At 72.0% G+C, this 48,644-nt stretch carries 40 protein-coding genes (1 of these 40 only partly in view); 15 read left to right on the forward strand and 25 right to left on the reverse strand.

Annotation, left to right across the window (positions count from 1 at the left end; all coding sequences use genetic code 11):
* The 6 genes from ACWD4B_RS06120 to ACWD4B_RS06145 form a co-directional block, all read right to left on the reverse strand.
* Positions 1-359, reverse strand: partial view of a PTS fructose transporter subunit IIABC gene (locus ACWD4B_RS06120; protein WP_451419638.1) — the 5' portion only. 1,591 nt of this gene lie to the left of the window's left edge; the window shows 359 of its 1,950 coding nt (coding positions 1-359); its start codon is at positions 357-359; its stop codon lies beyond the left edge, outside the window.
* A gap of 116 nt (positions 360-475) precedes the next feature.
* Complete coding sequence (gene pfkB, locus ACWD4B_RS06125) at positions 476-1,423, reverse strand: 1-phosphofructokinase (protein WP_451419639.1); 948 nt, start codon at positions 1,421-1,423, stop codon at positions 476-478.
* Positions 1,420-2,184, reverse strand: coding sequence for a DeoR/GlpR family DNA-binding transcription regulator (locus ACWD4B_RS06130; protein WP_451419640.1), 765 nt, complete (start codon positions 2,182-2,184; stop codon positions 1,420-1,422). Before ACWD4B_RS06130 ends, pfkB begins: the two co-directional genes overlap by 4 nt.
* A 133-nt stretch (positions 2,185-2,317) precedes the next feature.
* Entirely contained in the window at positions 2,318-3,196 is an 879-nt protein-coding gene (locus ACWD4B_RS06135; protein WP_451419641.1) for an SGNH/GDSL hydrolase family protein, read from the reverse strand.
* Positions 3,197-3,291: 95 nt separating this feature from the next.
* Positions 3,292-4,959 (reverse strand): CocE/NonD family hydrolase, encoded by a 1,668-nt coding sequence (locus ACWD4B_RS06140; protein WP_451419642.1) that lies wholly within the window; start codon positions 4,957-4,959, stop codon positions 3,292-3,294.
* A 60-nt stretch (positions 4,960-5,019) separates the two neighbouring features.
* The gene (locus ACWD4B_RS06145) at positions 5,020-12,381 is read right to left on the reverse strand and encodes an SDR family NAD(P)-dependent oxidoreductase (RefSeq protein ID WP_451419643.1); all 7,362 of its coding nucleotides are present in this window, start codon (positions 12,379-12,381) and stop codon (positions 5,020-5,022) included.
* Positions 12,382-12,677: 296 nt separating this feature from the next.
* On the opposite strand from ACWD4B_RS06145, the gene ACWD4B_RS06150 reads away from it, so the two are divergent.
* The 5 genes from ACWD4B_RS06150 to ACWD4B_RS06170 are packed head-to-tail and all read left to right on the forward strand — an operon-like array spanning position 12,678 to position 17,978.
* Positions 12,678-14,822 carry an MMPL family transporter gene (locus ACWD4B_RS06150; RefSeq protein ID WP_451419644.1) on the forward strand — a complete coding sequence of 715 codons (2,145 nt, stop codon included), beginning with the start codon at positions 12,678-12,680 and terminating at the stop codon, positions 14,820-14,822.
* Positions 14,819-15,394: a hypothetical protein gene (locus ACWD4B_RS06155; RefSeq protein WP_451419645.1), complete on the forward strand. Its 576-nt coding sequence runs from the start codon at positions 14,819-14,821 to the stop codon at positions 15,392-15,394. Before ACWD4B_RS06150 ends, ACWD4B_RS06155 begins: the two co-directional genes overlap by 4 nt.
* Complete coding sequence (locus tag ACWD4B_RS06160; RefSeq protein ID WP_451419646.1) at positions 15,391-16,458, forward strand: 3-oxoacyl-ACP synthase III family protein; 1,068 nt, start codon at positions 15,391-15,393, stop codon at positions 16,456-16,458. Before ACWD4B_RS06155 ends, ACWD4B_RS06160 begins: the two co-directional genes overlap by 4 nt.
* 36 nt (positions 16,459-16,494) lie before the next feature.
* Complete coding sequence (locus tag ACWD4B_RS06165) at positions 16,495-16,749, forward strand: acyl carrier protein (protein ID WP_451419647.1); 255 nt, start codon at positions 16,495-16,497, stop codon at positions 16,747-16,749.
* The gene (locus ACWD4B_RS06170) at positions 16,746-17,978 is read left to right on the forward strand and encodes a beta-ketoacyl-[acyl-carrier-protein] synthase family protein (RefSeq protein ID WP_451419648.1); all 1,233 of its coding nucleotides are present in this window, start codon (positions 16,746-16,748) and stop codon (positions 17,976-17,978) included. Before ACWD4B_RS06165 ends, ACWD4B_RS06170 begins: the two co-directional genes overlap by 4 nt.
* Positions 17,979-17,980: 2 nt before the next feature.
* Here the strand turns inward: ACWD4B_RS06170 and ACWD4B_RS06175 are convergent, their stop codons facing one another.
* The 5 genes from ACWD4B_RS06175 to ACWD4B_RS06195 form a co-directional block, all read right to left on the reverse strand.
* On the reverse strand, positions 17,981-18,181 hold the full coding sequence (locus tag ACWD4B_RS06175) for an SCO3870 family protein (protein WP_451419649.1): 201 nt from the start codon (positions 18,179-18,181) through the stop codon (positions 17,981-17,983).
* Positions 18,182-18,300: 119 nt separating this feature from the next.
* Entirely contained in the window at positions 18,301-19,767 is a 1,467-nt protein-coding gene (locus tag ACWD4B_RS06180; RefSeq protein ID WP_451419650.1) for a basic amino acid/polyamine antiporter, read from the reverse strand.
* A 41-nt stretch (positions 19,768-19,808) separates the two neighbouring features.
* Entirely contained in the window at positions 19,809-21,068 is a 1,260-nt protein-coding gene (locus ACWD4B_RS06185) for an arginine deiminase (RefSeq protein WP_451419651.1), read from the reverse strand.
* A gap of 171 nt (positions 21,069-21,239) precedes the next feature.
* Positions 21,240-21,629 carry a cupin gene (locus ACWD4B_RS06190; protein ID WP_451419652.1) on the reverse strand — a complete coding sequence of 130 codons (390 nt, stop codon included), beginning with the start codon at positions 21,627-21,629 and terminating at the stop codon, positions 21,240-21,242.
* A 72-nt stretch (positions 21,630-21,701) separates the two neighbouring features.
* Positions 21,702-22,598 carry an alpha/beta hydrolase gene (locus ACWD4B_RS06195; RefSeq protein ID WP_451419653.1) on the reverse strand — a complete coding sequence of 299 codons (897 nt, stop codon included), beginning with the start codon at positions 22,596-22,598 and terminating at the stop codon, positions 21,702-21,704.
* 96 nt (positions 22,599-22,694) lie between these two features.
* Between ACWD4B_RS06195 and ACWD4B_RS06200 the strand changes: the two genes are divergently transcribed.
* The 3 genes from ACWD4B_RS06200 to ACWD4B_RS06210 all read left to right on the forward strand — a co-directional run bounded on the left by ACWD4B_RS06200 (position 22,695) and on the right by ACWD4B_RS06210 (position 25,633).
* On the forward strand, positions 22,695-23,729 hold the full coding sequence (locus tag ACWD4B_RS06200; protein ID WP_451419654.1) for a helix-turn-helix domain-containing protein: 1,035 nt from the start codon (positions 22,695-22,697) through the stop codon (positions 23,727-23,729).
* A gap of 54 nt (positions 23,730-23,783) precedes the next feature.
* Positions 23,784-24,884, forward strand: coding sequence for a calcium:proton antiporter (locus ACWD4B_RS06205; protein WP_451419655.1), 1,101 nt, complete (start codon positions 23,784-23,786; stop codon positions 24,882-24,884).
* Positions 24,885-25,009: 125 nt separating this feature from the next.
* A complete protein-coding gene (locus tag ACWD4B_RS06210; protein ID WP_451419656.1) occupies positions 25,010-25,633 on the forward strand; it encodes a LysE family translocator in 624 nt (207 codons plus the stop codon).
* Positions 25,634-25,664: 31 nt separating this feature from the next.
* Here the strand turns inward: ACWD4B_RS06210 and ACWD4B_RS06215 are convergent, their stop codons facing one another.
* The 6 genes from ACWD4B_RS06215 to ACWD4B_RS06240 are packed head-to-tail and all read right to left on the reverse strand — an operon-like array spanning position 25,665 to position 31,756.
* Positions 25,665-27,608, reverse strand: a complete 1,944-nt coding sequence (locus ACWD4B_RS06215) for a glycoside hydrolase family 9 protein (protein ID WP_451419657.1) — start codon at positions 27,606-27,608, stop codon at positions 25,665-25,667.
* A gap of 59 nt (positions 27,609-27,667) precedes the next feature.
* Positions 27,668-28,951: a sensor histidine kinase gene (locus ACWD4B_RS06220; RefSeq protein WP_451419658.1), complete on the reverse strand. Its 1,284-nt coding sequence runs from the start codon at positions 28,949-28,951 to the stop codon at positions 27,668-27,670.
* Positions 28,951-29,640 (reverse strand): winged helix-turn-helix domain-containing protein, encoded by a 690-nt coding sequence (locus ACWD4B_RS06225; protein ID WP_451419659.1) that lies wholly within the window; start codon positions 29,638-29,640, stop codon positions 28,951-28,953. Before ACWD4B_RS06225 ends, ACWD4B_RS06220 begins: the two co-directional genes overlap by 1 nt.
* A gap of 59 nt (positions 29,641-29,699) precedes the next feature.
* Positions 29,700-30,848 (reverse strand): serine hydrolase domain-containing protein, encoded by a 1,149-nt coding sequence (locus ACWD4B_RS06230; protein ID WP_451419660.1) that lies wholly within the window; start codon positions 30,846-30,848, stop codon positions 29,700-29,702.
* Positions 30,849-30,878: 30 nt separating this feature from the next.
* Entirely contained in the window at positions 30,879-31,325 is a 447-nt protein-coding gene (locus ACWD4B_RS06235; protein ID WP_451419661.1) for a hypothetical protein, read from the reverse strand.
* Positions 31,322-31,756 carry a MarR family winged helix-turn-helix transcriptional regulator gene (locus ACWD4B_RS06240; RefSeq protein ID WP_451419662.1) on the reverse strand — a complete coding sequence of 145 codons (435 nt, stop codon included), beginning with the start codon at positions 31,754-31,756 and terminating at the stop codon, positions 31,322-31,324. The genes ACWD4B_RS06235 and ACWD4B_RS06240 overlap by 4 nt, the downstream gene beginning before the upstream one ends.
* A 310-nt stretch (positions 31,757-32,066) precedes the next feature.
* Here ACWD4B_RS06240 and ACWD4B_RS06245 point away from each other — a divergent pair, with 310 nt between their 5' ends.
* A complete protein-coding gene (locus ACWD4B_RS06245) occupies positions 32,067-32,756 on the forward strand; it encodes a hypothetical protein (RefSeq protein ID WP_451419663.1) in 690 nt (229 codons plus the stop codon).
* Here the strand turns inward: ACWD4B_RS06245 and ACWD4B_RS06250 are convergent.
* Together ACWD4B_RS06250 and ACWD4B_RS06255 are read right to left on the reverse strand one after the other, a co-directional pair.
* Entirely contained in the window at positions 32,744-33,448 is a 705-nt protein-coding gene (locus tag ACWD4B_RS06250) for a restriction endonuclease (protein WP_451419664.1), read from the reverse strand. The two genes, ACWD4B_RS06245 and ACWD4B_RS06250, sit on opposite strands and share 13 nt — an antisense overlap.
* Before the next feature lie 228 nt (positions 33,449-33,676).
* Entirely contained in the window at positions 33,677-34,342 is a 666-nt protein-coding gene (locus ACWD4B_RS06255) for a hypothetical protein (RefSeq protein WP_451419665.1), read from the reverse strand.
* 108 nt (positions 34,343-34,450) lie between these two features.
* On the opposite strand from ACWD4B_RS06255, the gene ACWD4B_RS06260 reads away from it, so the two are divergent.
* Together ACWD4B_RS06260 and ACWD4B_RS06265 are read left to right on the forward strand one after the other, a co-directional pair.
* Entirely contained in the window at positions 34,451-35,077 is a 627-nt protein-coding gene (locus ACWD4B_RS06260) for a TetR/AcrR family transcriptional regulator (protein ID WP_451419666.1), read from the forward strand.
* A 125-nt stretch (positions 35,078-35,202) separates the two neighbouring features.
* Positions 35,203-36,726 (forward strand): serine hydrolase domain-containing protein, encoded by a 1,524-nt coding sequence (locus ACWD4B_RS06265; RefSeq protein WP_451419667.1) that lies wholly within the window; start codon positions 35,203-35,205, stop codon positions 36,724-36,726.
* 18 nt (positions 36,727-36,744) lie between these two features.
* Here ACWD4B_RS06265 and ACWD4B_RS06270 read toward each other — a convergent pair whose 3' ends face one another.
* Together ACWD4B_RS06270 and ACWD4B_RS06275 are read right to left on the reverse strand one after the other, a co-directional pair.
* Positions 36,745-37,329: a class I SAM-dependent methyltransferase gene (locus ACWD4B_RS06270; protein WP_451419668.1), complete on the reverse strand. Its 585-nt coding sequence runs from the start codon at positions 37,327-37,329 to the stop codon at positions 36,745-36,747.
* On the reverse strand, positions 37,322-39,526 hold the full coding sequence (locus ACWD4B_RS06275; RefSeq protein ID WP_451419669.1) for an MMPL family transporter: 2,205 nt from the start codon (positions 39,524-39,526) through the stop codon (positions 37,322-37,324). The genes ACWD4B_RS06270 and ACWD4B_RS06275 overlap by 8 nt, the downstream gene beginning before the upstream one ends.
* A 296-nt stretch (positions 39,527-39,822) precedes the next feature.
* Between ACWD4B_RS06275 and ACWD4B_RS06280 the strand changes: the two genes are divergently transcribed.
* A complete protein-coding gene (locus ACWD4B_RS06280) occupies positions 39,823-41,070 on the forward strand; it encodes a cytochrome P450 (protein WP_451419670.1) in 1,248 nt (415 codons plus the stop codon).
* A 92-nt stretch (positions 41,071-41,162) separates the two neighbouring features.
* On the opposite strand, the gene ACWD4B_RS06285 is transcribed toward ACWD4B_RS06280, so the two are convergent.
* Complete coding sequence (locus ACWD4B_RS06285; protein ID WP_451419671.1) at positions 41,163-42,083, reverse strand: NAD(P)H-binding protein; 921 nt, start codon at positions 42,081-42,083, stop codon at positions 41,163-41,165.
* 67 nt (positions 42,084-42,150) lie between these two features.
* Here ACWD4B_RS06285 and ACWD4B_RS06290 point away from each other — a divergent pair, with 67 nt between their 5' ends.
* Entirely contained in the window at positions 42,151-42,960 is an 810-nt protein-coding gene (locus tag ACWD4B_RS06290; protein ID WP_451419672.1) for a LysR family transcriptional regulator, read from the forward strand.
* A gap of 91 nt (positions 42,961-43,051) precedes the next feature.
* Here the strand turns inward: ACWD4B_RS06290 and ACWD4B_RS06295 are convergent, their stop codons facing one another.
* A complete protein-coding gene (locus ACWD4B_RS06295; protein WP_451419673.1) occupies positions 43,052-45,109 on the reverse strand; it encodes an alkyl/aryl-sulfatase in 2,058 nt (685 codons plus the stop codon).
* Positions 45,110-45,356: 247 nt separating this feature from the next.
* On the opposite strand from ACWD4B_RS06295, the gene ACWD4B_RS06300 reads away from it, so the two are divergent.
* Positions 45,357-46,208, forward strand: coding sequence for a DUF4344 domain-containing metallopeptidase (locus ACWD4B_RS06300; RefSeq protein WP_451419674.1), 852 nt, complete (start codon positions 45,357-45,359; stop codon positions 46,206-46,208).
* Positions 46,209-46,231: 23 nt separating this feature from the next.
* Here the strand turns inward: ACWD4B_RS06300 and ACWD4B_RS06305 are convergent, their stop codons facing one another.
* Both ACWD4B_RS06305 and ACWD4B_RS06310 read right to left on the reverse strand, forming a co-directional pair.
* Positions 46,232-47,215, reverse strand: coding sequence for an NAD-dependent epimerase/dehydratase family protein (locus ACWD4B_RS06305; RefSeq protein ID WP_451419675.1), 984 nt, complete (start codon positions 47,213-47,215; stop codon positions 46,232-46,234).
* A 36-nt stretch (positions 47,216-47,251) separates the two neighbouring features.
* The gene (locus tag ACWD4B_RS06310) at positions 47,252-47,941 is read right to left on the reverse strand and encodes an esterase/lipase family protein (protein ID WP_451419676.1); all 690 of its coding nucleotides are present in this window, start codon (positions 47,939-47,941) and stop codon (positions 47,252-47,254) included.
* A gap of 94 nt (positions 47,942-48,035) precedes the next feature.
* Between ACWD4B_RS06310 and ACWD4B_RS06315 the strand changes: the two genes are divergently transcribed.
* Positions 48,036-48,482 carry a MerR family transcriptional regulator gene (locus ACWD4B_RS06315; protein ID WP_451419677.1) on the forward strand — a complete coding sequence of 149 codons (447 nt, stop codon included), beginning with the start codon at positions 48,036-48,038 and terminating at the stop codon, positions 48,480-48,482.
* Positions 48,483-48,644 lie beyond the last annotated feature (162 nt).

Below are 48,644 nucleotides of genomic sequence, written 5' to 3' on the forward strand. Positions count from 1 at the left end.
TGACGGGCGAGCGACGACAGGATCGTCAGGTGGTCCGCGTCGCCGCCCATGGGTGCCGCGATCAGGAAGATCAGATCGGCCGGGCCGTCCGGCGCCCCGAAGTCGATACCGGAGGCGCTGCGCCCGAAGGCCAGCGTCGGCTCCGTGACGTGCGCGCTGCGGCAGTGCGGGATGCCGATACCGCCGTCCAGGCCGGTCGGCATCTGGGCCTCGCGCGCGGCCACGTCCGCGAGGAAACCGTCCAGGTCGGTGACGCGGCCGAGCGCGGCCATGCGCTCGGCCAGCGACCGGGCGGCGGCTTCCTTCGTTTCTGCGGACAGGCCGAGGTCGACCAGTTCCGCGGTGATCAACTCACTCATCGCGGGCTCCCTTGCGCGCGGTACCGCCACGGGGGCGGTGAGGGTGGGACAGAGGGTGGCAGGGGATCGGGTGGGCCGGTCGGGTCAACCGGGCCCGGTGTGCGGGAAGGTGGCGGTCATGAGACCGGTTCCGTCAGCGGGCGGGCGAGGGGGACGTCGTCGGTCGTGGTGACCGCCATCGGCACCAGATCCGCCGGTGCCGGCATCAGGCTGCCCGGCAGCTGGACGGCGGCTGCTCCGTAGGCGACCGCCGTGGCCAGTGCCCGTACGCCCGTACCGCCGGCCACGAGGAAACCGGCCAGCGAGGCGTCGCCCGCACCGACGTTGCTGCGGACGGCGGCGACGGGGGCGCTGCCGAAGTACGCGCCGTCGCCGTCGACCAGCAACTGCCCGTCGGCGCCCAGCGAGGCCAGCACGGCCCGGGCGCCCGACGCGCGCAGTTCCTCGGCGGCCTTGACCACGTCGCCGAGGGTCACGAGCGGGCGTCCGACCGCCTGCGCCAGCTCCTCGGCGTTCGGCTTCACGACGTCCGGGCGTTCGCGCAGCGCCGCGGTCAGCGACGGGCCGGAGGTGTCCAGGGCGATACGGGCGCCCGCCCGGTGCGCCCGTGCGACGAGTTCGGCGTACCACCCGGGCGGCAGGCCGCGCGGCAGACTGCCGCAGCAGGCGACCCAGTCGGCGCCTTCGGAACGCTCGCCGACCGCCGTCAGCAGCGCCTCCGACTCGGCGGCGGTCAGCTCCGGCCCGGTCGCGTTGATCTTCGTGAGGGTGCCGTCGGGTTCGACGGCCGAGATGTTGGAACGGGTCTGGCCGGCCAACGGCACGCCCGCCACCTCGATGCCCTCGGCGCCCAGCAGCCCGGCCAGCGCGGCGCCCGCGGGGCCGCCCAGCGGCATCACCGCGAGGGTGCGGTGTCCGGCCGCGGCAACGGCCCGCGAGACGTTGACGCCCTTGCCGCCCGGGTCGATCCGGTCGGCGGTGGCCCGGAGCACGGCCCCGCGGTCCAGCGCCGGGATCTCGTACGTACGGTCCAGGCTCGGGTTCGGGGTGACGGTGAGGATCATGCGCGCACTACTTCCGTGCCCGCGCGCTCGATGGCGAGGGCGTCGTCGGGACTCAGCCCGGTGTCGGTGATGAGCAGGTCCACGTCCGACAGTTCGCCGAAGCGGGCGAAGTGCTGCTGCCCGTACTTGGCGGAGTCGGCAAGGAGGACGACCCGGCGGGCGGCGGCGACCATCGCCCGCTTGACCGCGGCCTCCGCGAGGTCCGGGGTGGTCAGACCGCCTTCGAGGGAGAAGCCGTTGGTGGCGAGGAACAGCACGTCGGCATTGATCTCCCGGTAGGCGCGCAGGGCCCAGTCGTCGACCGCTGCGCGCGTACGGTGCCGGATCCGGCCGCCGACGAAGTGCAGGGTGAGCCCGGGGCAGTCGGCCAGCCGGGCGGCGACCGGCAGGCCGTGCGTGACGACGGTCAGCTCGGCCTCCGGCGGAATCCCGGCGGCGAGCCCGGCGCACGTCGTACCGGCGTCCAGGATCGCGCTGCCCCTGTCGCCGGGCAGTTCGGCCAGCGCGGCGCGGGCGATGCGCTGCTTCTCCTCGGCGGCGACGGCGCCCCGCTCGGCGAGGTCCGGCTCGAAGTCCAGCCGGCCGGCCGGGATGGCGCCGCCGTGCACCCTGCGCACCAGACCGGCGCGGTCCAGGGCCTTCAGATCGCGCCGCACCGTCTCGGCGGTGACCTGGAACACGTCGGCGAGGGACAGCACATCCACCCGCCCGCTCTCACGGGCGAGCCGCAGGATCTCCTGCTGGCGCTCCGGTGCATACATCAGCGTTGGTGTCCGTTCCGTGCCCGAACCTGTGGTTTCACGGCCACACTACGCCCGGCCGCCCACAAAGTAAACACAAACGGATTTCAGGCAGACCCAAACGGACATCCGGAGTCGGCGCCGCCGCCCCGCACTACAGGTGGCCGAGCGCCTCGCGTGCCATGGCGCGCTCCCCGGCCAGGTTGGGATGGAAGGGCAGCGCGGCCCGGGAGGGCAGAAGCCCTTCGCTCCAGCGGGCTCCGTCCGGGGCGCACACGTCGTGCCCGGTGCTGGCAGGGTGCATGTCGACGAAGACGGCTCCCGCGGATCGGGCCGCGCGGGCCAGAACCGTGTTCAACCGGTCCTCGGCGTGAGCGACGTAGCGCCGGTCCCCCTCGGTGAACATCTCGCCCGGCCTGCACGTTCGCCTGCCCCGGGGGATCACCTTCAGGTAGCCCACCAGGAGAACACGGGCGTGCGGGGCCCGTCGGCGGATCGCGCGCAGGACGGCGGCGGTCTTCGGCCCGGTGGCATCGATCTCGTCCTGGAAGGTGTCCCGGCCCAACCGCTGGTAGCTGGTCCGGCAGGGCGACCCCTGCCCGGCGACCGCCCCGACGATGGTGCAGCGCTCCAGGCCGAGCGAGAACGCGTCGTTGTAGCCGATGGTGAGGGTGACCAGGGTGGTGCCCCGGGAGAGGCTCGCGAGCTGGGACTCCATGTGGCTGGTCCTGGCGGCGCTGCAGGTCGCGTCGGTGAAGGCGGCGGGGTGCAGGGCGCGGGCGACGAAGTGCGGGTAGTTGTTGGCCGAGCGCACGCACCAGAGGTCGTCGACGGGGGGTACGCCGGCTCCGGAGGCGACCGAGTCGCCCAACGCCACGTAGCGCACCGGTCGTTGGGCGGCGAGGGACGGCGCCGGCGGCACGCTGCCGAGGAGGACGAGTGCTCCGGCCGCGGCGGCGGCCCGCCGCGAAAGGCGCAGCCGCGTGCGTGCAGAGCGCGGTGTGCGGTCGAACGGGCGGTGCGGGTACGGCACGGCAGCTCCCGGGCTGTCGAAGGAGTGTGGACACTTATACGCCGCCGATCGGATCGGCGAATTCAAAACCGGGGCACGTGGAACCCGCCGTGCGGTCACCACAGTTCCGTGGCCGGGCCGGCGGCGGTCGGCAACGTGAAGTCGGCCGCCCACTGCGGGAGCTCGTCCGCGTGATCCGCCGCCTCGGCCGTCTCCCCGCGGTCATGGGCAACAGGCCGCAGGGGAAGGCGGATCGCGGTGGGCCGCTCGGCGTCGTGGAAGATCTCCTGCTCGGCGGGGAGCAGCACTCCCCCGCCGTCCCGCAGGCCCACGCCGCCGCTGTGCCGTGCGATGCGCGGGTGACCGCCGCTGCACAGGTGCACGCGCAACCGGTGGCCGGCCGCGAAACGGTGCGCGACGGGCCACAGTTCCACGGACACCCGGCGCACCCCGTCGGCGTCGGCGGGCCCCTGGCCGTCGGGGGTCAGCCGGCGGACGCCCTCGCAGACGTTGACCGAGGCGCCGTCGGGGTGCACGTCGCACAGCCGGACCCCGCAGTCGGTGTGCTCGCGCGACGAGCGCAGGAACACCTCCGCCGTGACCGGGCCGATGACCTCCAGGGGGCCGGGCAGCGGGTCGCTGGTGAAGACGAGGATGTCGGGCCGGTCCTCCAGCGGCCGGCAGTCCTCGGGCCGTGAGTCACCGAAGACGACCGGCCCCCGGGGCACGGGGGTGGGGTCGGCCGGGTCGTAGCGGTAGCGGGACGGCTGCTCGGGGCCCCGGGGCGGGAGCGCGCCGAGGCCGCCGCCGGGCAGCAGGTACCAGGGCCGGGGCTGCACCGCGGGCGGCGGCGGCCAGTCGGGGTACGTACGCCACTGCCGGGCCCCGGTGACGTGCAGCCGCACCGGCGACGGGCGCAGCGGGCGTGCGCCCGGCGTCAGGTGCGAGCGGAAGAACTCGAGGGCCTCGCGCAGTGCCGTGGGCAGCATCCGCCGGTCGCAGTGGGACCAGGGGCCGATGGTCAGGTACGGCTGCTGCCCGGCGGCGCGCAGGGCCCCGTAGTCCTGCAGTTGCCCCGGCAGGAAGACGTCGTGCCAGCCCGCCATCATGTGGACGGGCACGGTGGCGGCGTCGACGAGATGGCGGGCGTCGAGCCGGGTACGCAAGGGGCTGCCGGGGTCCTGGCTGTCCAGCAGTTCCTGGTAGGCGGGGACGGGCTTGCCGCCGGCAACGGTGTCGAGCTCGTCGAGCGGGCGACCCGAGGCCAGGGCGCGCCGCACCCGGTGGGGCAGCGTGGCCAGCCGTGCATGGTCGCGGCTGACGCACCAGAAGAGGGCGGACTCCAGCGCGAAGGCCCCGCCGGGGAAGACGGCCTGGGACAGGTCGGCGGCGCAGATCTGCACCGACATCGCCCGGCACTCGGGCACGCCGTGGGCCAGCGTCCACTGCGTGTGACCCGTGGCACTGGACCCGTGCATCACGAACGTGCCGTCGAACCAGGGCTGTTGCCACAGCCAGTCCACGGTGGCCAGGCCGTCCTCGCGTTCGCCCTCGGGGCCCTGCCAGGAGCCGGTGACGTGGAGGGCGTCCCGGGTCTCCTGGACGACCACGTGAAAGCCGTGCCTGCTGAAGTACTGCCCGTAGAGCAGCCCCATGGGAATGCGGCCGACGGGGGACCGTACGAGCACGGTCGGCCCCGGCCCGCCGCCGGAAGGGCGGTAGTGGTCCGTGGGCAGGGTGGTGCCGTCCGCCATGGGGACGGGGATGCCGCGGCGACTGCGCATGGGAACCGCTCCGGGGATACGGGCCGCCGCCGGACGGTTTCTCCGGCGGCAGCCGACGTGTCAGGTCAGCCAGTTCAGGCACCGGCGGGCCAGGTCGCCGATGGACGTGCTGTTGACGATCTCCAGCACGGGCAGGTTGCAGCCCAGCCGTTGCTGCAGGACGCCCATGAGCTCGGCCCCCATGAGGGAGTCCACGCCCAGGTCCGGCAGGGGGCGGTCCAGCGGCAGCCGGTCCGGGGTCGTCTGCAGGACGTCCGCCAGCGACCGGGTGAGAAGGTCGGTGACGAGCGCGAGCGCGGACTCGGGGGTGGCCGCGGCCAGTTGCCGTGCGAGGTCGTCGTCCTGCGCGCGGGTGTCGCGGTCCTTCGGCAGGACGGTGGAGAAGCGGGCGGCGGCGGGGACCAGTTGCCAGGCCCGGTGCCAGTCGATCTCGGCGAGGACGGCCACGTCGTCGCCGGGCGGCAGTCCGTCCAGCAGGCGCAGGAGGTCCTCGGCCGGTACGGGCGGCAGGCCGAGCGCCGTCAGGTAGCCGTTCATGTCGTGGCGCGCGGCGTGGCCGGTGTCGGCGACCGGGCCCCAGCCCACGGCGAGCGCGGGCAGACCCGCGCGGCGCCGGGAGCGGGCCAGGGCTTCGAGGTAGATGTTGGCGGCGACGTAGTGGCTCTGGTGGAGGTTGCCGGTCAGTGCGGTGACCGAGGACGCGAGCCAGAACAGGTCCAGGTCGCGGTCGCGGGTCAGCTCGTCCAGCACGGCCGCGCCGGCCGCCTTGGGGGCCAGTACGCGCCGCAGCCGCTCGTCGTCGAGGTCCATCAGGGGGCCGTCGTCGAACACCGCTGCCGCGTGCACGACCCCGCGCAGCGGGTGCTCGCGGGTGTCGACGGCGTCGAGGACGGCGCGCATCGCCGCGGGGTCGGCGGCGTCCGCGGCGTGCGCGGTGACGTGCACACCCTGGGCGCGCAACTCATGGAGCAGCGCCGGGGCTTCGGGGCCGTCCGCGCCGCGTCTGCCGGTCAGCGCCAGCCGACGGGCACCGTAGCGGACCAGGAGGCGGGCGGTGGCCGCGCCGAAGCCGCCCAGGCCCCCGGTGACGAGGTAGGCGGCCCCGGGCCGGAGGGCGGGCGGTGTGGGGTGGTGTGCCAGGCGGGGCGGGGAGTCGAGGCGGATGACGACCTTGCCGATGTGGCGGGAGTGCTGCAGGGCCCGGAAGGCGTCGGCGATCCGCTCGGCCGGGTAGACGTGGTGCAGGATCGGCCCGTAGACGCCCTCGTGCACCCGTCGGGCGATCTCCGGTCCCTCTTCGCCGGCGATGTCCGGGTGGTGGGTGAGGAGTTCGTGGATGTCGCCGACCGCCGAGAGCGTGAGGTTGTTCAGGAACGGGCGCAGGGACAGCCGGCTGCCCTGGAACAGGTCGCGCTTGCCCAGCTCGATGAAGCGGCCCCCGCTGCGCAGCGCCTCCAGTCCGCGGCCGATCGCCTCGCCCGCCAGCGAGTTGAGGACGACGTCCACGCCCTGGCCGTCGGTGAGTTCCTTCACCTGGTGGGCGAAGTCCAGGGAGCGGGAGTCCAGGACGTGCTCGACGCCCAGCAGACGCAGCAGGTCGCGTTTGGCGGGGGTGCCGGCGGTGGCGATGACGCGGGCCCCGGCGTGTGCGACGTACTGCAGGGTGGCCAGGCCGACGCCGCCCGCCGCCCCGTGCACCAGGACGGTCTCACCGGGGGCCAGCCGGGCCAGCCGGTGCAGGGCGTGGTGGACGGTGAGGTAGACGCCCGGCAGCGTGGTCGCCGCTGGGAAGTCCATGCCGTCGGGGATGTGGCCGGTCAGCGACTGCTGGACGGTCGCGTGGGAGCCGAGCATGTCGGCGCCGAAGCCGAAGACGCGGTCGCCGACCGCGAAGCCGGTCACGCGTGAACCGACGGCGGTCACGTATCCGGCGCACTCCAGGCCCAGGCCGTGCCCCGTGCCGGGGGCGGTGCCGTGCTGCGCGGTGCCCAGCGGGATCATGTCGAGGGCCTGCAGCACGTCCCGGTAGTTCAGGGCGGCGGCCTGGACGGAGACGAGCACCTCCTCCGGTCCCGGCCGCGGCATCTCGGCGGGTTCCCAGGCCACCCGGTAGGAGCGGCCCGGGTCGTGCAGGCGCAGCGCGTAGCAGGCGTCGCGGGGCGCCGGCACCCCGGAGGCACCGGCGGGCCGGGCATGGACGCGCGGGACGAAGCGTCCGGCGGGAGTGAGCAGAATCTCGTCCTCGGCGGTGGGGTCGGCCAGCTCCGCCGTGAGCCGGGCGGCGTCGGCCCCGGCCCGGTCACTGCGCTCCATGGCGATGCGGCGGACGGGCAGTTGCGGGTGTTCGGCGCCCAGGCAGCGTGCCGCGCCCCATACGGTCGCGGCCTCCGGGGCCAGCGGCCGCTCGGGAGCGGGCAGCGCGCCGGTCGGCGGGGTGACGAGCCACAGGGTCACGTCGCCGCGCAGTGCGGCGGCGGTGACCACGGCGCGCAGGACGGACAGGCGGCGCACCGCGCGGTCGGTGTCCAGGTGCCGGGAGCGGTGTTCCTCCTCCTGGCCGAGGAACAGGACCAGCCCGCGCTCGCCGGGGTGTTCATCGAGCAGCGCCGACCAGGCGTCGGTGTCGGTGCCGAGCGGGGTCCGGCGGGCGCCGAGCCGTCGCGCCAGGGCCTCGGCCAGGTCGTCCTCCGGGGATTCCGCGGATTCCGAGGCGATGATCCATGTGCCCTGCGGCGGCCGGGAGTTGTCCTCCGCCACGGGTTCGTCGCGCGGGGGGCGCTGCGCGAGCAGCAGCGACGAGGCGCCGTCCGCCACGGCGACGGGGCCGGTGAATCCCGTCTCCGCGAGGAGGGCGGTCCACTTCTCGGCAGGCAGCAGCGGGCCGGTGGGGCGCAGCCCGGTGTCGTCCTGTTCCCAGTAGCCGGGCAGCAGACCGGACAGCAGGGCCCAGACGGCCGGGTCGTGGGACTCGGCGGCGAGGAGGTGGCCGCCGTCCGCGAGCAGGGAGCGGATTCGGGCCAGGGCGCTGCGCAGGTCCTTCGCGGTGTGCAGCGCGTGCCCGGCGACGACGAGGTCGAAGCCGGCTTCGGGCAGCCCCTGTTCCGCCGGGTCGCGGTCGAGGTCCAGCACCCGGCAGGTGACGAAGTCGTGGCCGGGGAAGCGGCGTTGCAGGCGCAGGACGTGTTCGTCGCTGCGGTCGGTGCACAGGTACTGGGTGCGTTCGGAGGGCAGGAGCGGCAGGAGGGAGGCGGTGGTCCCGCCGCTGCCCGCGCCGATCTCCAGGACGCGCAGGACCCGGCCCGCCGGCCAGTCGGCGACGGCGGATTGCAGTGCCGTCCGGACGGCCCGGGTGCCGGAGCGGGTCAGGGCGCCCCCGGCGTGCAGCTCCTCCAGCAGTGGCCGGTTGGTCGCCGCCAGGACGACGTCCGCCGGGTCGGTGCGGCCGCGCAGGACGTCGGGCAGGTGCGTGCCGCAGGTGCCCAGCAGGGTGAGTTCCACGGCGAGATCCGGGTGACGGCGGGCGAGCCGGCGCAACTGCTCCGCCGGTGCCGGGTCGCCCACGACGCGCCATCCGCTGCCGTCGGCCGCGACGAGCCCGTGGTCGTGCGCCGCCGCGAGCAGGACGTCCAGGAGCTTTGTGTACGGCGCCGCCACGCCGGCGTCGGCCAGGGCCGTGGTGGTGAAGGGGGCGGCTCCGCCGTCGGGCAGCAGCCGTGCCACGGCGGACACCGCGAAGCGGGCGCCCAACTCCCGTGCCACGGCGGGTGCATGGGCGGTCCCGTCCGGTTCGTCGGCCTGGCGCCGGCACGCGCGGGCGAGCTCGGCCGGGGCGGGCAGCGGGCCGGGGCCGAGGTCCTCTCCCGGACGCGTGGCGGCCCGCAGCACGGTGATGTGGCGTACCGGGCCGGTGGCGGCGTCCTTGGTGAACTGCCGCAGGCGCACGCCTTCCAGCGTCAGGCAGACTGCGCCGTCGGTGTCGAGAACGGCCAGGTCCAGCAGGGACTCCCGTGCCGAGCGGGCCTTCAGCCGGGCGTGGAAGTGGCCCTGCGCGGGCAGCCGTCGCCAGGCGCGGATGCGGTCGACCGAGGCGGGCAGGCAGGGCCTGCCGTGGACGGCCAGTTCTTCGAGGAGGATGAGGCCGGTCTGCACGGCGCCGTCCAGCAGCGCGGGGTGTGCCTCGTACGGGGAGAGGTCGGCGTCGGTGGTGTAGCGGGTCAGGGACTGGCGGCCGTCGGTGTGCAGGTCCTCGGTGAGGACCAGGAAGTCGGGCCCGTAGTGGACCCCGACCTTCTCCATCTGCCCGTAGAACTCCCGCGCACTCCAGCGATCGGGCAACCCGGCGGCGAGGCCCTCGACGTCCATCCGCCCGGGCCGGGGCTCCAGCAGCCGGCGGACCCGGCCCCGGGCGTGCTCCTGCCAGGCGTCGCCGCTCTCGCCGCGGCCGGCGATCCGTACGAGGCCGTCGTCCGCGGCCAGCACCGTCTGCACCTGCACCTGCCGGTCGCCGTCGAACGGCAGCACCAGGGCGCGGGGAATGGCCAGATCGGTGATCTCCACGGCGTGGTCCCAGGCCCGTCGGCCGGCCGCCAGCATCATCTCGGTGAACCCGGTGGCGGGCATGAGGACCGAGTCGGCGATGCGGTGACCCTCCAGCCAGGGGGCACGCGCGGGGTCGAAGGGGCCGTGCCAGGACGGGTCGGCCAGGGCCGCCCGTTCGCCCAGGAGCGGGTGGTCGGCCGTGCCGTCGCCGCAGCGGCGCGCCCAGGCGGCGGGGACGCCGTTCCAGTGGCTTTCGCGCTCCCACGGGTAGGCGGGCAGGTCCACCACCCTGCCCGGGTGCGGGAAGAAGGAGGCGTCCGCGCCGGCGGCGGCCACCAGGCGGCCGGCGGCCCTGCGCACCGCGGCCGGTCCTGCGGCGTCCCGGCCGAGGGTGGGCACCACGGACGTCGCGCCGCCGGGGGTCAGGCGCCGCAGATAGCCGCACAGCACCGGGTGCGGGCCGACCTCGACGAAGAGGTCGCAGCCCCGCTCCCGCAGTTGTGCGACGGCCGGGGCGAACAGCACCGGGTCGCGCAGGTTCCGCCACCAGTAGGCGGCGCCCATTTCGGTGCCGTTGAGCACGGTGCCCGTGGTGGCCGAGGCGTACGGGGTGCGGGCGCGCTCCGGCTTGAGTCCGATGAGGTCCGAGGTGAGCTGTTCCCGCAGGCCGTCCATGGCGTGGCTGTGGAAGGCGTAGCGCAGGCCCAAATCCTGGAAGTAGACGCCCCGTTCGGCCAGGTCCCGCCCGAGCTCTGCCAGTGCGGTCCGCTCTCCACTGACCGTCACGTCCCGCCGGGTGTTGACCCCCGCGAGCTCCAGGCGTCCCGCGTACGGCTCCAGCAGTCGGCGGGCCTGTCGCTCGTCGGTGCCGACCGCCGCCATGCCCCAGTCGCCGGCCGTCGACTCCTGGGCCCGGGAGCGTGCCACCACCACGCGTGCCGCCGACTCCAGGTCGAGCACTCCCGCGGCCCACGCCGCGGCCATCTCGCCGGAACTGTGGCCGACCACCCCGGCCGGACGCACCCCGAGTGCCCGGAGCGCACCGACCAGGCCCACCTGGACGGCGAACAGCAGCGGCTGGGCCACATCGGTGCCCTCGCCGCGGCAGGGTTCGGCCAGTTCCTCGCGGACGGACCAGCCGAGGAGCGGGTGCAGTACCTCGTCCGCCTCGGCGACCGCCTCCCGGAACACGGCGTCGCCCGCCAGCAGTTCCGCGCCCATCCCGGCCCACTGGGAGCCGTTGCCGGAGAACGCCAGGGCCACGCTGCCCCGTTCGGCCGCCGCAGCCAGGGCGGCGGTGCCGTTCCGCTCGCCGTCGGCCAGTCGCCGCAGCGCGACGGCGGCCTCTGCGGGGGTGTCGGCGAGGACGGCGGCCCGGTGCGGGTGGTGGCCGCGCCGCCGGCAGGAGGTGTGCGCGAGGTCGTAGAAGTCCTCCTGCGCACAGCCGTCGAGCCGATGTGCCATGCGCCGGGCCGCCGTTGTGGCCGCCTCGGGGGTACGCGCCGACACCATGACCGGCAGCGGGCCCGCCGGCCGCTCCGGCCGCTCCGGCCCCTCCAGCCTCGTATCGCCGGTTCCGGGCCCGGTGGTGAGGGCGACATGGGCGTTGGCACCGCCGAAGCCGAAGGAGTTGACCCCGGCCACGGACCGTCCGCCGGCGGCGCGCGGCAGGGGTACGGGGGCGGTCGCCGGGGCGAGCCCCAGTCCTGCGAAGTCGATGGCGCGGTTCAGCGGCAGGGCGTGCAGGTTGGCCGGGACGTGGCCGTGGCGCAGCACCAGCATGGTCTTGAACAGGCCCGCCATGCCCGACGCCGGTTCCAGGTGGCCCAGTTGGCTCTTGACCGACCCGATGGGCAGGGTCCGGCCGGGGGTGCGCAGGGTGCCGAGGGCACGGCCGACGGCCCGGCACTCGACAGGGTCGCCGATGGGGGTGCCGGTGCCGTGCAGCTCCAGGTAGGCCAGCTCGTCGGCCTCGACGCCCGCCGCGCTGTAGACCTCGCGCAGCAGTGCCTCCTGCGCTTCGGGGCTGGGCTGGGCCAGGCCCGGGGTGCGCCCGTCGGTGTTGACGCCGCTGCCGAGGATCACGGCGTGCACCCGGTCGCCGTCCGCCACGGCCCGCGCGAGCGGTTTGAGGACCACCACGCCGCCGCCCTCCGCCCGTACATAGCCGTCGGCCGCCTCCGAGAAGGTGCGGCAGCGGCCCGTCGGGGAGAGCATCGACGCCTTGGCGAACCCGACGAACTCGAAGGGGCTGAGCAGGACGTGCACCCCGCCCGCGAGCGCGACCGTGCTGCGGCCCGTGCGCAGCGCCTCGCAGGCGTGGTGCAGGGCGACCAGGGCGGAGGAGCAGGCGGTGTCCACGGCGAGGCTGGGCCCGTGCAGGTCCAGGAAGTACGAGACCCGGTTGGCGACGTTCGAGGTGGCGCCCCCGGTCATGGTGTACGCGTCGGTGGATCGTTCCTCCAGCCCTTGCAGGACGGCGAACGACGGGCTGGAGACGCCCGCGTAGACGGCCGTGTCGGAACCCGCGAGCGACGCGACCGCGATGCCGGCGTCGTCCAACGCCTCCACCGACATTTCCAGGAAGAGGCGTTGCTGCGGGTCGGTGCGCCCCGCCTCGCGCGGTGACATGCCGAAGTAGCCGGCGTCGAAGCCGTGGATGTCGTCGAGGAAACCGCCCGCGCGCGTGTAGCTCTTGCCCGGACGCGACGGTACGGGGTCGAACCACCGGTCCGGGTCGAAGCGGTCCGGAGGCAGTTCGCCGATCAGGTCGCGGCCTTCGACGAGCGCGGACCACAGCCCGTCCAGATCGGTGATCCCGCCCGGCAGCCGGCAGGCTGCCCCCACCACGGCGATGGCACCGGAGGCGTCGGCGTGCGTCATGGGTATTCCTTCGGTTTCTTCGCGAAAGAGCTCCGTGTGTACGGGCGCCCAACGAGCCGACGGCGTCAACGTTTCGGGTCGGTTAGCCCAAAGAAGTGATTCGACTTTCATTGATTGGACAGTCCGGAGCCGCGCCGTCCCGCCAGGACGGCTTTCAAGGAACTATGTTCCGTCTCGACCGAAATCTTTTCTTTTCAGACGCACCCATTCCTCTTCTTTTCCTTTTATGCATACCAGCGGATCAACACCGATAGGCGACCCCGTCGTTGACGGGGATCGCAGAGGGGACGGATTTCGTGGCATGGCTGCGAGCCCGCAAGAGCCGATGGTGCCTGCCGACATGGGCGGCTCTCGCGCTGGCCGCATGCCTCGCCGTTCCGGCCGGCCTCGGCCGGCTGGGCGGCACCGCCCTTGAGCTGCCGGGCAGTTCCTCCGCCCGGGCCGCCGCGCTCGTCGCGCGCGGCATGCCGCAGCTCGGCACCGAACAACTGGTCCTCGCCTTCAACTCCCCTGCCCTGCACGCCGATGAGGAGCCGTACCGGCTTGCCGTGGCCGCCACCGCCCGCGCCATGGCGGCCACGCCCGGGATCGGCCGGGTGCTCACCGTCCCGGACGTCCCACGACTCGACCCGCACCACGCGTATCTGCTCTTCGGGGCCCGGGGCGATGCCGCTGCCCGGCAACGGCTGCTGCCCGTCTGGCGGACCGCGGCCGACCGCGCGGCCGGCACCGCCTCCGGCGGTCGTGTCACGGTCGCGCTGACCGGCGCAACTCCCCTGCTCGCCGCGCTGCGTGACGCGGATCTGCGGGACTTGCGGTACGTGGAGGCCCTGACCGTACCGGCTGCCCTGATGCTGCTCGTCGTGGGCCTGGGCTCGGTGGGATCCGCCCTGGTGCCGGTGCTGGCGGCCGGGCTGGGCGTCCTCGTGAGCACCGCATCGCTGGTCGCTCTCACCCTGCTGATCCCGGTCGACAGCATGGCGCTGACCGTGGCCACCACGGTCGGTTTCGGTCTCGGACTCGACTACACCCTCCTGCTCCTGCTCCACTACCGCCGTCACCGCGAGCAGGGGTTCGCCCCTTGCGCGGCCGGCGACCACGCGACCGCGACGGCCGGGCGAGCGGTGCTGTGGTGCGCAGCAGCGGTGGGCGTCACCAGCGCGGCCCTGCTGACCGTGCCCCTGGGCATCGTGCGCACGATGGGGCTGGCCGCAGGGGTCTCGACCGTGGTCGCCACGGCCGTGGCGACCACGGCCCTGCCCGCCGTCCTGCCCCGCCTGGACCGGTGGCTGACGTGGGGCCGCGTACGGCGCGGACGCCCCCGGCGCGGACGCTGGGAACGCTGGGCGGACCGTCTGATGCGCCGCCCCTGGCCGTACCTCCTCGGCGCCGTCGCCGTCCTCGCCCTCGCCGCCGTGCCTGCGGGTCAACTCCGCCCGGGGATGCGGGTGGACCGCACGGCGATCGCCCGCACCGCGGCGGGAGCCGGCTTCGCCCAGCTGGAACAGGACGGGCTGGCCGACGTCACCGTATTCGCCCTGCCCCACCGCGCCGGAGCGGATCCCGTGGACACCACCGCCCTGGTCGACGCACTGCGGGCCGACCCGCGCATCAGCACCGTCGGCGCTCTGGACAACGGGCGCGACCTGACGGTGGTCACCGTCGCCGACCGCCTCCTCGTGGACGGTCCCGCGTCCCGCCGGCTGGTCCGCGACATGCGCTCGCTCGCCGCACGCACCCTGCCCCCGGGCCAGCAGGCGTTCACCGGCGGCCCCGCCGCCACCCTCACCGACTTCCTCGGCGCATTGCGCGCCATTCTGTGGCAGGTCGGCGCACTCGCCCTCGCGGGCTCGCTCCTGGTGATGCTGCTGGCCTTCCGCAGCCTGCTGGTCCCGCTCAAAGCCCTCATCATGAACGCCCTGTCGACGGCAGCGGCCTTCGGACTCCTCGCCCAGGTCACCCGGCACACGGCGGACACCGTCAACCTCGCGGTCCCGCTGCTGGCCCTGACGATCGTCTTCGGGCTGTCCCTGGACTACGAGATCTTCCTCGTCCACCGCATCACCGACCACTACCGGGCGGGCGGCGACTGCCGCCGGGCCGTCGCGAGCGGCCTGAGCGAGACCGCCCGCCCCATCACGCTCGCGGCAGCCACGATGGCCGTCGTCTTCGCCGGGCTCATGGCCACCCACCGTCAGGACTTCCGTCAGGCCGGCTTCCTGGTCGCCACCGCCGTACTGCTGGACGTCACACTGATCCGCCTGGTGGTCGTCCCCACGCTCATGCGACTGCTCGGCCACCGCAACTGGTGGCTGCCACGACCGCTGCACCGGCTGTTCCCACCGCTCGCCACCACCACCGCGCTGCCCCCGCCACGGCCGGCCCCGTCCGTGCCCACTGCCACCGCCTCGTCGGTCCACCCCCAAGGAGACCCCACGTGATCCCACCTTGCCTCCACCACCCGCTCAGGACCGCCACCGCGGCCCTGCTCACGGTGACGGCCCTCGCCACCGCCCCGGCCCCGGCGACCGCTGCCCCCGCCGACATGCGCACGGTCCTGCGCTGCCGCATCACGACGACGCGCGAACACCCGATCACGTTCTCCCCCGACCTCACCACCCAGCCCCGTCACATCCGTGTCAACGGCACCTTCCGCGTGACCGGCTGCACCTCACCGGACGGCTCCGAACGGCACCTGCACGACGGCGTTGCGACGATCCAGGGCAGCGGCCTGGCCAGTTGCAGCGGGGCTACGAGGATCACCGGCTCCGGCAAGGTCGTCTGGTACGACACCGCAGGGCGCCGCGCAGGCGTCTCCACCCTCCGGCCCACACTGGACACGGTGAGCGGCTACAACCCCGCGGACGCCCTCCTCGTCGGCAGGGTCACCCGCGGACCGCTCACCGGAACGTCCATCTCGGGCAGCGCCACCCCCACCAGCGACCTGAGCCAGTGCGCGAGTTCGGGCCTGCGCACAGTCCGCGGCAAGGGCACGGTCAGGTTCCTCCGGTGAGCCGCCCCCGTTACAGCACAATCGCCCAGGTCGCCGTCCATGTGCCGCCCGACCGCCAGACCGGCGAGGAGATCGAGAACGACGTCCGCGCCCGCAACCCCGGCATCCGCCTGCTGCCCGGGCTGCTGCAACAGATGTACGGCTTCGAGGAGCGCCGCGTGGCACCCGCCGGCACCTGGCCCTCCGACCTGGCCGCGGAGGCAGGACGCCACGCCCTGGACCGGGCCGGCCTAGGCCCCGACGCCGTCGACCTGCTGATCTTCGCCTCCGCGGGCAAGGACGTGGAGGAACCTGCCACGGCCCACATCGTCGCCCACAAACTCGGCGTCACCGCACCGGTCTTCGACGTGCAGAACGCCTGCAACGGCGTCCTCAACGCCCTCGAGATCGCCGACTCCCTGATCCGCACGGGCCGGTACGAGCGGGTACTGATCACCACCGGAGAGCGCAACAGCCCCCTCTCCGCCCTCCCTGTCCGCGACCACGCCGAGCTCTCGCTGTTCCTCCCCGTCTGCACCCTCGGCGACCTGGGCGCAGCCCTGCTTCTGGAGGCGAGCGACCGGCCCGGACTGCTCGGCAGCGCCTTCTGCGCCAACTCGGCGGGCTGGCGCGCCGCAACGGTCGCCTTCCCCTGCTTTGCTCCTCGGCCCGACACGCCCTCCGTCCGCTTCGACTCCCAGGCCCTGGCCGCCTCCTACGCCGGCATGGAAGTGGCGGCACTCGACACCTTGCGCTCCATGGGCCACGCACCGGACGACTTCCGGCTCTTCTGCGTGCAGCAGCCGTCGGTCCCCACCACCCGGGCCATCCTCCGGGCCCTCGGAGTCCCCGAGGCCAGGGCCGTCGCCACCTTTCCGAGCTACGGCAACGTCGCCACCGCGAACCTGCCCCTGCAGATCGTCGAGGCGGAGCAGCGGGGCATGGTGCACCCCGGCGACCTGGTGGCCCTGTTCGGGCTGGCCAGCGGCGCGTCCGCCGGGATGCTCCTCATGGAGTGGCACCCCCTGGGAACGCCGAAGCCTCCTGCGCAGCGCACGCGCCACACCGCTTCGCTCGCGCCGTGACCGGCCCACCCCCCACCACCGCAAGGAACACACGCCATGACCGACACATGCGACATCGTCCGCTCGATCCTGACCAAGACCTTCCGTGTACCGGACCACGAGATCACCCCCCAGGTCACCTTGGAACAACTCCAGCTGGATTCCCTCGCACTCGCAGAATTCGCCCTCGTCCTCCAGGAGCAGATCGGTGTGAAGCTCGACAGCGATCGTGCCGGCCGTTTCACCACACTCGGCGACATCACGGAACACGTGGACACCCTGCGGCGCACCGAGACGGCACAAGTGCCGTGAAAACACAGAAACCTTCAGTCGCCGTCAGCGGCCTGGGGCTGCTCACCCCGGCCGGGGACGGTGTCGACGCGACATGGCAGGCCATCCGCGGGGGCCGGAGCACAGCGGCTCCCGACCCCGTGCTCGACGGCCTTCCCGTGGACTTCTCCTGCCGCGTCCCCCTCGGCGAGGACGACCTCGACCAGCGCGTCGGGCGCCTGTCCTGGCGCATGGGCAGGACGGCGAAGCTCGCCGTCCTGGCCGCCGACGAAGCGGTACGCGACGCGGGGCTCGACCCGGCCACCTGGGACGGAGCACGTGTCGCCACCGTCATCGGCTGCAGCCTGGGCACCATCGACAAGGCCGAGGAGCAGTACCGGCGCCTGGAACAGCACGGCCCCGACCTGCTCTCGCCGATGGCCCTCCCCACGCTCACGCCCGGACACGGCGTCGACGAGGCCTCCATCCACCTGCGGGCGCACGGACCGAGCCTCGCACCCTCGACCGCCTGCGCCTCCGGTGCCACGGCCATCGCCGTGGCGCGCGACCTGCTGGTCTCGGGTGCGTGCGACGTGGTGGTGGCCGGAGGCGTGGAGACGGCCATCAGCCGCCTGACGGCCACCGGCTTCTGGCGCATGGGTGCCTTGTCCGAACGGACCGATGCGGTCGCCGAGGCATCCCGCCCGTTCGCCCACGACCGCGACGGCTTCGTGATGGCCGAGGGTGCGGGCGTCCTGGTCCTGGAGCGCGTCGAGGACGCGGTCGCGCGCGGTGTCCGCCCGCGCGCCCTGCTCGCCGGCTGCGGCAGCACCTCCGACGCCCACCACCCCACGGCCCCGCTCGAGGCGGCCCACGTCGCGGAGGCCGCCCTGCGCACCGCACTGGGCGAGGCCGGGCTCGCCCCGCACGACATCGACCACGTCAACGCGCACGGCACTTCCACCCTGCTCAACGACGCCGCCGAGGCGGCGCTGATCGCCCGGGTCCTGCCGCACCGCCCCAGCGTCACCGCGCCCAAGGGCGTCCTCGGTCACACCCTCGGTGCGTCGGGGGCGATCGACGCGGCGCTCACCGTCCTGACGATCCAGCACCGCATCGTGCCGCCGATCGCCAACCTCCGGGCTCCGGCACCCGAGTTCGACATCGACTGCGTGACCAAGCAATCACGCCGCCAGGACGTCCGCGCGGCCGTCAGCCACTCTTTCGGCTTCGGCGGCCACAACGTCGTCCTGGCACTCACCGCGCCCTGAACTCAGTCCGAAGGGGTCCGACGAGCGCGGTACCACGTCAGTGCCGTCATGGCCGCAGTGAAGTACATCATCACGGACGCAAAGGCCATGTACTGGACGTACTGCTCATAGCCGTCTGCCCGCAACTGGAACGTAAAGAACCCGAACGCGGTCCCGAGCGCCACGAGCCCCACACACAGGGTTCCGAACGGCACCTGTTTCATTTCACATCCCCCATCAGTGAATCGGCCTGATCACCATCGACTGTACCCGTGGGCCGTCAACTGCCCTGCGCCGAGGTCGTCCCGGAGTTCGACGTCGATGTGTCCGGAGTCCGGTTCCGTCACAGCTGGATCCAGCCGGCGGCGATCGCGGCGATGCCGACGACGGCTCCGGCCACGGAGACGGCGAGGATGACGAGTTCGCGCGGGGTGAAGAGGGTCCGGCCCTGTTCTCGGCGGGCCATGACGAACAGCACGGTGGCGGGCGCGTAGACGATGAAGGCGACCAGGACGAACTTCAGCCCGGCCGCGTACAGCAGGAACGCGGTGTAGAGGGTGGCCAGTGCGGCGACGACCAGTTCGCGGGTGGTGCCCTCCCGCCGGGTGGCGCCCGGTGCGCGGTGGAGGGCGATCTTGAGCGCATAGGCGGCGGCCAGGAGGTACGGGATGAGCGACAGCGCGCTGGTCAGGTCGAGGGTGAAGTTGAAGGCGTCGCCGGAGAACAGCGTGATGACGAGGACGAGTTGCGACAGGCAGGTGCTCAGGAACAGGGCCGCCACCGGCACGTCGGCGGCGGACAGGCGCCGCAGGAAGCGGGGCATGTCGTCGTCCCTGGCGGCGACCAGCAGTACTTCTGCGGCCATCAGGCTCCAGGCGAGGTAGGCGCCGAGCACGGAGACGATCAGGCCGACGCTCACGAGCACGTTCCCCCAGGTGCCGACGGCCGCCTGCAGGACCTGCCCCATCGACGGCTGGCGCAGCGCCGCGATCTCGTGCAGGGGCAGGATGCCGTAGGAGACGATGGTGACCGAGGCGAAAATGGCGAAGACGCTGAGGAATCCCAGGAGGGTGGCCCGCCCGACGTCCTCGCGGCGCTTGGCGTGGCGGGAGTAGACGTTGGCGCCCTCGACGCCGAGGAAGACGAAGACGGTGACGAGCATGGTGCCGCGGACCTGGGGGAAGAGCGCGCCCCCGTGGTGGGTGGCGGTGATGTTCCGGGCGAAGACGTCGGGCTTGAGGCAGAAGAGTGCCAGGACGATGAAGACCAGGATGGGGACGAGCTTGGCGACGGTGACGATCCGGTTGATCGCGGTGGCCTCCTTGACCCCGCGTCTGATCAGCAGGAAGACCCCCCAGAGGCCGATCGAGGAGAGGACCACCGCGAGCAGCGTCTGGCCTTCCCCGAGTGCCGGTGCGACGGCCCCGATGGTGGACATGATCAGCACCCAGTAGGTGACGTTTCCCACGCATGCGCTGGCCCAGTAGCCGAACGCCGAGAAGAAGCCGAGGTATTCGCCGAACCCGGCCTTGGCGTAGGCGTACACGCCGGCGTCCAGGTGCGGCCTGCGCACGGCGAGGGTCTGGAAGACGAAGGCCAGCATGAGCATGCCCAGGCCGGCGATGGTCCAGGCGATCAGTGTCCCGGCGACGCCGGTCTCCTGCGCGAAGCGGCCCGGCAGCGAGAACACCCCGGCGCCCACCATCGATCCGACGACCATCGAGGTCATCGTCAGCAGGGTCAGCTTGGCGGCGGCCGGTGACGCACCGTCGGTGCTCCGGGCTTCCCCGCCGGCATGGGCGTCGGTCATGTCTCCCCTTCGTTGGCGTCGTCGGCAAGCCGCACGGCGTGTCAGTAGGCGACCGGTTCGCGGATGATGGGGCAGGTCATGCAGTGGCCACCGCCGCGGCCGCGCCCGAGTTCGGCTCCGACGATGGTGATGACCTCGACACCGGCCTTGCGCAGCAGGGTGTTGGTGGTGGTGTTGCGGTCGTAGGTGAAGACCACGCCCGGTTCCACGGCGACGGCGTTGTTCCCGCTGTCCCACTGCTGGCGCTCGGAGGCGTAGACGTCGCCACCGGTGGCGATGACCCGCAGCTTCTTGAGGCCCAGTGCGCCGGCGACCACGTCGGTGAAGGGGCGCGGGCCCTCGTCGGTGATCTCGATGCCGGGAGCGGCATCGGAGGGGCGCAGCGAGAAGGTGTGGATGCTGTCGGTGATCGTGGGGTAGAGGGTGACGATGTCGCGATCGGCGAAGGTGAAGACCGTGTCCAGGTGCATCGCCGAGCGAAGCTTGGGCATGCCGGCGACGATGACGTGCTGGGCTGCGCCGCCCTGGAACAGGGCGGCGGCGACCTGGGTGATGGCCTGGCGCGAGGTGCGCTCGCTCATGCCCATCAGCACGACGCCGTTCCCGACGGGCATGATGTCGCCGCCTTCGAAGGTGGCCTGGCCCCAGTCCAGTTCGGGATCCCCCCACCAGACCGTGGAACCCGCGTATGCGGGGTGGAAGGTGTAGACCGCCTTCATCAGCAGGGTCTCGTCGTGGCGGGCGGGCCAGTACAGCGGGTTGAGGGTGAGACCGCCGTAGAGCCAGCACGTGGTGTCGCGGGTGTAGAGGGTGTTGGGCAGCGGCGGCATCAGATACTCGCGTGCGCCGGTCCCCTCCCGGGCCAGGGCGAGGTGGCCGGTACGGTGGTCCTCGGGGAGATCGGAGGTGGCGAATCCGCCGATGAGGAACTCGGCGAGTGCACGCGGCCGAAGGGAGTCCAGGTACGCACGGGTGCCGTCGATCAGCCCGAGACCGACCTGGTTCGCAGTGATCTTACGATCCAGCAGCCACGAGCGGGCCTCGGGGATCGCCATGGTCTGCGCGAGCAGATCGTGCAGCTCGACGACCTCCACCCCGCGCTGAGTGAGCTTGTTGACGAAGTCCGCATGGTCGCGCTGGGCGTTCTCCACCCACATGACGTCGTCGAACAGCAGGTCTTCCGCGTTGGTGGGTGTCAGGCGGCGATGGGCCTGCCCGGGAGCACAGACCAGGACCTTGTGCAGTCGGCCGACCTCGGAGTGCACGCCGTAGGCGTGGGCGTGAGCGGCGGTGTCGGTCATAACCGTCCTTCGGTCGGGAGAGAAGCGAGCTGGTCCCGGCCTGCGCCTCCTCGCTCTACCGTTGCCCGACCTGCCCGAACGGGGCCACCGCACGTAGTCTGATCAGGTGGCCCGCCCGGCCGGCGGGCCCGAGGTCCGGGCCCGCCGGCCGGGCGTATGCCCACGAGCCCGTCAGGCCGCGGTCCGCTTCTCGAGACGGCTGCCTCGCGGCATGGTGACGGACATGATGTCGCTGGGGACGTCCAGCGCGATGCGGTGCCATCGCCCGCGCGGCACGATGACCGCGGTGCCGGCCGTCAGCCGGATCCCGGCCTCTTCCTCGCCCGGCTGCTCCGGCCGGAAGTGCAGACGTATTCCGCCGGTGAGGCAGGACACGACCTCTTCCGCCTCGGGGTGGACCTCCCAGTGGTCGGCGTGGACGTCGGCGTCGGTGTCCGCACGGAAGGTCATCAACTGCCAGCCGTCCCGGCCGGGTTCGAACACCGGCTGCTCGGCGCGCACCTGGCCGCCTTGGCGGAAGTGGAGGAAGGAGGCGAAGAGGTCGATCGGGGTGGTGGTCATGGTGAGGTTTCCTTTCTGTTTCTTACGGTTTCTCACGGTTTCTTACGGTGGACTTTCATCGGGACGGCCGCCTCACGCGGCCAGGGCGCGGCGCAGGACCGCGCCGAGTTCGGCGAGCTGCCGCTGGGACACCTCGGCGGAGAGGATCGCCTGCGATCCGTGGAACGTGCCGGGCCACTGGTGCAGTTCGACCGGCACGCCCGCCCGCAGCAGGCGTACCGCGTAGTCGATGTCCTCGTCGCGGTTGGGGCAGAGCTCCGCGGTGGCCACGTAGGCGGGCGGCAGGCCGGACAGATCGGTGGCCCGTGCCGGGGCGGCGTACGGCGTGGCGGGCGTGGAGCCCAGGTAGTAGCGCCACAGTTGGGTGACCTTGCCGTAATTCATCCAGGGTGTGTCGGTGAAGTTCTGCGCCGACCACGTTCCCTGCCGGTCGTCGAGCCCGGGCTGGTTGAGGAGCTGGAAGCGGATCGGCGGCCCCTGCTCGTCACGTGCCCGCAGCGCCACCGCGGCCGCGAGTCCCCCGCCGGCGCTGTGGCCGCCGACCGCGATCCGCCCGGGGTCGATGCCGAGTTCGGCTGCGTGCTCGGCCGTCCAGGTCAGCACGGCGTAGGCGTCGTCCAGTGCGGCCGGGAACGGGTTCTCGGGGGCCAGGCGGTAGTCCACCGAGATCACCACGGCGCCGGAGCCGTTGGCGATCCGGGTGGCCCACGGGTGTTCGGTGTCCAGGTTGCCCATGACGAATCCGCCGCCGTGCAGCCAGACGATGGCGCCCTGCGCCCGGTGCGGGCGGTAGATCCGCACCGCCACCTCCGGATCGGCGGACACGGTGCGGTCCTGTATCTCCAGGTTCGTGGTGTCCGGTGCCGGCAGCGCCGCGGCCAGCTTGGCGAAGTTCTTGCGCTCGGCGAGCGGGTCGGTCAGGTCGGCCGGGGGGAACAGGGCGATGAATGCTTCGAGTTCGGGATCCATGCCGTCCATCCTGATGGCCCGTCACCCCGGGGTTCATCCGCCGACCGTCGGGCATCCGGCCCGGATCCCGCGCCGATCGGCGCCTATCCTTCAGCCATGGAAGCACTGGCCGTACGGCTGTCCGGGCTGGATCCGTACGTCGATGGCGCGATCCGCATCATCGGGTTCTACGACACGCTGATGCGCCGGCGGGTGGATCTCCCGGCGCTCGCCCGGGCCTCGGCCGGCCTGGCCGAGTGCGTGGCCGGGATCCGGCTCCACGGCACCGGGCGGGCGATCCGCTTCTCGCCCGACGGCACGGAGGCGTCCGCCCTGGCACCGCTCGTGTCCACCACGGTGCCGATCGCCCTCGACGAGGAGGAGATCGGCACGGTGTGGCTGGAACGCCCCGGCTCGCCCAACCCGCTCGACGAAGTGCTCCTCGACCGGCTCGCCATCGCCGTCGCGGCGGTCGTCGAGCGGTACGGCCCGGCCCGGACCACCATGGCCGACCCCGCCCTCGTCGAACTGGCGATCGGCGCCGACACCGACGAGGCGGCCAGGGCCAGGGCGCTGCGCCTTCTGGGTTTCGCCGCCGGCCTGCCGGTCCGCGTCGTCGCCGTACGGTCGCGGCTGCCGCTCGACCGGATCGGCGGCCTGGTCTGCCCGGCGCGCCCGGTGAAGGCGGCGCCGCTCGCCGACGTGGGCGTCATCCTGGCCACCACGGTGGACGCGGACCAAATTCCCACAGGCGTCCGCGCAGGCATCGGCGCCGCCCAGGACCCCGGACGGTCCTGGCAGGAGGCCCGCACCGCGCTCCGTTTCAGCACCCCGCGCCAACCGGTCGTCCACTACGCCGGTCTGGGGGCGCTGGCGCTGCTCGCGCAGGTGCCCGAGGGCGTCGCGCGGGAGAACGCCGACGTGGCCGCGATCGCCCGGATGGCCGACAGCCCGGAGGATCTGGAGACCCTGGACGCCTACTGCACCGCCGGCTCCCTGCGCCGGGCCGCCGACCTGCTCCACCTGCACCACAGCAGCGTCTCGCGCCGGCTCGAACAGATCGGGAGGACCCTGGGCATCGAACTCACCGAGCCCACCGGGCTGATACGGGCCAGGCTCGCCCTGACGGCGTGGCGGCTGCTCGACAGCTGAGGACGTCACGGCGGAGATCAGGGCATCAAAAGGCCGATATGCGACGCTTGCCGTATGAATGCTCAGTTCCGCTTGTTTGTTTCGAAGTGGCCGGTGTACGTGCCCGTGGTGGCGGCCATCGACCTGGCGCTGTCCTGGGGGCAGTCGTTGTCGGCGGGGCTGGTGGTGCTCGTAGGGTGCGCGCTCACGGGAGCGGTACTGGCCGCCGTGCATCACGCGGAGGTGATCGCGCACAGGGTCGGGGAACCGTTCGGGTCCCTGGTGCTGGCGCTCGCCGTGACCGTCATCGAGGTGGCCCTGATCGTGACGCTCATGGCCGACGGCGGCGACAAGAGCAGCACCCTGGCCCGCGACACCGTCTTCGCCGCCGTGATGATCACCTGCAACGGCATCGTCGGAATGTGCCTGCTGGTGGGCGCGCTGCGCCGGCGGGTCGCGACTTTCAACCCCGAGGGCACGGGAGCCGCCTTCGGAGCGGTGGCGACACTGGCGGGCCTGAGCCTGGTCCTGCCGACGTTCACCACCAGCACCCCGGGCCCGCGCTTCTCCCCTCCGCAACTCGTCTTCGCCGCGCTGGCCGCGCTCATCGTGTACGGGCTGTTCGTGTCGACGCAGACGGTGCGGCACCGGGACTACTTCCTGCCGGTGACGGCCGAGGGCGAGGTCATCGACACCGACGACCACGCCGAACCGCCCTCGGCACGGGCCGCCCTGGGCAGCCTGGGCCTGCTCTTCGTCGCGCTGGTCGCCGTGGTCGGCCTGGCCAAGGTCGTCTCGCCGACGATCGAGTCGGCGGTGTCGGCGGCCGGACTGCCCGCGTCGGTCGTCGGCGTCGTCATCGCGCTGATGGTCCTGCTGCCCGAGTCGATCGCCGCCCTCCGGGCCGCGCGCGGCGACCGCGTGCAGACCAGCCTCAACCTGGCGCTGGGCTCGGCCATGGCGAGCATCGGACTGACCATCCCCGCCGTCGCCGTGGCCTCGATCTGGCTCAACGGGCCGCTGGTCCTGGGCCTGAGCGCGACGCACATGGTGCTCATGGCCCTCACCGTCGTCGTCGGCACCCTGACCGTGATCCCGGGCCGTGCGACACCCCTCCAGGGCGGCGTGCACCTCTCGCTCCTCGGGGCCTATCTCGTGCTCGCCGTCAGCCCGTAACAGTCCAGGCAGGCCCATGAGGGCCCGTAGGGCGGGGGGTGCCGCGTGCTTTCAGCGTTGCTTCATCCGACGATGAAGCAACGCGCGCTGGTGCTGCACGGTCGGCTCGGCCGATGCTTCATCCCATGATCAGCACGCAGGCACTGACGGGCATCGCGATCGTGGCGCTCGGGATGGTGCTCTCCCCCGGCCCCAACATGCTCTACCTCGTGTCGAGATCCGTGACCCAGGGACGGCGGGCCGGGCTGATCTCGCTCCTCGGCGTCGCCACCGGCTTCCTCTTCTACCTGCTGGCCGCAACCGTCGGACTCGCCACCGTCCTCACCCTCGTGCCCGCCCTCTACACGGCCCTCAAACTGGCCGGGGCCGCGTACCTGGGCTGGCTGGCGTGGTGCACCCTCAAGCCGGGCGGCACCTCCGTCTTCGCCCCGCAGCCGCTGCCGCCGGACCCGCCCCGCAGGCTGTTCACCATGGGGCTGGTCACCAACCTCCTCAACCCCAAGATCGCGATCCTCTACGTCTCGATACTCCCGCAGTTCGTCGACCCGCGACGAGGCTCGGTGCCGGCACAGAGCCTCGAACTGGGCCTGGTCCAGATCGCGATAGCGGTCACCGTCAACGGCCTGATCGCCCTCACCGCCGGAACCATCGCCGGGTTCCTGCAGGAACGCCCGGCCTGGCTGCGCACCCAGCGCACGGTGATGGGCCTGGTGCTCGCGGGAGTTGCCCTGCGCGTCGCCACCGCGTGAGTGCAACCGGCGCGCCCCGCCGGTTGCCGGTTCAGCTCGCGGTGAGGGCGAAGGCCAGCAGGGCCACCGAGGTGAAGTCCAGCGCGGCCTCGGCCGTCTGCCAGGAGTCCATCCGGTCGCGGTAGCCGGCGCCCTTGCCGTCGAAGTCCTTCCAGGACGCGCCGCCCGGAGGGTTCGCCGCGCACTTCCTCATGGTGGGGAAGGTGTTCAGGCTGTCCGGGTCGTCCAGGTCCTTCGCGGAGTTGGGGCCGTTGACCACGGCGCCGCGCAGGATCGCGCCCGTGCCGTCGAGGCTTCCGGCGAGGTTCGCGACCTGGTGCGAGGGGCAGTGCGGGAAGGTCTCGCCGGCGCCGACCATGAAGGACGTTCCCCAGGGGTTGGCCCCGAGCGCCCAGCCGCGCTGCCGGGCCGCGAAGGCGTCGTAGCGGTGGTCGCCGGTGGCCTTCGCATAGAGCCCGGCGGTGGCGACGAGGCCGAAGGTGTGGGGCACCGCGTCGGCCTCGTCGTAGACGGCGCCTGCCGTGAAGGGGTCCTTCGCTGCGCGTGTCGTGCCCTCGTCGAGCTGGCGGCGCAGGTCCGCGCGCAGGGCGTCGGGGGAAATGCCGGGCGCGTCGGCCCCGTTGAGGGCGGTGAGCAGGTCGGTGTGGGCCAGGGCGCTGACGTCGGCGACGCCCAGGGTGCCCTTGTCGTCGGAGTCCAGGTACGCCTTGGCCCAGTCGGCGGCCTGCCGGCGCCAGGTGCCGGCGCGGTCGTCGCCGAGGGCCTGTGCCGCCAGGGCGAGTTCGGTGGCGCCGAACTCCATGTCGTCCTGCCAGACTTCCTCGGGGTAGAAGGCGCGCGGGAACGCGGTGACCAGCGTGCCGCGGGGTGCGGTGTCGGCGTGCTCGTAGACGGCTGCGGCCTTCGCCAGCCAGGTTCTGGCGGCGCCGGGGTCGCCGGGTGCCTCCTGCTGCGCGGCGAGGGCGAAGACGGCTGCCATCCTGCCGGCGAGGTTGGGGCTGATGGGGGTGCCGGGGTCGGCGGCGCGGAAGACGGGGCGACTCCTGATGGTCCGGTCCGGGTGGCCGGGCGGGACGTCGAGGGCGTCGTCGTCCTCGGGCAGGCGCCAGACGTCGTGGTCGGTACGGACGTTGTCGTTCCCGGCCCCGATGCCGACCTGGGCGTAGAGCGTGTTCGTGGTGCCGTCCCACATCTTGTCCAGCCAGGCCAGCCCGTGCCCGGCCTCGGCGGACAGTCCCGCCGCCTCGGGCATCGACCGCTGGGCGAGGAGGAGTTCGGCGACGGAGTAGGAGGTGGTGTGCGTGAACTTGAGGAAGTCCCCGGCGTCGAAGAAGCCGCCCGAGACGTCGACCGGGCCGCCGGCGGGGGTGAGCCGTTCGTCGAGGAGCTTCTTGCCCGCCCGGTCGTAGTGCGGGGCGGCGTAGACCGTGGCCTTACGGTCGGCCAGGTGGGACGGTTTGCGGGAGAGGATGTCCGCGGGCACGTCGGCGCCGTCGCGCTGGGCCCGGAAGAACCGGACGTTGTCCTGGATCAGCGGTGTCATCAGGTCGCGGGCGGCGGCGATCCTGAAGGCGGGCGAGCTTCCGGAGGCCGTGCCGGTCAGCTCGATGCGGTAGGTGCCGGGGGTGTCGACGGCCGAGAGGTCCACGGTGCGCACCAAGGTGTAGGCGCGGTTCCAGCGCCCGGTCCGGGGGCCGAGCGGTCCGGTGCGCACGGTGCGGCCGTGGGCGTCGATGAGTTTGAAACCGGCGCCTCCGAGGGCCTGTTCGGCCCCCATGACGAAGGCCTGCTTGGCCTCGCCCACGGCGTAGCCGGCCTGGTCGACGCGGACGGCCACGCGCGGACCGTCCGCCTCGGGGGCCGAGCCCCGGGCGGGCAGTGCGTAGGTCACGGCGCCTGCTGCGACGGCGGCGGCTGCGACGAGGACCATGGTGCGCGGGCGAGGGCGGGGGCGGAGGCGGGGACGTTCGGTCATGCGCTCACCTTGGCGAACGCTTCATGAGCTGAAGATGAGGACGGAGGGACAGGCAATCGTCACCCGGCCCGCTCCTCCTCGTGCGGCGGCAGCCGCAGTTCGGCGAGCAGGCCGCCGCCGGGGGCGTCGGAGAGCCGGGCGGTGCCGCCGTGCAGTTCTGCGACCCAGCGGACGATGGCCAGGCCCGTGCCGGTGCCGGACCCGCTGCCGACGCCGCGGCGGAAGACCGTGTCGCGGTCCCGGGGCGGCACGCCCGGGCCGTGGTCACGGACGGCGACCAGCCCCTGCGCGACAGTCACTTCGACGCGGGGTCCGGCGCCGCCGTGGCGCAGGGCGTTCTCGACGAGGTTGCGCACGGCCTGGGCCAGCAGTTCCGGGTCGCCGCGCACGACCGCCGGTTCGGTGTGGAGGGTGACTCCCGTGCGGTCGGGCAGCTCTTCGACGGTCAGCTCGGCCACCTGGTCCAGCCGCAGCGGGATGAGTTCGACGTCCTGGATACCGGCCTCCACCCGTGCCCGGGCCAGCAGCCCGGTCACGAGCCGGCTCAGCCGGTCGACCAGGCCGAGGGCCGTGCCCAGTGCGGCCGGTGCGCGGTCGGGGGCCGTGGTGCCCTGCTCCACCACCAGGCGCAGTGTGGCCAGCGGGGTGCGCAGTTCGTGGGCGGCCTCGGCGAGGAACTGCTCCTGCCGGTCCAGCCCTTGCAGGGCGGGCCGCATCGCGCGCCGGGACAGCAGATGCCCGGCCGTCGCCGCGACGGCGACCAGGGCGGCGCAGCCCAGCGCGAGATGCTGTACGAGTTCGGCGTGGCCCTGCTCCTGCCGGGTGGGGTCCAGGCCGACGAGGACGGCGGCGTCGATGCGTTCGTCCCAGACCGGGGAGACCGCCCAGCGCAGGCGCCGGCCGTCGCCGGCCGGTGCGGTGAAGCGGATGACGGTCTCCTGGTCCGTCAGCAGCCGCTGCCAGATCCTGCCGAGCTCGGCCCGGTCGGGCAGTGCCGTCCTGTCCCCTGCCGCCACGCGGGCGTCGGGGGTCCGTCCCGTTCCCGGCCGGAGAACGGTCACCGACTCGACGCCTTCGGTGAGTTCGTCCTCGCGCAGCGGTTCCAGGTGTACGGTCCCGCCGCTGGACCAGACCGCGCGGGAGAGGCCGACCGCGCGGACGCCGGCCTCGTGGTCCAGGGCGGCTCTGCGGGAGTTCCCGTCGAGCCGGGCGGCGAACGTGGCGAGGGCCACCAGGCACACGGCGGTCGTCGCGGCGAACAGCAGGGTCGTCACCCAGCGGCTGCGGTGCAGGCGCGCCACGGCGGGAGACGCCTTGGGCGACATCAGTGGCAACAGCGGCATCAGCCGTCCGCCTTCGGGTCCGCGAGCTCCGGGTCCGCGAGCCGGTAGCCGGCGCCGCGGACGGTCTCGATCAGCCCGGGTTCGCCGAGGCGGCGGCGCAGCTGGCCGATGAGGACGTCCACGACGTTGGACATCGGCTCGCTCGATTCGTCCCAGCAGCGCTCGATGAGCTCGGTGCGGGTGACCACTTCGCCGGCCCGCAGCATCAGCACCTCCAGGACCGCGAGTTCCTTGGCGGTGAGGCTCAGCAGCGTTCCGGCCCGGCTCACTCGGCGCCGCGGGAGGTCGAGTTCCAGGTCCGCCGTCCGCAACAGCGGCGGGCGGCTGGGCTGGCCGCGCCGGCACAGGGTCCGGACGCGGGCGACGAGTTCGGCGAAGGCGAAGGGTTTGACGAGGTAGTCGTCGGCCCCGTGCTCGAAACCCGCGACCCGGTCGCCGATCGAGTCCAGGGCCGTGAGCAGCAGGACGGGCAGTACGGATCCCTGTGCGCGCAGGGCGCCGAGGAGCACCAGGGCATCGCCGTCGGGCACCATGCGGTCGGCGACCACGCAGTCGTAGGTGTTGACGGCGAGTTTGAGGTCGGCGTCGGCGAGCGTGGGGGCGAGGTCCGCGGCGAAGCCGGCGTCCCGCAGCCCGGTGGTGAGGACGGGGCCCAGCTCGGGGTCGTCCTCAAGGATCAGTACGCGCATGAGGGGAAACCCTAAGCCGGGCCGCTCGCGCCGCCGACCGCCCGGCCACCCGGCCGCCCTCAGTCCACGCAGGACCGGATCTCGTCGGCCAGCTGCCGTGCCGCGGTGTCGGCCGTGCCGGCGACGAGGCGGGTACGGGTGAGGGCGAAGGCCAGGCCGCGTTCGCGGTCGGCGAAGGCGATGCTGCCGCCGCTGCCGTGGTGGCCGAAGGCGGTCGGCCGGCTGCCCATGGCGGGCAGGCCCAGGAAGTAGCCGAGGCCCTTGGCGTACGTGCCGAGGAGCATGGCGTCCCTGCCGTCGACGGCCACGCTCGTGGCGAGCTCCACGCGTTCCCGGGTGACCAGCCGCACACCGTCGACCTCGCCCAGCAGCGCGGCGTACATGCGCGCGGCCGCGCGCGCGGTCGTGGTGCCGCAGGCGGGCAGGTCCGCGCGCAAGTAGTCGGGGCGGTTGGCCAGTTCGACGGTGGTCCACACACTGCGGTTCGGCACGACCAGCCGCCGGAAGGGGGCGGACGGCGGGACGGTCTCCAGCCACGCGGCCCAGTTCCCCTCGACGAGCGGTGCCGTGCGGGCCAGTTCGCTCTCGGGCAGGCCGAAGTGGAGCTCGTCGGCGATGCCGAGCGGCTCTGCGACGTACGTCCGCAGGGCTTCGGACGGGGTCAGGCCGGTGATCCGGCGTACGGTCTCGCCGACGATCCAGCCGAAGGTCCAGCCGTGGTAGCCGCTGCGCGAACCGGGCTCCCACAGCGGCTGCTGTTCCGCGACGATCGCGCACATGGCGTCCCAGTCGCAGAGCTCGGCCGGTGTGATGCCGGGCGGGAGCTGGGGCACGCCGACGGAGTGGGTGAGCGCGTGGCGTACGGTGGCCCGCTGTTTGCCGTGGGCGCCGAACTCGGGCCAGTAGTGGGCGATCGGGGTGTCGTAGTCGATCAGCCCGCGCTCGGCGAGCACGTGCACGAGGGTTGCCGTGAAGCCCTTGCCGGTGGAGAAGCTGTGGATCAGTGTGTCGGGGCCGAGCGGGCGTCTGTCGGGCGGTGCGGATGCGTCGGCGATGCCGGCGAAGGCGTCGACGACCGGCTCACCGTTCACATAGGCCGCCACTTGGAGGCCGCTCTCCTCGCCGGATTCCACGAGCCGTTCGAGGATCGCACCGACCCGGGCCTGTACGTCCGGGCTCCCTCTGCGATCCCTGCGATTCGCCTGCACCCGTGCATCATGGCACCGCGACGGGCCGGGTCATATCGGACCGGCCGCCTGCCAGGGGAAGGGGACCAGATCGGGCTCGACCCAGCCGGCCCGGGCCGCGTCGCCGGCCAGCGTCTGCGGCCGGTAGAAACGGCCGAGCAGTGTCGCGTCGAGCAGCTGCGGGTGCCGTGCGGCGAACGTCTCGAAGTCGCCCTCGTTGTCCTCGTCGGCCGCGTGGTGTCCCACCAGCTCGACCCAGGCCCGGCTCATCGTCGCATGGAACTTCTCCGGTGCTCCCGCGGCGGCAGCGGTGTGCCGGATGCCGTCGCTGACCAGGTCCACGGCTGCGGCGGTGCCGTACGTGCGGACCGCCAGCCAGGTCAGCCGGACGTGCTGGCAGTGGCCGAAGCGGTCCGCTCCGGTCATCGCCTCGTGCATCAGCTCCGTGAACTCCGTGCATGCGGACGGGACGGCGGGTTCGGTCGGGGCCGTGTTCACGCGGATGCCTTGGTCAGGGCCTGGAGGACGGCGTGGAAGCCGGCCACCTCGGCGGTGGAGAGCCTGCCCAGGGCACGTTGTTCCAGGCCGGCCAGGGTCTGCTGAACGGTGTCGGCGGCCAGACGGCCGTCGGGCGTCAGCTGGATGAGCACGGAACGCCGGTCCCCGGCGCGGGTGCCGCGAGTGATGTGACCGCGCCGTTCCAGGCGGTCCAGCACGCCGGTCAGGGTGGTGGGCCGGGTCCCGACGGCGGCACCGAGCTCGGAGACGGTACGGCCGCGTCCGTCGGCGAGGTTGGCGAGGGCGTTGATCTCGGAGGCGGTCAGATCGAGATCGACGAGCTCGGCGGCGATCAGCTGGAGCGTGGCATGGGTCGCACGCTGCAGAGCGAGCAGCGCGGACCGCTCCGGTGGAACGGATTCGGATTTCACGGTTCCGGATAGTACGGTTCCGTAGTGTCGGGGGGCAAACCCCGACAGGGCGGCGCGGAATACTGGCCGCCACGGCCGTCACCCAGCACCCGGTGACACCTGCAGATTCGAGGGATGCGCCCACCGAGCAGTCGTTCTGCCGCTAGCGTGCGAGCTCCGACTGCACGTGTCTCTCCCCGCCCGGAGGCTGGCCATGGAACGGTCACCATCTCCCCTGGCTGTATATCTGAAGCAGGAGAACGGCACTTCTCCGTACGATCACTGCCTGGCCCCGTTGTCACCGTGGCCTGGTGCGATCCCCGACTCTGTCGTGCGTGCCCTGAACAGTGGGGAGCGCGCGGTCCTCGACATGGAGTGGGCCTACCGGAGGGCGGTGCTGGAGCGGGACACCTGGCGGCACCGGGGAACGGAGTACGCGGACTGCCTGCCCAAGTACCCGGACGAGTCCCACATGGCCGCTCAAGATCTGAAGGAACTGGCCTCCCAGCACGCCCACAAGATCAAGACTGCACAGATCCGGGTTGCCGCCCGATGGGCGGCAACCGCGAGCCTCACCGTGCAAAGCCTGGCCCGGGACAAGGTGCCTGACCCCTTCGACGTGCTCTACGGCCACTGCGTCCAGGACCTCGAAGATGCCCTGCCGTTCCTGATCGAGATACCGAAAGAGCAGCCGGAGTCACGGAACGACTTCTGGCCCGGCAACCAGGCATGGACGGGCGCACGAGCCCTCAAGGCAGCAGTCGCACTACTCACGACGGACAACGACACGAACGAGCCCGACAGTTCCAAGGAGGTCCACGCCGCCAGGGAGCTGGTGCGCAATCCAGTACCGGTGCTACGCACCTACGCATACGCCTGCCGCCACGAAGCCGGACAGTTCGCCGCCCTGCGCGACTACGACCCTCTGGAATTCGCCAAGGCGAGCGGCTTCGTACCCCGTGACGACAGTGACGACGGCGGATCTGGGGACAACGCCGACGGCGCTGCCTACGCGCCGTAGGTCTTCTTCCACCGTCTCTGGTGGTTCCGGTCGCCCTGGCCGGCACCGTTCACGCCGGCCACCGCTTCCAACGACGTGCCACTGTTCCAGAGGCCGAGAAGGTCGCGGTGTATGGCAATGATCCCGTTCGTACGAGCGAAGCCCGCGGAAGGACCGCTCAAACGAGTCGTCGTCACGAAGACGGCGACGTCTGCACCGAAGTGGACCTTGGATCCCAGCAGGTCACGCATCTCCCGACTGGCGATGGAACTCTTCGGCGCATAGCGCTTGCACTGCACGACCATGGCCCGGCCGTCCGGCAGCCGACCGACCACATCCACCCCCTGATCCCCGGTGCCGCCCACCCGGCGGACCTCCGAGCAGCCGTCCCGACGGCAGAGCTCCGCCACCAGCTCCTCGAATTCGGTGCCGGACATCTTGTCGACGTCGGCCAGCGTCCTGTGCCCTGCCCTCACCGCCTCCTGCCGGCGCCGGCTCCGGTCCCGGCTCCGCAACAGACGGTCCGTCCGCCACAGCCGCCACCCGAGCGCACCCAGAGCGCCCGTCACGCCCACCGCGACGAGGTACGGCCAGACAACCGACCAGAACGCCACGCACGCGATCAGCAGCAGTACACCGCCGCCTGAGCCGGCTTTAGCCATGGCCTCACGCCTACGCCGCGCCGCAGAACGTCGCCCCTGCCGGTTGGCCATCTCCATTCCTCCTCACTCGAACCCGCTGCGCAGTGTGTCGAGCGGACGAGCCATGAGGAAAGGACGCCACTGGAGCCGAGCGAAAGATCCAGGCCAGAAGGGCACCCTGCACGAAGACCCGGACCACACAGCGCAGTCCGGGCCTTCGTCGTCTCGTGGTTGCCGTTTTGGCTGCAGTCGCCGTCCCGCTTGCCGTCGTGCCGCGAGCGGTCACCGGAGCGGCGAGGGTCAGGCCGCCTGCCCGGCCCGGCGGGCCAGGCCGTGGCGGACCGCCCACACCGCCGCCGCGAGGGCGAACCCGTAGACGGACACCAGCCCGTGGCCGTTCTCCTGGGCGAGCCACATCGCGAGGCCGAGTGCCGGGACTCCGGCCGCCAGGGCGAGTTCCTTGGGCAGGCGGGTGCGGGTGAGGAAGGCGAGGGCGAGGGTGGCGCCGAGGAAGTAGGTGGCGCCGGAGCTGCCGGCGAAGTTGCGGGGGTCGGTGCTGGGGCCGTCACCGAAGCCGAGCAGGGTGTCGATCCGGCCGGGCAGCAGGATGCCGGCGAGGAAGAAGCCGAGGGTGAGCGAGCCGCCCCAGTACCACTGGGCGAGCGCGGCGACGGCGGCGAGGGTGACGAGGTTCCACAGGCCGCCGAAGAAGCCGCCGTTCTGCATGAACACCGAGGTGAACTCGCGCCACCAGCCGGACTTGGCCGGGTCCGCGTCCAGCGCGTCCATCGCGCCGGGCCAAGCCAGCTGCAGCAGCACGCCGCCGACGGCGAGCGCGGTCAGGGCAACCGCCGCCCACGGGAGCGGCCGCCCGCGCAGGGTGTCGCGGCCGACCACGCCGAGCCCGCAGTTGACCATCATGACCATCAGCGCAGCCGTGGTCACGTTGAAGACGATCGCCCCCATGTCCGGCCTCTCCCCCCGTTGCGACGTTTCCAACGCCGTTCGAAAAACTGATGACGCAAAGCTAGCACAGTTTTCGAACGGTGTTGGAAAACGCTGTACGGTGAGCACATGAAGCTCACCAAGGAGCGCATCGTCGACGCGGGCATGGCCGTCTTCGCCGAGGTCGGCTACCAGAACCTGTCCATGCGCCAGGTCGCCGACCGCCTCGATGCCCACGCCGGCAGCCTCTACTACCACGTACGCGGCAAGGACGAGTTGCTCGCCCTGATGGCCGACCGGGTCTGCCGCCGGGCCCACGACGCGGGCACCGAAGCCCTGGCCGCCCTGCCGCCCGCCGCCACCTGGCAGGACCGGATCGAGGCCCAGGCCACCACCCTGCGCCTGAGCATCAAACAGCACCCCGGCGGCGCCCAACTCCTCGCCGAGAGCCCAGGCATGCTCAGCACCGGCGCCCTCGCCCTGATGGAACGCCTGCTGCGCACCCTCCTCGACGCCGGCCTGCCCGCCGACCGCTGCGGCATCGCCGCCGACACCCTGCTCAGCCACGTCACCGGCTTCGTCCTCCAGGAACAGAACCAGCCGGCGACGCCACCACCCGTCACCGCCGAGCTCTACGCCGAACTGTGCGAGCAATTCCCCCTGCTCATGGGCGAGTCGATCCCACGCCTGAGTCAGGACGAGAAGTTCACGCGGAGCGTCCGCCTGCTCTGCGCCGGCTTCGCAGCCCCCTCCTAGCCCCCGGCATCCGCTCCCGCCTCGGCGGGAACCGGACCCGCGTCGAGATCGTTTCAAACGATGTTTGAATGAGTGGAGTGCCGGCACGCATGTCGGCACGCCACCTGTCATTGGGGAGGGAAACCATGTCGAAGGACATGTACAAGGAGTTCTCGGACAACGTCGACCGCGAGGTCGCCAAGCTCGTGGACCGGACCAACCGGGAGGCCGCACAGGCCGTCGACCGGGCGCTGGGCAGGACGGGTACCGCGGGGGCGTTCGACACCGACCGCTGGCAGCGCCGGCTCGACGAGCTGCTCACCACCCACCGCATCCCCGGCGCCGTGCTGGCCGTCCTCAGCGGCGGGGAGATCCACGAACTGGCCAGTGGCGTCCTGCACACCGGCACCGGTGTCGAGACCACCACCGACTCGGTGTTCCAGATCGGCTCGGTCAGCAAGGGCTACACCGCCGCCCTCGTCCTGAGCCTCGCCGACGCCGGCAAGCTCGACCTGGACCAGCCGGTCGTGACGATCCTGCCCGACTTCGCCCTCACCGACGCCGAGGCCGCCCGCACCATCACACCGCGTCAACTCCTCAACCACACCAGCGGGATCGAGGGCGACTACGTCAACGACACGGGCCGCGGCGACGACTGCCTGGCCCGCTACGTCGACGGCACGCGCAACGTCGGCCTCACCAATCCGCCCGGCGCCACCATGTCCTACTCCAGCACCGCGTACAACGTCCTGGGCCGGATCGTCGAGGTGGTCACCGGCCGGACCTGGGACGAGGCACTCAAGGAGCTGATCTGCGACCCGCTCGGACTCCGGCAGACCATGACGCTTCCCGAGGAGGTCCTGCGCTTCCGCGCTGCGATGGGGCACATGGGCGAACCCGGCGAGGACCCCACGCCCACCCCGCTGTGGAACATGCTGCCCCGCTCCGCCGGACCGTACGGCGGCATCAGCGCCACCGCGGCCGACGTGGTCCGCTTCGCCCGGCTGTTCATCGACGGCGGCACCGCACCGGACGGCACCCGGGTGCTCTCCACCACGGCCGTGGAGGCGATGCTCACCCGCGAGGTCGACATGCCCGACCAGTGGTTCCTCGGCGCACACTGGGGCCTCGGCTGGGGTCTCTTCGACTGGGACGGCGCTCGCGGCTTCGGCCACGACGGCAGCACTTTCGGCCAGCTCGCCTATCTTCGGGCCATCCCGGAGAAGGGCCTCGCCATCGCCCTGCTCACCAACGGCGGAGGCGCCGCACCGAAGGTCCACGAGGCCCTCTGCCGCGAACTGAGCGCCGAACTCGCCGGAGTCACCATGCCCACGTTCGGACCGGCCGACAATCCCCCGGCCGTCGACACGACGCCCTTCACCGGCCGCTACAAGCGCGAGGGCTTCCTCATGACCATCACCGCCCGCGCCGAAGGCCAAGGCGAAGGCGAAGGCGTGCTGGACCTGCGCTACGAAGGCGTCGAAGGCCTCGCCGGCACCTTCGACCCGCTCGTCTGGCGCCTCACCCCCGTCTCCGACACCCCCACCAAGACCGTCTTCGCCGGCCGCCGCAACGACAAGGACGCCTGGATCCCTGTCGTCTTCTACGCCCTCCGCGACGGCACCCGCTACGTCCACTTCGGCGTCCGCGCCACCGCCAAGTCCGCCTGACCCCACCACACCGGCGCCTCAACCAGGGCGCGCCGTCCTCCTCCGACGGGCGAAGCAGACCAGCGCAGGGGGCAGGTTCCGCCAGACCGTTCGGCTGAGTACGACCTCCTCGAACGCCTCCCGCAGTTCGGAGCGTTGCCGTCTCGACGGCGGCGCCCAGAGCGACCACGTATAGGCGAACTGGCTGAACGTGCCGGTGCTGGACAGCGACTTCGCCACAGCGGGGATCAACGGTCGTTGATAGGCGGCCCACGGCAAACCGCTGATCACCACATCGGCGATCAGGTCCCGCCCGCTCAGCTGGTCAGGCAGCGAAGCCGCATCTGCGGTGATCACTTCCACCTCCGGGAACCGGTCCGCGAGGATCTCGGCCAGTCGGGGATTCAGCTCGATGGCCAGATGCCTCCCCCGTCCGGCCAGACGCTGTTGAATCGCGCCGGTGAAGGCACCGGTGCCGGGGCCGAGTTCCACCACCACGGGATCGCCCTGCTCGGGCACCGGAAAGGTCATCTGCCTGGCCAGGGCCGGTGAGCTGGCGGTCACCGCTGCCGTGATCATCGGCGAACGGACGAACTCGCGGAAGAAGAGTGCGGTGTCAGCCACTCGGTTGCGGTCCCTTCTGGGCAAGGTGCGGCAGGCGGCGGCGGTCGAGTGGTGCGGGGAGCCACCAATTGGCCCTGCCGAGCAGGTGCATGGCGGCCGGCACCAGCAGCAGGCGCATGAGGGTGGCATCGATGAGCACGCCGGCGCCCAGACCGAGGGCGATCATTTCGATGACGATGTCGGTGCTGAGGAGGAAGGCGAGGAAGACGGCGGTCATGGTGGCTGCTGCGCTGGTGATGATGCGGGCGGTGGCCGTGAGGCCGGTGGTGATGCTCTGCTGGTTGTCGCCGGTCTGCAACCAGGCCTCGCGGATGCGGGTGATGAGGAAGATCTCGTAGTCCATGGAGAGGCCGAAGACGATGGCCAGTATCAGGACCGGTACGTACGGCTCGACGGGGACGGGTGCGGACACGCCGAAGAAGCCGCTTCCCCAGCCCTTCTGGAAGAGGGCGACGACGACGGACAGGGCTGCACCGACGGACAGCAGGTTGAGGAGTGCGGCCTTGGCCGCGACGAGCAGGCCGCGGAACGTGGCGAGCAGCAGGAGGAAGGCGGTGACGGTGACGAAGGCGGCCATGGCGGGGAGGCTGCCCACGAGGTCGTCCGCGAAGGCGAGCCGGGCCGCGGTGAGGCCGGTCACGAAACCGTGGGCACCGGTGCCGGCCAGGGCCTTGGGCAGGGTGGTGTGTTCAAGGGTGCGGAGCAGGCCGTCGGTCTTCTCGTCCTGCGGGCCGGTTTCCGGGGTGACGGTTGTGGTCAGCAGCGCGTGATCCGCGCTGAGCACCGGGGTGCCGACCGCGGCGACGCCAGGGGTCCCGGCAAGGGCCGCGGTGAGGGTGCCGGACAGTCGGTTGCTTCGGGTGCTGCTCGTGGCACGTAGAGGGTCGAGTTCGACGACGACGGTGAACTGGCCGTTGGCACCGGGCCCGAAGCCCTTGGAGACGAGCGCGTAAGCACGGTGCTCGGTGTAGCGGCCGGGCAGCGAACCGGCGTCGATGTGACCCAAGTGCGCAGCGGTGAGCGGGATGCAGACGGTGCCCAGCACAAGGACACCTGCGGCGAGGCACGTTCCCGGGTAGCGGCTCAGCGTACGGGACCAGCGGTACCAGACGTCCCGGGTGCCGGTGGCCTCGTCGACGGGCCGGCCGAGGCTCAGCCGGTCGATGGCGCGGCCGAACAGCCCGAAGAGGGCAGGCGCGAGGCTGAGGGCGGCGAAGGCGGTGATCAGGACGGTCGTTTCGGCAGCAACGGCGAGGCTCGCGATGAAGCCGATGCCGCAGAGGTGGAGACCGTTCAGCGCGAGAATCACGGCTGCCGCGGCCATGACGACGGCGTGACCGCTGGTCGCCATGGCCCGGCCGGCGGCTTCGGCCGGGTCGTCCACGTGGTGCAGCAGGCGCCGGTGCCGGGTGGCCAGGAAGAGCGTGTAGTCCAGTCCGGCGCCGAGGCCCATCATGGCGGCCACGGTCGGGGACGCCGTGGCGAACGTGAACACATGGGCCAGCAGATGGACCGCGCACAGCCCGACGGGCAGCGCGACGAGCGTGGTGAGCAAGGGAATCACGGCAGCTGCGAGACTGCGAAAGGTCATGATCAGAGCCGCCAGCGCGGTGCCGAGGCCGATCAGCTCCGACAGCATGTCGGACCCCGCCGGGCGCGCCAGTTCTCCGAGCGGGCTGCCGTAGTCGACGCTGATGCCCTGCGCGCGCAGCGCATGGACTGCGTCGTCGCACCGCGCGAGATAGGACCTGCCGAACCTGCTCGGGAAATCGTCGAACCAGACCGTGAAGTACCCCGTCGACCCGTCCTGCGAGAGCGCGCCCGGGGTGGTGAACGGGCCGACTGCGGAAGCGACATGGGGAAGGTGCGACAGGCGGACTCCGGCGGCGGTGATGTCGCGTTGATGTGCTGCCAGCCCGCCCGTCCCTGCGTGAAGGACGATCTGCGAGCTGACCCCTCGAACGGCATCGCCGCCGTGCGTGGTGATCAGGTCGGCACCGCGTTGGACAGAGGTCCCGGGCAGGGAGTAATCGTCCTTGAACGTCCCGCCCCAGAACCGGTCGAGCAGGAGCAGGGCGGCGAGGAGCAGCAGCCATACGGCAAGGACTCTCTTCGGATGCCGGGCGCACGCCCGTCCCCACCGGTACAGCCCGTGGTGCATCGCCCCCGACTGATCGGTCACGATGGGGCGGGGCATGGTCTGCCGCGTTCCCGCAGCGGGGGTACGGACGGCGCCGCCCGGTCGGCCGCGTGCGTCGTCGTCCCGTTCCGCGGGCGAACGACGCGCGTCGGCACACGGAAGTCCGTCATGAGATTCCCCGCACTGCTGCCATGAGGCCACTCCCCCGGGCCGGTTCCGGGAGTTCCTTCCCGCGGGCGGACACGCTACGGCGCCGGGGACGGGTTATCACCCCAAAGGATGAGCCACCCGCTCGTGGAGCGTCGGCAGCCGTGCCCATGGGTAGCTCGCAGCCCGGCGCGGAGGGGGAATCCATGGGGCTCGGCAGCACGTTGTCCGGCCGTCTGCTGCGTGCCCGACTCCGTCGTGCGGTCCGCAGAGGAGGCGACGCAGCACTGCTGGAGCTCGTTCCCGAGCCGGTCATGGATCTCTTCCGGCGCGACGGCCTGGCCTCCCCCGCTCCGTCCTGTGGACGTTCCTGGGAGGAGGTGACTCCGGCGCCCCTGGGATTCGGCGTGAACGTGTGGCTGGTCAACGGCCCGGAGCAGGTCCGGCACGTCCTCACCGCCGACGACACATTCGGCAACGACCCGGCCCGGCTCCCCTACATGGGGCAGTTCATGCGCGGACAGGTGCTGGGCGGCCTGGGAACGTGCGACCCGCCTCTGCACGGCAGGCTGCGGCGCGTCCTGGCACCCGAGTTCACGCTCCGTGGGCTGCGGCACCTCGAACCACGGATCCGGCGGATCGTGGACGAACAACTCGACCTCATGGCGGGCCGGCCCCAGCCCGTGGACCTCCTGGAGGCCTTCGCCTGGCCCGTGCCGGCCCGCACCATGTGCGAGCTGCTCGGGATTCCGGCCGCGCACCGTACGGACTTCCAGCGGCTGAGCACCCAACGCTTCGACATCATCCCGGGTCTGGACGCCCTGTTCGGCGCCGTCTCGTCCTCCCTGGCCCGTCTGGAACAACTGATCGCCGACGAGCGCGGCGATCCCGGAAACCGTCTCCTGGGCACCATGGTGACCCGCGGGGCCGACCTGGACGACCGCACGCTGGCCGGTCTGGCCGACGGCGTGCTCACCGGTGGACTGGAGACCACCGCCGGCATGCTGGCACTCGGAGCACTCACTCTCCTCCGTGACCCCCGGGCCCGCGCACGAGCCACTGACCCGAGCGCCGTCGACGATCTGGTGGAGGACTTTCTGCGCCGCCTCTCGGTGGTACAGGTCGCCTTCCCCCGCTACGCCCTCAGGACATGCAGGCTGGGTGACCACCAAGTGACCGAGGGGGACGTGGTGATGTGCTCCCTGCTGCGCGCCAACCACACCACGAACGCCGAGCCGTCACAGGCCCGCCCGGCCCGGCACCACCTGGCCTTCGGCCACGGCCCGCACCGCTGTCTGGGCGCGGAACTGGCCCGCATGGAGCTGAGGATCGCCTATCGGCGTCTGATCGAGCGGTTCCCCCGCATGCGACTCGCGGTCGATGAGTGCGAGGTTCCGTTCCACCGGCTGGCGATGGTCCACGGGCTCCGACGTCTGCCGGTGATCCTGAACTGAGCGGTGGAACTCCATTGCCCGACGGCATGGCCTCGGCTCCCGGTCGGGACCTTTGTGCCGGGACGCCCCGACGACGAGGACGGTTCCGGCGCTCATGCCCGGACCGCCGGCTTGAGGACCTGCTCGCACCACGTGCGGAAGGTCGTGGGGCTCGCGGTCTGCGGGGTGCGTCGCACCCCGTCGTCGAGGCCGTCGTCCTTGGCCCGCATCATGTCGAGGTAGCCCTGTACGAACGCGTCCCCGTTGCCCTGTCCGGCGAGTGCGGTGCGGGATGCGTCGAGCGTCTGCCGCTCGTAGCGGACCGGGCGGCCGAGCACCTCGGTCATGATGCGCGCCAGGTCGTCCGGCGAAAGGTCCTCGGGGCCCAGTACCGGGACCTCGCCCGTCCCCGTCCACGATCGGTCGAGCAGCAGGCCGGCGGCGGCCGCGGCGATGTCCCGGGTGGCGGCCGTCGGTGCCTTGCGGTCGGCGGCGACGGTGCCGGTGAACACGCCGCCGTCGCGGATCGAGGCCACCTGCCACAGCAGGTTGTCGATGAACGTCGGGTTGGCGAGCGCCCGGTAGGCCACGCCCGTACTCGCGATGAGGTCGTCCATGGCCAGCGACGCCGTCACGTGCCCTGCGCGGCCGGCGACGGGGGTGCCCCGGCCGAGCGCCGAGACGCCGACGACGTGTCCGACCCCGTGGGTCGTGAACGCCTTCGCGGCAGCGCGGGTGAACCCGGAGTACATGGCGTCCACGCTCGGCGCCCGGGGATTCGAGGGAACGAGCCAGAAGACGGCGTCCGCGCCGGCGAAGGCCCGGTCGACGACCTCGGCGTCGCCGTGCGAACCGGTGACGACGTCGACGCGGGCGCGGACCGCGTCGGGGAGGTTCCCGGGGTCGCGCACGATGACGCGCAGCTCTTCGCCGTGCAGTTCTTCGCCGCGCGTGCGGGTCCCGTCGGTCCCGTCGAGAAGGATCTCCAGAAGCCGGCCGCCGATCTGGCCGGTGGGAGCGGTGATGACGATCATGCGTCGAGTCTCGGGGCAGCCGTCCGCCACGTCCAATGCCCTTCCCGGCAATTGATACCTTCAGGGCATGGATCTCGATCTGCGCAAGCTTCGCTACTTCGCCGCGGTGGCCGAGTACCGGCACTTCGGCCGGGCGGCGGAGCAGCTCTACATCACCCAGCCGGTTCTCAGCCGTCAGATCCGGTCCTTCGAGCAGGAGTTGGGCTGCACACTGCTCGTGCGGACCACCCGCAGCGTGGAGCTGACCGCCGCCGGGAAGCAGCTCTACGAGGAGGCGCAGCAGATCCTCCCGTCGCTCGCCGCAGCGGTGCGGCGCGTGCATGACGTCGATCAGGGCGTCCAGCGGCTCGCGGTCGCCTTCTCCCCCGGGCTCCATGTGTCCGATGCGATCCGGGCGTTCGCGTCACGCCACCCGGATGTCGAGACCGACGTCGTACCGGCACGCTGGTGGGAGCAGGACCGGCCACTCCGGGACGGTCGCGCCCAAGTCGGTTATCTGCGGCGGCCGTTCGACGAGTCGGGCTTGCGCGTTGTTTCCATCGGCCACGATCCCCGGGTCGCCTGCATGCCCGCGGCGCACCCCCTGGCGTGTCGTCAGGAGCTCATTTCCGCGGATCTCGACGGCGAGCGGATGCTCGACGTACCCAAGCGGCGGACGGCATCGCTCGAGGAAAAGTTCGAGCTCGTCGCCTCCGGGCACGGCATCGCGCTCATCCCGCTGAGCGTCGCGCGGTCCTACTCCCGCCCCGACCTCGTCCACCTTCCCGTCACAGACGCCCCGGAGCTCGAGACCTGCCTGGCCGTTGCCGCGGACCGGCGCGAGAAGCTGCTGCGCGACTTCATGGAGATCGCCACTGCAACGCTGCGGAAGACCTGAGCGGTTCGGGTGCCCTTCGCCCCGCCGCCGGGTCCGGCGGGGCGAAGGGCACCAGCAGCATCCGGGGTCCGAGTACGCCCCGGATGCCCGGTCAGGAACGGGGCTGCTGTTCGGAGACAGTGGGAGCCACGATCGGGAAGGTCGGGTCGGAGGCGGTCAGGTAACCGAAGACCGTGTCCGCGTAGTCCTGTTTGCCTTCGGCGATCTGGACGAGGCCGTCGCGGACGGCGGCGTCGAAGGCGTCCTTGAAGCCCTTGGGGCCGTACATCAGGCCGTTGAGGACCTCGCGGGTCAGCTTGATGACGGTCTGCGGGGTTCCGGCGAAGCGGTCCTTGCCGGGGGTGAAGACCAGGACGCCGTTGCGCAGCGTCGTCGTGCAGGTGTCCTCGTCGGTACCGTTGATCAGCCACTGAAGCACGATGGGGGCGCGCTGTTCGCGGCCGGCGGCAGGGCCGTCGATGCTGCGGGCGAGGGCGGAGAAGTACTGCTCCAGCGACATGCTGAGGACCAGATCGCCGGCCTCCTGATTGGCGGCCCGCTCGACGCCGTGGGCCAGTTCGTGGGCGCCGGTGAGGTAGAAGTTGCGCCAAGTGCCGTTCTCGGAGCCGTAGCCGAGCTGGGTGAGGGCCCGGTGCTGGAGTTCCTTGGCGGATGCACTGTCCTCGGGGTGACCGAAGATGACGTGGTTGAGGAGTTCGACGGTCCAGCGGTATTCGTGGCGGTCGTACGCCTCCTGAGCCTTGGCGACGACAGCATCGACGCCACCCATGGCCTCCACGTAGTGGACGCCCGCCTTGGCCGGCGGGAGGTTCCACAAGTGGGCGGGGTTGCCGTCGAACCAGCCCATGTAACGCTGGTAGACGGCTTTGAGGTCGTGGCTGAGGGAGCCGTAGTAGCCGCGGGTGTACCAGTGGGCCGCGAGCGACTCGGGCAACTCGAGCTCCTCGGCGATCTCGATGCCTGTCCTGCCCGCGTTGATCAGCCGCAGGGTCTGGTCGTTGAGGTAACCGTAGACGTCCCGCTGGTTGCTCAGATACTCGACGATCTTCTCCTTGCCCCAGCGGGGCCAGTGGTGGGAGGCGAACTCGACGTCGGTGTGCTCGCCGAAGGTCTGGATCGTCTCGGTGAGGTACTTCGACCAGGCGTGGGCATCGCGGACCTGGGCTCCGCGCAGGGTGAGGATGTTGTGCAGGGTGTGGGTGGCGTTCTCGGCGGCGCACAGGGCGCGGGCCTGCGGGAGGTAGATGTTCATCTCCGCGGGGGCCTCGGTGCCGGGCGTGAGCTGGAAGATCAGCCGTATGCCGTCGACGAGCTGCCGGTAGAGGCCGGGCCGCCAGGGGATGACGTCCTTGGCCGACCACTGGTCGCGCGGGACGGGCGCGGTGCCGGTGCCGCCGATGCTGACGTTCGGCGGGACGAGGGTGACCTCGCCGGTGGAGATCGTCAGCCCGAGGCCGGAACCGACCTGCCCGTACGGGCTCTTGTCGAGCTTGGCCGCATACATGTACTCGGAACGGCGGGCCATCGCCGGCCCCGCGTAGACGTTCTCGCTGACGGCGTGCTCCAGGAAGCCGTCGGGCGCGATGATCGGGATGTCGGTGTCGATCACGTCGTTGCGCTCGTGGAACAGGCCGCGGACGCCGCCGAAGTGATCGACGTGGCTGTGGGTGTAGATGATGCCGATGATCGGCCGCGTGCTCTCCGTCGTGTCCCGGTAGAGCTTGAGCGCCCACTGGGCGGTCTCGTAGCTGGCGAGCGGGTCGATGACGAGGATGCCCGAGTCGCCTTCGATGATGGTCATGTTGGACAGGTCGTAGCCGCGGACCTGGTAGATCGCACCGTGCTCGTAGGAGGCGACCTGGAAGAGCCCGGCCTGGGCGGTGAGCAGGCCCTGGCGCCACAGGCTCGCGTTGACGCTCGGCGGTGCCTCGGACACCTCGGATTCGCTCAGGAAGTCGTAGGAGACGAAGTTCCACACGATCCGGTCTCCCTGCCGGCGGGCCGGGATCGCGGGGAGCGCGGGGAGCGCGACCAGACCCCGCCGGGCGTCCTCGAAATCCTCGGTGTCCGGCGGGATCGTCTCGACGATCCTCCGGTTGGCCTCGGCCACGGACGGATCGGCCTCGATGGGGTCGGTGAATTCGGGCATACGACAGCCTCCTCGGGCACGCGGGATCACCGCGTGCGTCACGGGACAGGGGCAAAGTGCCGAACGTGGCTGACGCTATGGGCGACGGAAATCTGCCTGCAAGATCCTGAACCGGCCACGGATCGAGGCTCCGTCACGGCCGATACTTCGCTCTCCGGGGCGACCGGAGTTGCCACCGCCGCCGTCCGGGAGTCCGCCGTCCGGAGCCGATTTCGCAGGAAGCCCGACATCAGGCAAAGTTTTCCCCATGTCTCATCACGCCGGGGCCGCTCCCCGCAGGTCGGGCCGCGTCCGGCGCGTCCGTACGCTTGCCGTCACAGCCGTCTGTGCGCTCCTCGCCACGGGCTGCGGGGGCGCGTCCGCCGATGCCGATCCTGAAGGCGGCGTGTCCGTCTCGTACAAGGCCCCCGCACCGGGCAGGGCCGACGAGCGGGCGTTCCTGCGGGCGCGCGCCCTGCCGGAACGGGTGGCCGAGGATCTCAACGGCGCGCTGCAGCTGCCCGAGCGGATCGAGATCGTCAACCGCACCTGCAAAGGCGCCGACGACTACCCCGAGTACGACCCGGGCACCCGGCGGATCGCCCTGTGCTACGAGTACGTCGGCCGGGTGCGCTCCTCCTTCCAGGAGGCGGGGGCGTCCGACCCCGACGTGCGAACCGCGGGCGTCGTCACCGAGTCGCTCTACCACGAGGCCGCCCACGCGCTCGTCGACACGCTGGAGCTGGACTTCGACGGGTCCGAGGAGGACGTCGCCGACCGGTTCGCGGCCTACCGGATGATCCCTCAGGGGGCCGAAGGCCGGGCGGGGCTGCTCGCCGCCGCCGACAACTACGCGTGGGAAGCGCAGGAGGACGCCGATCCCGAGGACGACGCCGACTCCTCGGGCTCCTCGGGCTCCGAGGACGAGCACGCGCCGGATGCCGTGCGTGCCGCCAACTACCGGTGTTATCTGCACGGTTCCGCGTCCTCGGCGCCGGAAGGGGACGCGAAGCTCGTCGACGGGCGGCTGTTGAGCAGCGAACGGGCCGGGCGGTGCCGGGACGAGTACCGCGCACTGCGGCGCGGCTGGGACGAACTCCTCGCACCGCACACCGCCTGACCATCGTCACCGCCGCCGTCGTCTCAGCGCAGCGCCAGCGCCCTCGCCTCCGCCTCCTCCGTGAGGCCGATGCCGGGCCGGGCCACGACTCCGGACGGCAGGGTCTGCAGCCACGCCCACGTGTCCCTCACCGTGTCCGCTGCCGGGCGGCAGTGCAGGCCCGTTGCCAGGGCCCGGGAGACGTCGGCGCAGTGCATGGCCGTGTGGCCCTCGCTCCCCGGCGGGCACCAGACGGGCAGGTCGCTCCAGCCGGAGAGGCCGGCTTCCTCGATCACTTCGGGTTCGGTCCACACCAGTTCCGCGTCCGAGCCGGTCACCTGGACGCAAGCGTCCAGCAGTTCGCCGATCGTGGCGTGTCCCGGCGGGCTCACGAGGTTGAACGGACCATGGAGTTCCGCTTCCACGGCATCGAGGATCCACGTGGCCATGTCGCGGACGTCGACGTACTGCAGCGGTGTCGACCGCGGGCCCGGGGCCAGGACGCGGCCGCCGCGGGCGATCCTGGACAGCCACCACGGCAGGCGGCCGACGTTCTCCCGAGGACCCAGGATCAGGCCTGCGCGGACCAGGAGGCTGTGCTTGTCGCCGAACTCCCGGAGCACGGCGAGCTCCGCGCCGCGCTTGTCGGTCGCGTAGTCGACCGACTCCGCGTCCGGGTCGCCGTCCACCACCGGGCCGTCCTCGTCCAGGCCCGCCGGCATGGGCCAGGTGTGTACGGAACGGGTGGAGACGTAGACGTGACGGCCGACGCGGCCGGACAGCAGCCGGGCCGCGTCGCGTACGACGCGCGGGGCGGACGTCCAGGTGTCGACGACCACGTCCCACGTACCGGTGGCCAGTTGGGCGAGCCCGTCCGGTGCGGTGCGGTCGCCGTGCAGGACGTGCACGCCGGGTGGCGCGGGGTGTCGGCCGCGGTGGAAGACGGTCACGTCCCAGCCCCGGTCCCGCGCGGCCTCCGCCACCGCGCGGCCTCCGAAGTCGGTGCCGCCGAGCAACAGCAGTTTCACCGTGTTCTCCTTTTCTGTTCTGTGACTACGGTGCGGCTACGGTGTGGCAAGGAAGTCGCGTACGCCCCGGGAGACCGTGGGGTCGGTCAGGAAGTCGTTGTGCCGGAGGCAGGCGGCGGTACGGGTGTTGGCGGCACCGGCGAGTTCGGTGCTCCGGGCAGGCGTGATCTGCTCGTCGCACGACGACCACCAGGTCGCGTACCGCGTGGGCCCGGGTGTTTCGGTGCCCTGGTTCAGGTGGCGCAGGACGTAGGAGTCCGGGGTCATGTCCTTGCACCCCTGATCCCAGAGGGCGCAGAGCCAGGCGATCTGCGTGCCGTGGTTCGGTCCGGCGAGCGAGACCCAGTGGGCGGTCTTCGCGGTGCCGCCGCCGAACTCGAGGTACCAGCGCGACGGCAGACTGCCCAGGCTGTGGGCCACGATGTCGGCCTTCACCGCATGCGTCTGCGCGAGCACGTCGTCGACGTAGGCGGACAGGCGGGCGGCGAGGACCTCGTTCGTCGACTGCGAGGTGTCGTAACTCCAGGCGAAGAGGCGGTCGGTGGGATATCCGGCGGCCGTGAAATCCGCCTGCATCCGCCCCCAGACGCCGGGGTCGGCGTTGCGCCCGTGAATGAAGATCACCGGATTCGGCGGCGCGGCCGCCTGCGCGGGCGGGGCTGCTGTGGCCAAGGCTAAGAGGGCAAAGAAGGCTGAGACCGTGGCGATTCCGTGGCGTCTGCGCATGCGCGTACAACTCCCCGGACCCTGCCGAATGTTCCGGATCGGCCGCCCCGGCGGGGTCACCGGACCGGACCGCGCTCGTCGTAGGCTGGGCAGCATGACGACGACCGAGGCGCGTACCGAGGCGCGTGAAGAGCCTTTGAGCATCGGCGAGGTGGCCGAGCGGACCGGGCTCAGCGTGCACGCCCTGCGCTTCTACGAGCGTGAGGGCCTGCTGGTCGGTCCGGTCCGGCGCACCACGGGCGGGCGGCGGCGCTACACCGAACTCGATGTCGACTGGCTGCAGATCTGCGTCAAGCTCCGGGAATCCGGTATGCCGCTGGCCGACCTCAAACGGTTCGCCGAGCTGGTGCGACAGGGGCCGGGCAACGAGACGGAGCGCCTGCAACTCCTCGACGCCCACCGTCAGCGCGTCGATGCACAGATCACGGCGCTGGAGGAGTGCCGTTCCGTCATCGCCTGGAAGGTCGGCGTCTACGCCGAACACCTCGCCCGCGGTGAGGCCGGCGGGCTCTGGGACCCGGTCGCCCGGAGCAATATCTAGGCCGTGTCCGGCGGACCTTCGCGCCCCGTCAGGGGCGCGGGGAACTGCGCGAGCAACCACGACGTGCCCGCAGCCGACGTCCCCGGGGGGGGGGGCCCGCCCCCCCCCCCCCCGCGGGGGGGGGGGGGGGGGGGGGGGGGGGGGTTGTGGGGTTGGTTGGGG

It is taken from the genome of Streptomyces sp. NPDC002536 (assembly GCF_053594995.1).

Coding starts and splice junctions, on each gene's coding strand:
- pfkB (WP_451419639.1), bottom strand. CDS start 1,423: ATGATCCTCACCGTCACCCCGAACCCGAGCCTGGACCGTACGTACGAG.
- ACWD4B_RS06130 (WP_451419640.1), bottom strand. CDS start 2,184: ATGTATGCACCGGAGCGCCAGCAGGAGATCCTGCGGCTCGCCCGTGAG.
- ACWD4B_RS06140 (WP_451419642.1), bottom strand. CDS start 4,959: ATGCGCAGTCGCCGCGGCATCCCCGTCCCCATGGCGGACGGCACCACC.
- ACWD4B_RS06145 (WP_451419643.1), bottom strand. CDS start 12,381: ATGACGCACGCCGACGCCTCCGGTGCCATCGCCGTGGTGGGGGCAGCC.
- ACWD4B_RS06165 (WP_451419647.1), top strand. CDS start 16,495: ATGACCGACACATGCGACATCGTCCGCTCGATCCTGACCAAGACCTTC.
- ACWD4B_RS06175 (WP_451419649.1), bottom strand. CDS start 18,181: ATGAAACAGGTGCCGTTCGGAACCCTGTGTGTGGGGCTCGTGGCGCTC.
- ACWD4B_RS06180 (WP_451419650.1), bottom strand. CDS start 19,767: ATGACCGACGCCCATGCCGGCGGGGAAGCCCGGAGCACCGACGGTGCG.
- ACWD4B_RS06185 (WP_451419651.1), bottom strand. CDS start 21,068: ATGACCGACACCGCCGCTCACGCCCACGCCTACGGCGTGCACTCCGAG.
- ACWD4B_RS06190 (WP_451419652.1), bottom strand. CDS start 21,629: ATGACCACCACCCCGATCGACCTCTTCGCCTCCTTCCTCCACTTCCGC.
- ACWD4B_RS06195 (WP_451419653.1), bottom strand. CDS start 22,598: ATGGATCCCGAACTCGAAGCATTCATCGCCCTGTTCCCCCCGGCCGAC.
- ACWD4B_RS06200 (WP_451419654.1), top strand. CDS start 22,695: ATGGAAGCACTGGCCGTACGGCTGTCCGGGCTGGATCCGTACGTCGAT.
- ACWD4B_RS06205 (WP_451419655.1), top strand. CDS start 23,784: ATGAATGCTCAGTTCCGCTTGTTTGTTTCGAAGTGGCCGGTGTACGTG.
- ACWD4B_RS06210 (WP_451419656.1), top strand. CDS start 25,010: ATGATCAGCACGCAGGCACTGACGGGCATCGCGATCGTGGCGCTCGGG.
- ACWD4B_RS06215 (WP_451419657.1), bottom strand. CDS start 27,608: ATGACCGAACGTCCCCGCCTCCGCCCCCGCCCTCGCCCGCGCACCATG.
- ACWD4B_RS06220 (WP_451419658.1), bottom strand. CDS start 28,951: ATGCCGCTGTTGCCACTGATGTCGCCCAAGGCGTCTCCCGCCGTGGCG.
- ACWD4B_RS06225 (WP_451419659.1), bottom strand. CDS start 29,640: ATGCGCGTACTGATCCTTGAGGACGACCCCGAGCTGGGCCCCGTCCTC.
- ACWD4B_RS06250 (WP_451419664.1), bottom strand. CDS start 33,448: ATGGCCAACCGGCAGGGGCGACGTTCTGCGGCGCGGCGTAGGCGTGAG.
- ACWD4B_RS06255 (WP_451419665.1), bottom strand. CDS start 34,342: ATGGGGGCGATCGTCTTCAACGTGACCACGGCTGCGCTGATGGTCATG.
- ACWD4B_RS06260 (WP_451419666.1), top strand. CDS start 34,451: ATGAAGCTCACCAAGGAGCGCATCGTCGACGCGGGCATGGCCGTCTTC.
- ACWD4B_RS06265 (WP_451419667.1), top strand. CDS start 35,203: ATGTCGAAGGACATGTACAAGGAGTTCTCGGACAACGTCGACCGCGAG.
- ACWD4B_RS06275 (WP_451419669.1), bottom strand. CDS start 39,526: ATGCCCCGCCCCATCGTGACCGATCAGTCGGGGGCGATGCACCACGGG.
- ACWD4B_RS06280 (WP_451419670.1), top strand. CDS start 39,823: ATGGGGCTCGGCAGCACGTTGTCCGGCCGTCTGCTGCGTGCCCGACTC.
- ACWD4B_RS06285 (WP_451419671.1), bottom strand. CDS start 42,083: ATGATCGTCATCACCGCTCCCACCGGCCAGATCGGCGGCCGGCTTCTG.
- ACWD4B_RS06290 (WP_451419672.1), top strand. CDS start 42,151: ATGGATCTCGATCTGCGCAAGCTTCGCTACTTCGCCGCGGTGGCCGAG.
- ACWD4B_RS06295 (WP_451419673.1), bottom strand. CDS start 45,109: ATGCCCGAATTCACCGACCCCATCGAGGCCGATCCGTCCGTGGCCGAG.
- ACWD4B_RS06300 (WP_451419674.1), top strand. CDS start 45,357: ATGTCTCATCACGCCGGGGCCGCTCCCCGCAGGTCGGGCCGCGTCCGG.
- ACWD4B_RS06310 (WP_451419676.1), bottom strand. CDS start 47,941: ATGCGCAGACGCCACGGAATCGCCACGGTCTCAGCCTTCTTTGCCCTC.
- ACWD4B_RS06315 (WP_451419677.1), top strand. CDS start 48,036: ATGACGACGACCGAGGCGCGTACCGAGGCGCGTGAAGAGCCTTTGAGC.